This window comes from Pseudobdellovibrionaceae bacterium, assembly GCA_023954155.1.
GTDB lineage: Bacteria > Bdellovibrionota > Bdellovibrionia > Bdellovibrionales > UBA1609 > JAMLIO01.
Genome location: JAMLIO010000005.1, coordinates 173,015 through 224,334, shown reverse-complemented (window position 1 = coordinate 224,334; position 51,320 = coordinate 173,015). Strand labels below are relative to the sequence as shown.

Here is a 51,320-nt window from a genome sequence, read left to right as displayed (position 1 = left end):
CAGAACTAAAGGCAAAATAAACTCTGGAAACTGCTCTTTAAGTTTTAATAGGGGTTCCACTCTACGCGCTATGGCTATGACTTTATGCCCAAGACTTGCAAATTTAATCACCGTCTTTTCACCAATACCCGCACTTGCTCCTGTAACTAAAACGATCATACTTATTTTTTCCTTCACACACTCGCATATTGCTTCAAATTTTGCTTTGTGTGAAGGAAAAATAAATTTGAAAATTCATATAAAATATTGCCAATATGCACGTCCCTCCTCAACCGCGTATCAGATAGAACTAAAGAAAATAAGGAAGGCCATTACGTTTTCATTTTCTCGCAACTAAGAGGCTAGAAAGGGAGTTTTGCTGACTAGGAATGAAAAATTGTGTAGTGTTAGGCTTTTGAGGTGAAGTATGGAACATGTATCGACTTTAAATACGGCTATTACGCGACTTAAGCATGATGTGAAGATCAGAAAACTGAAAGTCACACAGATCACACCCCTTTCACCTATTTTTACTCAAATTACTTTTTACAGCGAAGACCTTAAAGATTTTGTTACAGCTTCGCCCGATGATCATGTGAAGGTCTTTTTCCCTGACCCAGAAACAGGACACTATAGCATACCACGTTTAGGACCTGAAGGACTGCAAACCGAAGCAGGGCAACCAGAGCCTCTAATGCGTGATTATACTCCTATAAATTATGATTCAAACAACAACACGCTAGATCTCATTTTCTTTATGCGTGACAAAGGTGCTGGAGCACTTTGGGCCTGGAAAGCTAAAGAGGGTGATGAACTTTATATTGCAGGCCCAAGAGGGTCTTTCGTTTTATCTTATACATTTGATTGGTACCTCATCCTCACCGACGAATCAGGCCTTCCGTCATTGCAACGTCGCCTACAAGAAATGCCTAAAGACGCCAAAGGTTTAGTCCTTGCCGAAATTTCAAAGATGAGTGATGCCTTAAAAGTACAAACGGAAGACACACCTAAAGGTATGGAAATCCAATGGCTAGAACGAACAGCAGACCAAAGAGGCTATGGCAGTTCAGATTCTTTTCTAAAAGCTCTTGATGACTTCCAAAAACCTGAAGGCAATGGCTTTATCTGGATCAAAACCGAAAGCTACGTCGCTTTACAACTTAAAAACTACATTCTACAGAACAACATCACCCAAGACGAATGGATCAAAGCCTCTGGGTACTGGAAGCGGACTCGTTCTTAGAATTCTTGATTATACCTTAGAAACCCCCATCCGAGCGAGCAATGCGTATCCGACTTGCGGCATAGGTTTTGGATTGAGATTTAGCTTGAGGGGAGTCCCAAAGGGGTTTCTCTCAAGCTAAATCTCAATCCAAAAGTTATGACGAAAGCCGAAGACGCTTTGCACCCGAGTCGGCCCTGGGCGTTTTAGGTAGATATTTCAGTCAATTCAAGAGAGACGAGCAGGCAATCATTCCCACTCAATGGTGCCTGGGGGTTTGCTGCTCACATCATAAACGACGCGATTGACACCTTTGACTTCGTTGGTGATGCGATTAGAAACTTTGGTTAAAAATTCATGGGTGTAAGGATACCAAGTGGCTGTCATGCCATCCACAGAAGTTACGGCTCTTAAAGCGACCACTTTGTCATAGGTTCTAGCGTCCCCTTGAACGCCTACGGCTCTGACTGGGAGTAACACAGCAAAGGCTTGCCAGATTTGATCGTAGAGTCCTGCTTTTTTGATCTCTTCAATATAAATAGCATCAGCATCTTGTAAGGTGCGCACATCTTCGGGAGTGATTTCACCAAGGACGCGGATTCCTAAACCAGGTCCTGGGAAAGGATGACGCCCAATCAGGTAACTGGGGATATTTAGCTCTAAACCTATACGTCTGACTTCATCTTTAAAAAGTTCCCTTAAAGGTTCAATCAATTTTAAATCTAAGTCTTTAGGCAACCCTCCCACGTTATGGTGGGACTTGATGGTGACACTCGAACCCGTAGGAGACACGCTCTCGATCACATCAGGATAAAGTGTTCCCTGAGCAAGCCACTTGATATTGGAATCGTGAGGAATATTTTGTTTGAATACATCAATAAAGGTTTTTCCAATAGCTTTACGTTTAGCTTCTGGATCATCAAGACCTGCTAGCGCTTGATAAAATTGATCCGAAGCTCTTACACCTTTTACGTTTAGACCTAAACCATCGTAAGACTTTAAGACTTCTTCAAATTCATTTTTACGTAAAAGCCCTGTATCTACAAATACACAAAGCACTTTTTCAGGACCAAATATCTTGGTCAATAGTGTCGCCACCACACTGGAGTCCACGCCTCCAGAAAGGGCGCACAAAATCTTTTCATCTTTAGGGACTTCTTTTAAATATCTTTGAGTTAAATCTTCAATGATATTTGCAGGTTTCCATTTTTTAGAAATACGTGGGCACATTTTTACAAATACATCTAAAAATTCATTTCCCTTTTCAGTGTGAGTCACTTCTGGGTGAAACTGAAAACAAAGAATCCGCTCTGAAGCCATAGATGAGATCAAACCATTTTCACTCGTGGCAATCACTTCAAACCCTGAAGGCACTTGATCCACCACATCTCCGTGAGACATCCACACTTTGTAAGTAGACTGAGACAAAGACTTTGACTCCACTTTGATTTCAGAAAGTCCGTACTCGCGTGTGTCAGACTTGATCACCTGTCCACCGTACTGCTGTGCTACGAGCTGCATTCCATAACAGACCCCCAATACAGGTGCTAGGGCCTCTAGGTCCTTTACATCTCTTAGATAAGCCTCTGGATCTAATACCGATTGAGGGCCTCCGCTTAAAATGATCCCCGCAGGCTCAAGTTCTTTGATCTTTTCTAAGGAAAAATTAAAGGGGAAGATTTGAGAGTAAACCCCCATCTCACGAAAGCGTCGGGCAATCAATTGCGTGTACTGAGAACCAAAATCTAAAATTAAGACTCCCGATTGAATGTCTTTAGTCATCATGTCCTCTTGTTAATCTAGTCTGTAATTAGGAGCTTCTTTAGTGATGGTCACGTCATGCACATGGGACTCGCGCAGACCTTGGCTTGATATCTCCACAAATCTGGCTTTGTCTTGTAAATCCTGAATGCTTGTGGCTCCCACATAACCCATCCCTGACTTCAAGCCCCCAATGATCTGGTGAATGATGCCACTGACAGAACCTTTGTAAGGCACACGCCCTTCGATTCCCTCTGGCACAAGCTTGTCATGTTCAGACACACTATCTTGGAAGTAACGATCTTTAGAACCTAACTTCATGGCTCCAATACTGCCCATCCCGCGATACACTTTATAAGTTCGACCTTGATATAAAATAGTTTCCCCTGGGCTTTCATCACAACCTGCAAGCATATTTCCAAGCATCACGGTGTTAGCCCCCACAGCTAAGGCCTTTGTCACATCACCAGAGAATTTGATTCCCCCGTCAGCAATGATGGTCTTCCCTAGTTTTTTCGCCTTCTGGGCACACTCAATGATGGCTGTGATTTGCGGAACACCCACTCCTGAAACAATACGTGTCGTACAGATACTGCCTGAGCCTACGCCCACTTTCACCACATCCGCACCACGTTTGATCAGCTCTTCAGTGGCTTCAGCGGTGACCACGTTTCCTGCCACAACAATCACGTCTTTAAAATTTTGAGAGACCCATTCCACCATCTCTAAAACATTTTTAGAGTGCCCATGAGCTGTATCTACCGCAATCACATTGGCTCCTGCGGCCACAAGAGCTTCGACCCTTTCTTTTCCACCTGTGCCAATTCCTGTAGCGGCGCCGACTAGAAGCTGTCCTAAGGCGTCCTTAGTCGCTTTAGGATAGGTCTGCGCCTTTTCAATGTCTTTGATGGTGATAAGACCTTTAAGAACATTGTCCTTGTTCACAACAGGAAGCTTTTCAATTCGATGTTTTTGTAAAATCTTTTTAGCGTCTTCTAAGGTTGTGCCTTCTTTGGCTGTTACTAAATTTTCACTGGTCATCACATTCGCAATCATCTGACTGGTGTTAGTTTCAAATCTTAAATCTCGGTTGGTCAAAATGCCCACCAGCTTATCGCCCACAGTGATGGGCACGCCACTGATAGACCAATGTTTCATAAGCTCTAAAGCATCACTGACTTTATGTTCTGGAGAAAGAGTGATGGGGTTTTGAATCATCCCACTCTCATACTTTTTGACTTTCTCTACTTCAGCCGCTTGCTGTTCAATGCTTAGGTTTTTGTGGATGATTCCTAAGCCTCCGAGTTGAGCCATGACTCTAGCCACTTTACTTTCTGTGACCGTGTCCATGGCAGCCGACAGAACTGGAGTATTGAGGTGAATGTCTCTTGCAAAAAAGGTTCTGGGTTCCACTTCCGTAGGCACTGCTTCTGAAAATTGGGGCACTAACAAGATGTCATCAAAAGTTAATGATTTTTTAATTTCCATAGGGGCCTACTCCTTTTCGTTATTTTGATACCAAGATGATATTCTTAAATAATGATTTGCGCTATCTTGTAAAGAGGCGATCTCTTTTTCTGTCAATTTTCTAACAATCTTTGCAGGTCTTCCAATAATGAGTGAACCTTCTTCATACCTAGCCCCTTCAGTGACTAGAGAACCCGCCCCTACAATGCAGTTTTTAGGGATAATGGCATTGTCCATCACCACACTGCCCATCCCCACTAAAACGTGGCTCTGAATATGACAGCCATGTAGAATCACCCCATGGCCCACGGTCACATCATCTTCAACGATGGTTTCGCTCTTGTTGTAGCTGCCATGAATGATGGAGCCATCTTGAATGTTACTGCGTTTGCCAATGGTGATGGGGGCCACATCCCCTCTTAAAACAGCCCGATACCAAACCGAGCTTTGAGAGCCTATGGTCACTGCCCCAATGAGGTCTGCTGTCTCTGCCACAAAGGCGTCCTCGGCGATCTGTGGTGACTTACCTTTAAGTGACATCTGCATACCCGCTCCTAGGCTTAATTTTACATTAAATATTTTTGGCCGTGCTTACGCATGGTCTTTTCTTTGTTGAAATCCATGTGGTGAATGTCTTTGATTTCATCCTCACGAGTCGATTTGATAAATTCGTCTGTGGCAAAATACTGCATCTTAGGGTTGAGAGTCCCCAAAGAAAAAGCCTCATAAGCCAGCATATTGATGGTTTTAGCCTCTGCACCTGATTTGCTTTTCACCAGAGTTTTTAAAACCACCTTCGCCCATTGCACTCCTGCTTTGACCTCTGTGAACACGCAGCTTTCCACTTCGTAGTTAAAGAATCTTAAAATGTCTTGAGGCAAAGACCCAGGCGCACGGAAGAATCGGGCGATTGAAATATTATGTTGCATTTTGACTGGATTGTAAGGAAGCCACAACGGAAAAGAGAGAGCCTTTGCCGCGTCTTTAAATAAAATAAAGGGCACTTGATCTGCGCCCGCGATAACCAGTCCGTGAGGGAAAATAGGAATAAGTCCGTCGGTGTTATTGATCACTGTAGTTCAATTCTCCTCTTAAGGTTTGGGGGAAGGCCTTAGTGATCTTCACAGGCACCGTCTGCCCGATCAGATCTTTTTGCCCCATAAAGTGCACGACTTTGTTTTTAGTGGTTCGGCCTGTGGCCACTTGAGTTTCGTCATTGTAAGACTCTACAAGCACACCGTAAGTCTGATTTTCATATTCAGGGGCCAAAGCAAACGCGATTTTATTATGTTTATCAAAGAGCCTTTGTAAGCGGTCTGACTTTTCTTCTTCTGAAAGCTGGTCTTCCCATCTAGCGGCTTTTGTAAAAGGACGAGGACTGTACTTGAAAGCAAAAATGCTTTCGTAAGTCACTTCATCTAGTAAGCTGAGTGTATCTTGGAATTGCTCTTCGGTTTCTCCTGGAAAACCCACGATGATGTCTGTGGAGAACGAAACGCCTGGCAGATATTCAAAAATTCTTTTGGCTTTAGCAATATAATCTTCACGCGAATAACCACGGTTCATGCGTGCTAAAACCTCGGTGTTTCCACTTTGAACTGGAAGATGAATGTAATCACAGATTTTATTGCGATAATCCGCAGACACTTGCATCAGCTCTTCAGTGAAATCCTTGGGGTGGCTGGTGGTGTAGCGGATTCTTTCGATGTCTGTCTCGGTGCAGATTCCTTTCATTAGCCCCGCAAAGTTCACCCCACATTCAGATTTATAAGAGTTTACGTTCTGGCCTAAAAGTGTGATCTCTTTAACTCCTCGTCGAGTGAGCCCCTGAATGTCGCGAATCAGATCAGCATAAGGACGCGAACGTTCACGCCCGCGCGTAAAGGGCACAACACAAAATGTGCAAAAGTTATCACATCCCTTTGTGATATTGATAAAGGTAGAAACCCCTGGATTACGATTTAAAGTTTCAATATGGTAAGGTTTTTGATGCTCAAAACGAGCTGCCACCCAACGATCCCCCGTTGAATACACTTGGCTCACAAGCCCTGGGAGTTCATCAATGGCATCTGTTCCAAATACAAAATCTAAAACAGGTATGTCTTTTAAGAGTTGGTCTTTTTCCTGCTGACCTACACATCCACCGACCCCAATGCGAAGATTGGGGTTTTTCTCTTTCATCTTGCGATAACGACCGACTTCGGAGTGAACCTTATGCACAGGCTTTTCACGCACACTGCAAGAGTTGATGATGATCAAATCAGCACTGTCAGCAGCAGGCGCTACAGTGAAATTCATCATTTCAAGGAGAGAGCTCATCCGTTCCGAGTCGTTTTCGTTCATCTGGCAGCCATAGGTCGAAATGTGGTAACTGAGTCCTAAGCCCGTAAAGGCCTCTCTGACACCTTCGCCCTGTGCTCCACTTTTATACCTCTGAATTTGCGGCTTCTTTTTTTCTTTCTGGGTTTTTACTTCCTGAATGCTCAAACTCGTCCTCTTTTGATAATTCCCCGTTTTATATACTGGAAATGCCTAGGTCAACATGAGAAAAGCATAAGACTTTCCATAATTTACAGACAAGGGTTTACAGTCAGGAGAAATGGTGTATTCTTCGGCGACACTTACGGCCACTCCAACAGAGTGCCGTCATGTTTACCGCAGAAGAAATGGTGTACTCTTCTGCCCCATCCACTGGCAGTCCTCATAGATTGTATTAAATCTGACAGGTGGAAAAGCAGAGATTTGACCCACACCTCAATTTAGGAGGAGTTTATGGACCCACGTTTGCCCCAATCTAAAGCTTGGACCGCTTTACCTGAAGACTTTAAAACCCAGGTGATTGAGATTCTTGGGACTCACTTTCAAGAACAGGCTCAAAAGGGCAAATTTATGCTTGATGGGAAGATTTTTAAAAACGAAATTCTTATGCGCATTGGATATCTAGAAAAAAACGTCCTACGCCCTGTGCAATTTGACCTGTCCATCGACTATGACTCCAAAGCAGGTCAGCCCATGAAGTTTTTTGAAAACCTAGTCGACCTTGGAGCCAGCTTGCTGCAAGCCTACTTTAAAAATCCCGACGAAGACTTTCCCTATGAATGGCACGGGTTGGATTTTGAAGGCAAAACCATCTTTTTAAAACGCGACACCACCAATCAAGAACTTGAAGATATGGCCAATCAACTTTTGGGTGAAACGCAAGACCAAGAGCTCATTCACGGCGATCTTGAAAGCGATGAAATCGCAAGTATCGTAGAAACTTTAAGTCAAAGTCAAAAAAAGCACTAGAGCATTCGATGGCCCTTTGGTCTTCTTCTCTAAGATTCTAAATACCTGATCAAAACCCCCAAGAACCGACTCGGGTGCAAAGCGTCTTCGGCTTTCGTCATAACTTTTGGATTGAAATTAGATTTGAGAGAAACCCTTTGGGCTTCCCTCAAATCTAATTTCAATCCAAAACCTATGCCGCAAGTCGGATACGCATTGCTCGCTCGGATGGGGCTTTCGATCAGGTATTTAGAATCTTAGAGAAGAAGACCAAAGGGCCATCTCATTTTTGGGCGTTTGGTTTTGAGACCGAGTGGTCAGGTGGGGTATAAGCAAGATTAGCTTTGATATATTGTGGGTGTGTCTTAAAAACATTTTTTCATTTATACATTAAATTCCCAATCCTACTGCCCGATAGGTACTTGTTGTTTTGACAAGAGGGGTACGTATGCGCTTTGGGAAGGTTCTTTGTTTTGGGGTTTTATTATCGACTTTGTCTGGATGTAGTCTGTTAGAGGATTATTTAGCCAGTGCCATTGAAGCCACTGTTGTTCCCAGTGCTATCGCGGATAACTTGGGGGCTGTGACGCAAAATTTGATGGCAGCCAACAATCTGGATGAGCTAGATGTTGATATCTGTCCAGATGAGCCTATTCCTGGCTGCGTTACTGGAGAAAAAAATATCTCTTTAAACAATTGCCAAGTGCAAGACCCTTTCTCTTTTAAAGGCAGCTTAGACTTTAGCTTTTTAGATGCTGATGATGCCTCTATCAACGACTGCAAGATCGACACTGCTGGAGATAAAATTGTTCGTGAATTTGCGGCACAACTTAAAGGTTACGAAGCGATTACTATTAGCATTACTGGTGACTCGAATGGGGCGGGCGGTGGCTATGCAGCTCAAGGCCAACAGACCCTGACTCAAGGAGCAGATGCTCTGAATTGGACTTTTTCATCTACAGGAATCCATCGTAGAGGAAGTGCATCTACTGGAGTTTTTAGTCTTACACCTCTTGATCTCTCCACTCGCACAGGCACAGCCTTTAACGTCACACTTTCCGCTAACCCTGCCGATCCTTTTGAAGCCGATGGCGGAACTATCATTTTACATAATCGTGCAGGAAGTGATGCTTATAATGTCGAACTCGCAACCACCGCTAAACTTATTTACGACAAATGTAATTGCCCTACTTCAGGTAAACTCGAAGGAGCGGCCACAGGCGGAGGTCTCTCTGGAAGTGCCGCCGATATGTCTCTTGAGTTTATCTCATGCGGTATCGCCCACTTCACCTTCCGAGGCGAACTCCACGAAAACGTAAAATTAGACATGTGCGTAGGCTTATAATCTAAAATTTTATTTCTGAAGTGAATGTGCTATGTGAACACCGCATTCACTTTCTCACCACCCCACACACTGTGGGGCTTGTCTCTCTAGTTTGAATTTGTCTTTTATCCTTCAAAGACTCCATCCGAGCGAGCAATGCGTATCCGACTTGCGGCATAAGTTTTGGATTGAAATTAGATTTGAGGGAAGCCCAAAGGGTTTCTCTCAAATCTAATTTCAATCCAAAACTTATGACGAAAGCCGAAGACGCTTTGCACCCGAGTCGGCCTGGGGTCTTTGAAGGATAAAAGACAAATTAAAACTAGAGATACAAGCCCGTGGTTTAACGCGAGATTTTTTCTTGTCGTCCTCTAAAGGTCTGATTTAACATAAGTTCTGCTATCCTTTGGAAGGAGAATTTATGCTTAGAGCCTGTGCTTTTGCTCTTCGATCGGCCTTAGTGTTTCCTCTTATTTTGACATTGCTGATTATTACTGCACTTATAGTTTCTACTTCTTTACCCTCTTCCGTATGGGCCGCTGGTGTGAAAAAAGCAGAAACTTCAGCTACCGAAGTCCCTTCCGCACATATTCATCCAGAAAATGCAGTCATTGAGGAGCCCCCACAGAGTGATCCCTCCCAAGAAGGCGCAGCCTCAAATGAACCCATCCAAAGAGCAGCTAAAGCCACAGATTCTAAAGACTCCTTAGAAGACGAAAAAAGTCTTACGCCTTCTGCCCAAGATGAGCCTCTTTATAAAAATGTTGTCTTTCGTGAGCAGCCCGTTTTTAAAATTTACTATAAGAGCGAAGATCCACTTCCTGAACTGACTGAAAAAATAAAACAGGCCTCGGCGAATCTAGAAAATGCCATGAATGCTTCTGATACTTTAGAAGCCGACTCTAAGCTTGTGGACATTCTTATAAAAGAAGATCAGTCTTTAGAGGTTCGTGTTCGTGGATACAAGATTGTCAATCTAGATAAAAATGACCGTCGTGCTGCTGGATTTAAAACAGCCAGTGACTATAAGGAAGCACTTCAGACAGAACTCAATAACTTTGTGACAGAAGAGTTTCAAAGACTACATATTCAAAAAATCGCCCTACAGTTTTTTCTTTCCGTGTTTTTCGCTTTGATGGGCTTTGCGATCTTTCATCAAATCAAAATGTTCTTTAATCGTGCGGATCTGATGATCGAAGAAAAGAGAGAGAGCTTAAAACCCGTTGTCCTTATGTCTGAAACTCTTATTTCTCCACAAGCTTTGGGAGGACTGTTCGCTTTATTTTTGGTCATTGGACGAGTGGTCTCTTATATCGTTATTCTGTTGACCACCTTAGCGGCCATCCTTGGACAATTTGCTGTCACACGCACAGCCATGAGCCATGTTTTTGCAGAGATCTTCACTCAGGGTATCAAGTCCGTCCAGGCCCTACTTGAATCTTTACCTGGACTGCTTTTAGCCTTCATCTTACTTTTCTTTTGGAACCTTTCTCTTAAAATTTTAGATTTATTTTTAAAGGGCGTAAGGTCAGGTCGTATCTCTTGGAGTTTTTTACAAGAGTTTAGAATCTCTGTGGTGCGCTTTTGGGGAACAGCACTGTCATGTGTGATCTTTTTTCCTTTGATTGCGGCCGCTCTCTTTGGACGATTCAACACTCCTATTGAACACATCATCATTGCGGCAACCATCATACTCCTCCTTGCCACCCTGCCGCTTCTTGTCTCTGTGGCCACAGGCAGTTTTGTTCTCTGGCAGGGGGCTTTAGAGCTTGGTCAGTGGATTAAGATTGGTGATAAGCAAGGGGAAATCACAGAAATCTCTTTGTACAGATTGACCATCGTGCCTGAAGAAGGAGGACGAGTCTTTATTCCTATGGCTCTCTTTCTTTTTAAGAGTTTTACTCATAAGCGCGAATACAACAAAAAGACTTACCACTTTAAATTACAAAGGCAAAAGAGTTTAGAAGACACTTTAGAAGATCTTCGATCTCTTTTTACTGAAAAAAATATGGAGGTGACCCTAGAGTGCATTTCACTCAGCTCAACGCTTTATCATCTCTCTTTAGTTGTACCTCGTTTTTCAAGTAGCGTGCACACGGAGGTCTTAAGTACACTTTCCCGTGCTCACGACCAAGGAGTTTTAAAACTCAGCTCAGATTTAATTGAGGAACTTCTACCTTGAACGCGATTTTAATTTTATTAGGGATGTTCTCCCTTACTTTTTTTGTTGCTAATCTTGATTTTCTAAAAAAGGTCAACGCCTTTTCATTTATTTCTATTCCTATTCTTATTGGCCTTTTCTTTTCACCCACTCAAGGTCTGGTTCCCATTCTCCCCTCCACTCTAAGCGAGCTCTCTTGGGCTCTGAAGGTGGGACTCACTTGGATTGCTTTTTTAGTTGGGGCCCGACTGTGGAAGGTTCAACCTAGCCTTGAATCTGTCATTAAACTTTTGCCTTTTTTCTTAGGGCATCTGGTGTTCTTTTTTTCTACTCTGATTATCATTCATACTTTTGAATTTTCTGATTTAGACATGTTCAGTCTTGCTCCTTCGTCCATTAAACTTTTAGCCACATCACTGATTTTAAGCTCTGTGCTTTTCAGTTCAAAAGAAAATCCTTTTGTACTCTTCTTCTTTTTTATCAGTTTGCTTTATCTTTTTACGAACAATCTTTATAAATTCACTTATTTGAATCTTCTTATCCCTGTTGCCATTGGGTTTTTAATGGGACTTGTTTGTCGTTTGATCATTCCAGCAGACAAGTCTTTGAACACTCCTGGGCGTCTGACTTTAGCTGGAGTTTGTATTTTAGGCACAGGTTGGAGTGCAGGACTTGGTGATCTTGAAGTTTTAGTCGGACTTGGTTTTGGATGGTCTATGGCCACTTTGCATAATGTTCGTGTGCTTAATGATACCACACTCACTAAGACCTTGATCCCTTTAAAATTTGTGATCGCTTTATTTTGTGGAATGTTCATTACAATTACACCCAGTGTGATGATCATCGGTGTGTTACTGGCTTTAACCCGTTTTGCCATGAAGGCTTTGATTTTAAATTTTGGTCTTCGTAAAGCCAGCATCGAAGAGGTTTTGACCACCATCATTCCCATCTCCCAACTGGCTTTGCCCATTACCCTATCTTTGCATCTCTCTAAATTTCATAATGAAGATACTGGATTTATCTTAAGTAGTTTTTGTGTCGGGTTTATTGCTAATGACATTTTGTCTTTGATACTTGAATTTGCTAAACGTGATGCTTTGAACGCGAACACCAAAGAAGAGGTGGCTTCATGAGCAGCTCCCATGAGTCCGTAGATTTTAAAGTTGTAGGACAAAGCATCCTTGCCATCTTAATTGTGATTGCTGGTGTATGGGTCACAGAACATTTTTTAGGGTTAGAGTTTAAACGTAACGGACTATTTGGATTAGGATTTTTGGTCCTAGGGGGCCTGGTTGCTGGCCGACTTTGCTCTATTGTGGGGCTTCCAAGTCTTACGGGATATTTATTTGCGGGCCTACTTGCTGGGCCTTCTCTGTCAGGGGTTTTAGATCAGGAGCAGGTCGAACAACTTCGATTGGTGAATGGACTTGCTTTAGCCTTAATTGCTATGCACGCAGGCTCAGAGTTCACAGTGGAAATGCTTAGAAAAAATTTAAAAAGCCTTATCCACGCCACGTGGGCCCATATTGTTTTTATTGGTATAGGCATCACCGCCACTTTGATTTTAATGCGAGATCATGTTTACTTTTTTAAGGACCATGACTTTGCAACCGTTGTATCTATTGCGGTTTTGTTTTCCGTCATTGCGATTTCTAAATCTCCTGCTGCAGTAGTCGCTATTTTAAGTGAAACCCAAATCAAAAATCGTCTCTCAGAACATGCTTTGGGTATTGTGGTGATTCTTGATGTCGTTGTACTTATTATTTTTTCTATTGTTATGGCCTTTACCAAATCTACACTTGATCCCCACATGACTTTTTCTTTAAGTGGGATCAGTCCTTTACTTAAAGAGATTCTGGCTTCTATTTCGGCGGGAAGTTTTTTTGGGCTTTTTATTGCGGCTTACTTTAAGTTTATCCACAGAAACCCTATTCTTTTTGTGATCGCTATCTCTTATGGTGTGACCGCTCTGTGCTCTTATCTGCACTATGATACTCTTCTGGTGTTTGTTGTGGCGGGATTTGTGGTGACTAACTTTTCTAAACAGTCAGAAAAGCTGATTGAGTCCATTGAAGCACTTTCTTCTATCATCATGATCGCCTTCTTTGCCACTGCGGGGGCCTCTTTGCACGTTGAAGACCTGCTCAATATGTGGCAGCTGGTTCTGATTCTATTTGTTGTGCGTGTGGCACTTACATGGTTCTCAGAGTACACAGCCCAATCACTTGCACGCAGTACACCTGATCTGAAAAAATATGGCTTTACCCCTTTTGTATCGCAAGCAGGACTTTCCATTGGAATCTCTATGATTGTGTACGAACGTGTCCCTCACGTTGGACCACAACTGGCCACCTTGGCCATTTCTTTAGTGACCTTAAATGAAATTTTTGGCCCGATCTTATTTAAATGGGGCTTAAATAGAGTCGAAGGGATGAAAGAGTCTATAACTAAAGATAATTTATCTACTAATGAGGGTCTACAATGACCAAACGATCATTTGCAGTGTCATAGACAATGTTCATGATATTAAGATCAATAATGGTACGCTGGGTTCTTTGGTCTTTAATCAGCAGCACAACTGTAAAAAGCTCGCCATTTATCTCAATTTGACGAGCTTCAGTATAATATCCTCTTCGCTCTTTCCATAAGCCACTGATCTTTTCGGTCTCTTGGTCAAAACGTCTTAAGACCTCCATTTCCTTAAAACCCAAATCTTTTCGCAGCTCAAAAGTGGGATTGGTCCAACCCCCATTCTGGTCTGTGCGACGATGTGTAAGATGCAAAACGCTATCCCCATGAATATATTCTAGGTACATCGCAAGTCGTGCTTCAGAAACACCGTAAAGTTGAACCACCTCGATGTTTCCAAGAAGTCCCTGTTCCTTATACTGTCTGAGCCATCTTAGGCTTTCCACATTCTGAGCTAGTCTGTAAGCAGACCTTCCCCAAATTTCAGTATAAAAGTATTTGTGTACAACGTTGAAATGTTTGGCTCTGGGTCTAAATTTTAAGTAGGCTTCGCCCTCGGCCCCTTGTCCTAAAAACCATTCTTGCGCAAAGACTTTTGAGTTCTGGTTCTCTGAGTTTTTAGACCAGGCTTCGGTAAGTTGAGCCATGGCCTTTTCTCGTTCTTGTAGGTTTTGGGACTTAAAAATGTCAGCACTTAAATAATGCAAACACTGTGGCCTCGCCTTCGCGGGGATGGTCCCCAAGATGCACAATACAAAAAGACAAAGGCCCCGTTTCACATTCACCTCGATGGCTTAAAAAAGCGGAGTCTTTTATATAAATTACCTTATTAAAAATTTCTATCTAGGGAGAATATTTTGAAAAAATACCCTAGTAATCGTCCTCTGAAGACCCACGATTGTCACCGCGAATGCCACGCACTTCTTCTAAGTAGTTCTCGGCATCGCTGTCACTCATCGCTGCATCTGGATCATCAATTTCAAGTTCTTGAACGGCGGCTAAAAAGTCTTTCTCTGATTTGAGATCACTCTTCATCATTTCTAAATATTTATCAGGGTAACGCGCAGTAAGTTCATTGATGTAGTTCTCAAGCTTTCCTTCAGCTAAAATCTTTTTACGCAACTGAATCTTCTTCCAGTTTAAAAGATAGTGATAACGGCAATAGCTCTCTACCACAGCAGGAGCATCACAGCCCGCGAAACGACACAGCACACGTCCTTCCGCATCGGTCAATAGAACATCGGCAATCTTGGCCTTGCTTTCTACTTTGACTAAACCTTCTGTGATGGACTTAGGATCTACTTTAGGTGCGCTCACCTCTTTGGCTTGAGGGGCCTTTTTAGGCTTTGCACTCTCTTTAGGAGTCGCTATTTTTTTACTGGCTTTGGCACTGACTGCTTTCACGTTTTTGTCTGACTTAGATGCCTTAGCAGATCCTTTTTTAGCCGTAGACTCTGCTTTTGTTTTTTTCGCGGAGACTGGTTTTACTTTAGGAGCTTTACTGACAGCAGCTTTGGGAGCCTTAGCTGCCCCTTTAGGAGCAGTTGATTTTTTAGCCGCAGTCTTTTTTGCCGCTGCTTTTTTGTTTGTGGGTTTGGCCGCTTTGGGTTTAGCCACGGCTTTAGTTTTTTTTGCCGTCTTAGTAGTGGCTTTTTTTGCTACTTTTTTAGCTGTTGTTTTTTTGGTTGTCTTTTTAGCCGTGGTCTTGCCAGTGGCCTTCTTTTTCTTCGCAGCAGACATAAATAAACCCCTTAAAATATTAAACTTTGACTTTCTTTGATCTTGGCTCATGAGTCAACACCCTTATTAAAAGCGACGCCGCTATTTGCAGTCTTTGACAGGCTGGACTTTGACTTCTGGCCCAGTCTTTTAGATGTTTATACTCTCAATTTAAAGGGGGTCAATTTGTCTTCAAAAACGACTTATATCTATTCAGCAAAACGCACTCCAGTGGGTGCTTTCAATGGCGCATTGTCTGGTTTTTCAGCACCACAATTAGGTGCTATTGCGATTAAAGCCGCAATGGAAACTTCAGGATTCAACTCAGACCAAATTCAAGAGTGCATCATGGGGCAAGTGCTTCCCGCAGGAGCAGGACAAGCTCCCGCTCGTCAATCATGGATTGGTGCTGGTGGAGCCACCTCTACAGAGTGCATGACGATCAACAAGGTCTGTGGTTCAGGTTTAAAAGCCGTGATGCTTGCTGATGATTCTATTCGTTTAGGACGCAGCCAAGCGGTCGTATGCGGAGGACAGGAATCTATGTCTCAATCCCCTTACCTTCTGCCTCAAGCCCGTAATGGCTACAGAATGGGAAATGGTCAGGTCATTGACTCTATGGTTCATGATGGCCTGTGGGACCCTTACAACAATTGGCACATGGGAAATGCCGCAGAGCTTTGTGTTAAAGAGTACAAATTCACTCGTGAAGAGCAAGATCAGTTTGCAGAAAACAGTTACAAAAAAGCCCAAGCCGCTCAAGGCCAAGGAGTTTTTGCAGAAGAACTGGCCAAAGTGGAATTCACAGTGCGTGGTGCGACCACCACTGTGGATACGGATGAGGAACCTGGAAAGGCTCGTTTTGATAAAATTCCTACTCTACGCCCTGCCTTCGAAAAAGACGGCACCATCACAGCAGCTAACGCCAGTAAGATCAACGATGGGGCTGCGGCTCTGGTATTAGGAAGTGAAGATTTTAAAGGCACACATAAACCTTTAGCTCGCATTCTAGCTCAAGCTACTTTTGCCCAAGATCCTAAGTGGTTCACCACAGCTCCTGTGGGTGCGATCAAGAAGGCCCTTGAAAACGCTAAGCTCGGCGTGAATGACATTGATCTTTGGGAGATCAACGAAGCCTTTAGTGCAGTGACTATGGCCGCCCAAAGAGATCTTAAGATCGCCGATGAAAAAGTAAATGTGTATGGAGGAGCCGTTGCCATTGGTCATCCTATTGGAGCCAGTGGAGCTAGAATCTTCACCACACTTTTACATGCTCTTCACAGCAAAGATAAACAGTTCGGTCTTGCGACCTTATGTATTGGTGGTGGAGAGGCCGTAGCTGTTATTGTTGAGCGCGTTTAAATACAAATATTTTTATAACTTGAAGTCTATTCAAGTGATTGAGGTTTAAGCCATGAAAAGCAAAAAGATATACTCTTCAGCCAAGGACGCTTTAGAAGGCGTTAAAGATGGAATGACTCTTTTAGTAGGAGGATTTGGTTTATGCGGAATTCCCGAAAATTTGATTCTGGCCCTACGAGATACAGGTGCAAAAGATCTCACCTGTGTGTCTAATAACGCTGGAGTGGATGATTTTGGTTTGGGTTTACTTTTACAGACACGACAGATTAAAAAAATGATCTCTAGCTATGTTGGTGAAAATAAAACCTTTGCCGAACAATTTTTAAAAGGCGAACTGGAAGTAGAACTCACCCCCCAAGGAACTCTAGCCGAGCGCATACGCGCAGGTGGGGCTGGCATTCCAGGATTCTATACGCCCACAGGTGTAGGCACTGAAGTGGCTAAGGGTAAAGAGACCAAGGACTTTGATGGCCGTACCTATTTATTAGAACGCGCCATTATCGGAGACTTTGCTCTTGTCAAAGCCTGGAAGGCTGATACTTATGGAAATTTGGTCTTTAGAAAAACGGCAGCAAACTTTAATCCCATGATGGCCACTGCGGGTAAGATCACTGTCGCTGAAGTGGAAGAGATTGTGGAAGTGGGTGAACTTGATCCCGACCACATTCATATTCCTGGAATCTATGTACAAAGATTGATTCGCGGTGAACATTACGAAAAGCGCATCGAACAACGCACAGTTCGTAACGCTTAATTTCGGTCAAAGAAAGGCCTTCACCCACAAGCAAAGCAAAGGAGAACGAACATGTCTTTTAATGCGGGCTGGACAAGAGAAGAGATGGCACAGAAAGTGGCCACTGAAATTGAAGATGGGTATGCCGTCAACCTAGGCATTGGTATTCCTACTTTGGTAAGCAACTACATTGACGACAGTAAAAGTGTCATGCTTCAAAGTGAAAACGGTCTCTTAGGTATGGGACCTTTTCCTACAGATCAACAAGTAGACCCTGATCTGATCAATGCAGGCAAACAGACTGTGACAGCTGTAAAAGGGGCTAGTTTTTTTTCTTCTGCAGACAGCTTTGCCATGATTCGGGGGGGGCATGTGAATCTCACTGTATTGGGTGCGATGGAAGTGGCTCAAAATGGAGACATCGCCAATTGGATGATCCCAGGCAAAATGGTCAAAGGCATGGGGGGCGCTATGGACCTTGTGGCTTCGGCTCGTCGTGTAGTGGTCATCATGCAACACACTGATAAAGAGGGAAATTCTAAAGTCCTTAAAGAGTGTAAACTGCCTTTAACAGGTCAAAAGTGTGTGAACAAAATTGTGACCAACCTTGCTGTCTTTGAAATAAAAGATAATAAAATGTATTTACTAGAAACTGCCCCTGGGATCAGTAAAGACACTGTAAGACAGTACACAGAGGCCGAGTATAAAGACTAGAAGACAGACACCAAGTTTTGTACACTTGGCTTAATGAGCCACAAGTCAGTGAGACCTAAAAATAATACTCTTTGGGGTCACAGATTTGAAACTAAGGACGTCCTTTTCTGATTAAGGTGGGAGACTATTTGGTCGAGACACCCCGTGCCCCAGATTTGAAACTAGGGGCGTCCTTTTCTGATATAAGAAAGTAAAGACAGCAAGATCACGGCCCCAATTACAGAGCCGATAAAACCTGCGGCATCACCTGGATGGTAAAGCCCTACGGCTTGACCTAAGATTGTAGCTAGTGAAGATCCTAAAATCCCCACCACGGAAGTCAGTATAAATCCCATCTTGTCATTGCCAGGCTTAAAAAATCTTGCCAGTAGACCAATCACAAAACCAATTAGAATATTAACAATAATTCCCACCATAATGCCGCCGTTACCTTTCTTTAATACGTGTCTCTATGTGTTGTTGCTCATTCACTTCAAGCTTAATCAAAGACCCATTCCCTCGGGCTTAAGAAAGAAGCCAATCCCACCAAGAGCCACCTTGGTGGCTTTCAGTGTCTTCAAGACTCACATCTTGGTTCTGTGGTGTGTCTGACAAAGTGTCTCCTGTTTCTGGTGCTGTAGGGCTACTGTTGACAGAAGGTGTGATGTCCCGTCCTGCCATCACATCAATGACTCTATCGTAAGTCACATCCTTAGGATAAGTCATAGTAATACAGTGAATAGAGCCTGCGCCTTGATTAGATAAGGTTGAGCTATTGAGAGCCACCACTTTAAAACCTAAACTTTCATAAGTGCGGATCGCTTCCGTATCTGATCCTCTATTAAACACTGGAACAAAAACTTTATCCCCGATGATCAAAGAGTTCACATAGGTTTCATATTCACCCGCAGCTTCAGGAAGCATGGTGACCTTAAAGCCCTTGGACTCTAAAATTCTTTTATAAGCATGTTGATCTGTTAAAACATGATCATCAGAAACAAACTTCACCACTTCATCGGCATGGCCAATACCCACTAAATGAGCTAAGCGCACAAGATTCGTACAGCCATAGTGATTTAAAAAGATCTCATCAGGAATATCTTGTGTGGCCACTTTATTTACTACTAAACAATCCCCCTTAGAATTAGGAACAAAATTTCCGCCTTCATAGTAATAGCTAAAGGAAGTCATAGACGCCTGAAAGGCTTCGGCAAAAAATTGATCGGGTTCAAAACGATGATAGTATCTGGCGTTGACCACACCAAAATCCATATCGTTCATAGGAATGGCACGTTGTTTTTTCCATACTGGAACTGGAATGGCATCTCTAGCCCAAAAGCCTCTGTAACTATTAGGGATACTCACAATACGAATTTGATCTTTTGATTTAGCGTAACGAGCAAACTTGTTAAATACATACTCGGCTTGTGACGCAGAACCTGCATCTGTATAAATGATGGCGGTCATGCCTTCGGGTAAGTTTTCAATTAAGGCCTTTTTAATGTGTGAAGAGTTAAAGTCTTCATCGGCACTCATGATCAAATATCCTGCTTCATTGTACTCGGCATAAGGGTAAATCGTGTGAGTACGTTGAACATCCCAACCTTGAAGGCTTTGTTTTTGTAGCTGCTCGAAGTTGTGCGACTGCATCTTTTGAATGTCCGCTTTTGATGGAATGTGACTAGGTGCGCTTTGTGCGCTGGCCACTCCCATTGCAGCTATCAATGTAAAGACCACAGTACTAAACCGTGCTGCTAAATTAAATTTAATTTCCCTAACCCTCATGGTAATCCCCTTAGTTTTTATTGAATAAATTGGTTTTTATTCTTAAGATTTATACCTAATTATTATGCTAGACCTAAGTTTAGCGTGTCAAACCCGTTAAAAGGAGCACATTATGAGTGCAGAAAGCAAAACGTCCTCTATAGCTTCGTCCCTTGGAGATTCTCAATTGCATTCCATCAACACTATAATTATGGTTTCACCCACTCATTTTAAGGTGGATTACGCTATTAACCCTTTTATGACGGATGAATCTGGTCAATTAAAACAAGTGGATTCCAAAAATGCCCTTGAACAGTGGAATATCTTAAAAAATCTTTATAAGGATATGGGGCTCAGTGTTATTGAGGTTCCTGCCTCGCCTGATCATCCCGATATGGTCTTTACTGCTAACCAGCTTTTGCCATTTAGAAAAAGAACAGAAAATGGAACTGTAGAAACTCAATTTGTTCTCAGTCACATGGCCACAGCTGAGCGTGCTGGAGAAGTTTTATTTTTTAAACGCTGGGCAGAGTCTCACAATCACAAAACCGTACAGCTTCCCATTGGTCCCTTTGAAGGAATGGGGGATGCGCTTTGGAATTCCGATCAGTCGCAATTGTTTTTAGGTTATGGATTTAGAACTCACTTGCAAGTGGCTAAAGAGTTAGAACGCATCACCGAAAAACCTGTAGTGCCTTTAAAACTCGTCAGTCCTCATTTTTATCACTTAGACACTTGTTTGGCCTTATTACGTCCTGATGAGTGTGCCTATGTGAAAGAGGCTTTTGACGAGGCTTCTATCACGGAACTTAAAAAGCACTTCACGTCTTTAATCGAAATTCCTTTTGAAGAGGCTGTGAACGGGCTGGCTTGCAATTTATTTTGCCCCGATCAAAACACTGTGATCATTGATCAGATGAACTCAGGCACCATTGCAAGACTCAAAGATCGTCATTATGACGTGAAGGCCGTGGACACTTCTGAATTTAGAAAATCAGGAGGTTCTGTATTCTGTCTAAAATTAGCTTTTTAATAAAAACATTTTTTGCAGTCTATATCCTGTATTTATAGAACCCTTAAATGATTACAACTGAGTTCCTCTTATTCAAGATAAGAGGCCTAAGTGTAATTTACGTAAATATATTTAAGTTGTATTTCTTAGGTAGGATCTACATTTCTTCTGGAGTTTGGATATTTAACATCCTTAATCCTTCAGAAAGAACTTTGTTTGCACTATAAGTCAGATAGATGCGTTTTTCGATATCTGAAGGCTGATCCGCATTGAGAATGCGTAATTTATTATAAAACCCATTATAAGTTCTTGCGACATCCAAGACATAAGAGGCCAAAATACTAGGTTTAAACTTGTCATAGGAGTCAGTAAGAATTTGGCTGTAACCTAAGAGCAAACTGCATAAGTTGAGCTCTTCAGTTTCAAGCTCCACTTCACTCACATCAAACTTGCTCATGTGCTGTTCAAAGTCTGTATCGGAAATATTATGTTGCGATTTATACTTACGCAAAACACTCTTGCATCTCACAGCGGAATATTGAATGTAGGGTCCACTGTCTCCTTCAAAATCCAGAATACGATCCCAATCAAAATCCACATCACGCACACGATCATTGATCAGGTCATTAAAAATGATCGCCCCCACACCAACTTGTTCTGCCACAATGTCTTTGGCTTTTAGGTCAGGGTTTTTTTCTTGGATGATCTCTTTTGCTAGCTCTACAGATTTATTTAAGACATCTTCTAAAAAGATAGCACGTCCTTTGCGGGTGGACATTTTGCCGATATTTTTAAATCTATACATCCCAAATGAAATATGATGACAGTCCTTAGCCCACTCATACCCCATCAGTTCTAACACTTTAAACACTTGGTTAAAGTGCAGAGTCTGATCCACACCCACCACGTAAAGATTCACATCACATTTTAAAACATCATGGCGATAGATAGCACTGGCCAAATCACGAGTGGCATACAAAGAAGCCCCGTCACTTTTTGTGATCAGACACGGTGGAACATCCTCACCCACTTCTACCACATAAGCCCCTTGACTGAGTTTAAGAAGACCTTGATCTTTAATCTTTTGAACTGTTCCCTCAAGTTGATCCGAGTAAAAAGATTCTCCTCTGACTAGATCATGCTTAACTCCCAAGCGATCCCAAAGGTGTTGGTATTCTTTTAAAGAGATCTCTACAAACATCTTCCACAAATCTGTAACTTCTGGGTCTCCTGCTTCTAACTTTCTAAACGTGGCGGCTCCATGCTCATCATATTCGGGATTGTTTTCGGCTTCGTCATGAAAACGCACATACATATCAAATAAAGATTTAAACGGGGCTTTTTCAAAGTCGTATTCGCTTTTCCATTGCTGATAGGCCCATGCTAGCTTTCCAAACTGCACACCCCAATCGCCTAAGTGATTTAGGCCAATGACCTCAAAGCCTTGACTGGCGGCTAGATTTCTTATCGCTTGTCCGATCACAGTAGCGCGCAGATGACCAATGTTCATAGGCTTAGCCACATTAGGAGAAGAGTAATCAATCACCAGTCTTTTCCCATGTCCTTGATCACCATATCCCATAGCTTCTTGGCCCAAGAGCCCTTGAAGTTCTAACATCAAAAATTCAGAGGTGAATTTAAAATTGATAAAGCCAGAAACAGATTCGCAGCTTTGCAAATAATTTATTTTTATATCAGAAATCTTTGAGGCATACTCAGTCGCAATCGCAGGTGGAGCTTTTTTAAGTTCTTTGGCGAGCAGAAATACAGGCAAAGACAGCTGCCCCATGCTAGGATCTTTGGGCTTTTCTAAAAGTTTTTGAATCTTTTCAAAATCTAAGGGGGTGTTCGCAAATACAGTAAAGATGTCGTGGGCCAGTTGCTTCTTAATTTTATTGTTCATTCTTTATTGTGCCTCAGAAAATACCAGTTGATGATGAGCAAAGAACATAGAGGACTTATTCATCCCAAGTCCAGAAGATTTTGACGGTGGAGCCAGTACAGATGTGTCCTCTTCAGGCATCTCGGCAGTAGGGGCATTAGGATCAGGAATGACAAACGCCTTTACCACTTCGGCCCCCTCAGCCTGGGCCCATACTTTGTAAGAACCTGGTTTTAAATCATAGGGATAAAGAGGTATACGCATACTGCCAGAACCTTTTGAAGGAATGATCAGTCCCGCTCCCCCCTTAATGGTGAAGATTGGTTTTTCATCCATATCTAGTAAACGTACCACAAGTTTTTCTTTTACTTTTAAGTCCGTTCTGACCATCAGATGTCTTGGCGTTTCCAAACTGTAATCTTGCACGGTGATGTAGCTGACCTTAAGATTCATTTCAGGACCTAACATCCATTGTTTGATTAGACCGTTATATTTAAAATCTAAAATTAAAGCTAAGGACAGTGCCAAACCCAAGAGCACATACGTGGACCGACGTTGAAGCAAAGAGGTTTGTGGCTGGACTTCTATGTCTTCTTCCACTGAAACTCGAGTGCGCTTGAGGCTGTCTGGAGCTAGCTCCGCAGGAGGAGCGCTGTCACCTAATAGCGCGTCCTTGGGATCTTCTATGAAATCCAAACCCCTTACACTTTCCCAGGGCTCAAGCATTTGATCTTTGTTTTTTTTGCGCGTGGGAGGGGCAGCCGTCTGAGGTTTTAAAGTCTCCGCAATCTCGGCTCTGTACTTCACAGGTTTTTCTTCAATGAACTCTATGGTTTCTTTTTTCACAGTTTTAATATCAATGGGAGGTTTTCTAGAATGGTAAAAACTAGATTCTTCATAAATGCGACGCCAGTCTTTCCACCCTTGCCTCCAACAGTAATCTGTCGGCTTAAGAGCTCCCTGTTTCATCAACGCGCACACCTCAGTCGTGGAGTAAGGTCCTTTAGGAATCCATCCCCCCTCTGGGTCTTGCACAAGTGCTACCCAGTCAATGTCGCGATCTGCATCTTTACCCTTACCAAAGCCTTTTAATGTATCCATAGTTTTCTTCTCAATTGAGGTTCTCTTTGTTTTCTAATTTAGCATTTAAAAAGTCAAACATTGCCATAAATTTAAGCGAATCTATAGGAAGAGAAAAGTAATGCACCAGTTGCTCACGTCTGACCAAACCTAACCTATAAGCCTCATAAAGTCTCTGGCCCATCATTTCTCCAAGAATAACGCTGGCTTCCATCTCAATATGCCAATCTGTGGGTTTGCTGACAGGCGTTCGCACCTCACCTCTTTGCGCTTTTTTAACCACCGACAATCTAAAATCTAGGGCATATTGCAAGACTTCAATGGCGTACTCCTTCTCCCCTTGCGCCTCTAACTGGGCTTGTAGGTCCTTTTCACTGATGGCCTGTCGTTTAGGATTGATGGTCAGACTTAAAAAGAACGACACCGCCTCTATCCACACTTTGGCTTCAAAAGACAGAGAATCCTCCCAAATGATCTTGTGACGTCCTGAAAGCTGGGCATGTAGAATTTCTCCAGCAAGACTGGCCGCTTGATTCACCGTGGTTCGGCCTAAGTACTGCACGCCTTGAGTGGGTAAGACCAGATTTTTTTCTGTCGCGATCACATACTCTAAACGCTTTAGGTCCTCTTTACCTAGATTCTGTTGATACATGTGCTCTAGATCCATTTCGCTTGAAGAGTACACCGACAGTGTGGAGTTCATATCAGGCAGTTCAAAATCAGCCACTAAAAGAGACAGCAATTGCGCGATGTATTCTGTTAAGTCCACATCCCACTCTTCGCAGTCATCAATGAACTCATCGTCTAACTCTTGCAGACTTAAAAGATAACTCTGCCACTTCACCCACGGGGGGGAGCTTAAAATACAAAAACGGTCTTCAAGCTTAAGAACATCAAAACGATCCTCTACGGCATGTTCCGCCAACTCGAAATACAAATCTTCAGAGTTTAATAAAATACGCACGTCACGCTTGGGTTCATAAGATGGAATGTGTCGAGGCAAATGAGCATCCGCAAGATGAAACTCTCCATAAACCACATAGATCAAAGCTTCAGGATTTTCTTTACTGAGAGTTTCAATCTTGTGTCCCGAAAAGGCATCCCGTTCTTTCAGAGACGAAATGTCCATAGAGTTAATCCCCACCACGGGAACTTGGAGCTTGCGCGCCCACAATAAGAGCCGCTCATACCCATTTGTGGGAATACCTGGCCAACGTGAGGACCAATCACACTGATCCCAAAAGTCTGTGACCTCAATCTTACCCTCCAAAAAACGCTGCAAGAGTTTTTGGTCCTTCTCTTCAAACACTTCTAAGGCCAAAATAATATTTTTAGGACTTCGTTTTTTAATCTCACGCAATAATCTTAAATGCGTGCGCTGGGATTGAGAAAAAGGATGAAAATCCCCTCCTAAAATCAAATGAGCATGCTCTATACGACGAAATATCTCTTCATTGTCACTGACTTCCCACACTTGGCTAAAGAGCTCTTGGTATTTGGATTCGTACTTGGCAAGCTCTAAAGTGGGGGGGCCCAGAATCAAATCTACTTGTTTCTTTAAAATCTCATAAAAATGACGTCTTGTCTGGAGCCACAAAGTCTGCATAATATAAATTATAGATTTAAATGCATTCAAATCAACAAGGACCTGAAATGAACAAAAAAAATTATCTACTTGCTTTCTTCTTTGCGCTGTCGATCTGTCTTCATGCTTATTTAGCTAACAATTACTACCAGCTCAAATATCAAGGGATCACTGGGGAGTCTGCATGTAACATCAGCAATTACTTAAATTGCGATGCCGTAACCGCAAGTGACTATTCTTCCTTCTTAAATATTCCAGTGGCCTTGTGGGGGTTTAGCTTAAACCTTGTGCTCTTTATTCTGCTTATTGGTCTGATGATGGCGGATCAACCCAAAAAATGGTTAGGCAGTTTGCAACTGCTGAGCGCAATCAGTGCCTTGGGCTCTGTGGTGATGCTTGCGATCTCTTTCCTATTCATGAGCACTCTGTGTCCTTTCTGTCTGATCCTTCACGTGCTGGCCTTTTTGCAACTTTTGGTGCTTTGGACCTACGAAAAGCCTGCGCAGATGTTGGGAAATATCAAAGAGATTTTTAACTTTAAATCTCCAGCCTATTCCATTTTTGTGATTGTTTTACTTTGCCCACTGATTGCTGTGATGGGGCACCAAAATCGTTTGGTCAGATTTAATGCTAAAAATTTTGCGCCCCAAGTTAAGGCTTTGGTCGAGGATTGGCAACTTCGTCCCGAACAGCCCCTTTTAAAAGATGCCAAGCCTCTGATTGCTTGGCCTGCGGCGAAAGCTAAATTTGAAATCGTAGAGTTTGCCGACTTCTTCTGTCATCACTGTAAAAATGCGTCTGCTGTTTTTAAATTATTTTTACGTAACTATGATGCCTCTCTGAAGTTCTTTGCCTTCCCTTTAGATAGAACTTGCAACTCTTTAGACTCTCAAGTCACAGGTCCCAGCTGTTTGATGGCTAAAGCCGTGTACTGTGCTAATGCTGAGGATAAAGGCTGGGAGGCTCACGACTGGATCTTTCAAAGACAAGGGCAATTTCCTAATTCTATTGAAGAGATCAAAGAGCGATTTAACGAAATGGGCCAAACTGTAGGTCTTAAAAACATGGAAGGATTCAAGGCGTGTTTGGAAGCCGAGGAGACCCATAAAGCCGTTGTGCAAAACAGTCTTCTTGCCCAAGAGCTTAAACTCACAGGCACTCCCACAATATTTGTCAATGGTAAACTTTTACGAGGGGGACAGCAGCTAGAAGTATTAAAGGCCGTGTACAGCAGCACTATAGGTGTTGACAAATAAAGCGGCTACACCTGAGAATTTAATAAGACAGAGAGGGGCTTCATAGATATGGCAGCAAAAGATGATCACGTTGTAAAAATGGTTTCCATGACACAAGATCAACTCCCAACACCACCAGAGTGGTCAAACCATCGCCCCTCAAGTGCTGGAGGGGCTGCCGCCCACGAAGGAAGTCTGCATCACTCCGCAAGCTTTAAGGCTGTGCTTAAGCATAACGAAGACCTTATGGCACGTTTGACTGTGAGTCTTCGTCGAATCAGTCACTTAGAAAAACATGTCGAAGACTTAAAACAAAGATTAAACACCGAACGCGCCTCTTCTGACGGCCTACGCGATGAAGTTTTGATCTCTGTTGAAAAAGAAAGATTGATGGATGCCGACTTTGAGAGACAGGGCTTTCAACTTAAGCATAAAGACAAACAGATTGAAGAACTAAAAACCAAGCTGGCTTACGCAGAATCTCAGATTGAAGAACTAAGAAAATTTAAAACCACGCAAAGCCAAGAGATGGCGGACGCCCATGCCGAAGCCACCAACAAGATCATCAGTGAGTATGAACTCAAGATCAGCAATTTAGAACTTCACATGAACTCTTTAGAAAAGTATCGCCACAAAACCCAAACAGAGTTCAAACCTCAGTTCAAACGCCTTAAACTTTTATGTGAAAAGCAAATGGATAAGATTGCCCAGTTGGGACGAGTGAACCAAAACCTAACTGCACGCTTAAAAATGAACCAAGTGATGCACAGTAAAAGTCTCAGCACCTTAAAAGACAGCCGCCAAGAGATTCGCGAAGAGCATCGACAGCTTAAATCCCGTTTCTTACAGGCTCTTAAAAAAGCCAATCGCTTTGAAAAAGAGAGCGACCAAGTCAAAACGGAAAATACAGGTCTGCAAGCCCAAATTAAAGAGCTTCGCATGCAAATGAACCATCTAGAAAATCAAGTCACCGATTATGAATCTTTACGTTTAGAGTTGGCTCAAAAATTAAAATCCCACGAACTGGCAATCACTAGTAAAAACAATAAGATCGACGAATTATTTAAAGTGATTGAGAGTCTAAAAAATCAAGAAAACTCTACTGAGAACACCAATGCTACTATCGATGCGGTCTTAAAAGGGATGCAAAATCTTTACTTCACAGAAGAGCCTCAACCCCCAGTGGCTTCCAGCATTGTGAGAGCCAAAGAACAGCAGCAGCAGGATCAGGACCTTAACCAAAATCCATAGATTTAAGGGCGTAGTGATTTTTAGCTACATCTAAGGTTTTAAAAATTTTAAGTTTTTCGTTCACAAAAGGGTCTAAAAGCTTCTCATACTCAAAGCTCACATCACACACACCTAGACCGTTGGGGTTTTCCAGAGCTATTTTGTTTAAAGTTTCAGCAAAAGAACTTAATCCCGTAGAGCCCACAAAGCTCAGTTCTTTTAGAGAAAAGATCACTTTGTTTTGCATAAAGTGTCTTAAGCTTTTCTTGCGAAATTCGTAGACCTTTTCGAAGTCCAATAGGCCTGAAATTGAAACAATAACGATGTCCTCATGCCATTCCATCAGCGCTTTCATGATTTTACCCCACAACTTCTCCACCCTCATTTTAGGGCTTCTGTCTGTGCAAAACAATGCGTCTTGTTAAAATCTGGCCCGAAGCCGTTTTACTTTTTACTGATCCTCTGGTTTGTGGTTTGGTAATATATTGCAGTAAGTTTTTGATATAACGTAGTTTTTTTAAATGGGAGCCTTGTGTTTTTGGGAACTAGACGAACATCGCATACTCCTCTAGGTTTAAGCCCTCACTGCTGGGCTCTGCTGCTTCTTGCTGTTTTATTTATCTCTCCTCTGGCTTTTGCCGAGGTCCCACAAACAACAAGCTTAGGACGCTCTAAAAGCAAAGCCCAAGATATCATTTATCAAGCCGATGTCATTCAAGCAGATATGGATCGTGAATCTGCCATTTTAAAAGGAAATGTGGTGATCATGTTTGATGGTTACCAGTTATTTGCCAGACAAGCTGAAATCTTTAAAAAAGAAAATAGATTTATAGCCTCAGGTGACATTCGCATTGAGAGTGTGCAGACCCAAATTGTGGCCGAAGAAGTCGAAGTGTTTTTTGACAGCAAAAAAGGCAGCTTTAAAAAAGCCCGCTTGGTGTCTGGGCAAATGCTTTTTGAAGCCGATGAGATCAGCAAAATGGGGGATGATCTTTTTGAGGCTAGTAACGCCACTTTTACCACCTGTTTGACCTGTCCCCCATCTTGGCGCTTTAAAGCTTCAAGTTTAAAAACCAATGTTAAAAAGTTTGTCGACATCAAAAATGGATATTTGCAAGTCGCCAATCAATCCATGCTGTGGTTGCCCAGAATCATTTTACCTGTGAACACACGCAGAAAATCAGGACTTATTCAACCCAAACCCCACATGTCCTTTTCCCGTAAACAGCCCAGCATAGAAGTGGGTTATTTTTGGGCCATTGAAGACAATAAGGATTTAACCTTTACTCCTAAACTTTACTTTCGTTCTGGAGTGAACGTTAAAGGGATCGTGAACTACCGTCACATGTTCAGTCCAGAAAGCCAGCTTGAGCTGACTACAGGATATATGCGTGACCCCTTATTTTTAGATTATAACTACACCACAAACACTCAACGCTATCGTACCCAGCATCGTTGGTTTGTGGATTACAAAAACAAACTGAACCTGCCTGGGGGGTTTGTTCAAAAATCAAATATCAAACTTACTGAAGATCTCTTATATCTTTCAGACTTTCCCACCGAACTTCCAGGGCATAAAGAATCCGCACTCGTGAACCAAGTTTCACTGGTTAGAAACAACAACAATCAGCATTTTGCAACAGAGATCATTTATAACATCAATCTTTTAACTGAAGATATGAACTCTAAAAATTTAGATGCTGTTCATAAAACCCCGACGATCAAATACTCGATTTTAAACACTCCATTTTTAAAAAATAAATTCTCTTACCGTTTAAATACAGAATACACCAAATTCTCTAGACGAGAGACCTCTTATGATGAAGTGACTCTTACAGGAACACCTCTGCCTGATCCACCAAAGGTGATCAACACCACAGCCCCCATTGGACAATTTGATCCCCGCAAAGACATCATTCGCTCTGGTGAGAGATTGATTCTTCGACCCGAGCTGACCACTTCGGTAAATCTTGGCAATCTTTTGCGCTTTGAACCTGATCTTAAATATCATCAGGCCGTTTATAACTTTGCTCCTTACACCACTATTGTGGATCCCAATGCCCCTTATACACATGTGGCTCAAATGGGTTATCTGGAAGGGGAACTTAGGCTTAAATCTCAACTTTCTAAAGTTTTATCAGAAAACTGGAAACATTTACTTGAGCCACAGGTGCGATTTATCCGTGGGGAAATTTTAACCCAAACCGATCACGTCTTCTTTAAATCCACACGCGGTATGCCGTACCACCGACGCTTTCAGCCCATTACAGAAGCCGATTTTTTTGAGTTTGAACATGGTATACAGTTCGATTATCAAGACCGTATTTATGACACCAGTGTGATTGAGTTTTCTTTATTGCAGTCTTTTTTAAGAAAAAATAAAGATTCAGGTGTCACCTATTATGATCAGCCTATTTATTTAGATATCTCTCAGAGCTATGACTTTTTACACGCCAATGCTCCAAATCCTGACCCATGGTCTAACTTAAATGCTCTGCTTAAAATTAAATCCAAGCACTTTGAGACCTTTACTATGGCCTCTCACTTTCACAAACTTTCTAAGACCAATATCTCTACAAGAAATAAATTTATTTACAAACCTGGACACTTTATCGAAGGTCTGTATAAAAATGCTTACATCGTGGATAGAAACAACAACGAAACCTCTCATCAAGAGCTTGTGGGCGCGGGCCTAGGGTGGGAGTTCACACATCTGCACCTGTCGGGGAACTTTTTATACTCTACTTTTGAAAAGCAAATGCAGGGTTGGGCCCTTAGAACCACCATCTTACCCCCAGGGGACTGTTGGGAGATTTACATCAACATTTACGACAACAATAACCAACGTAGTGCTAACCGCCCTGAAGTGGACTTAAACGTGTCATGGAACTTCGGTGATGGTTACCAAACCAAACACCCACAAAATAACCACTACGTCTTTTAAACACTTGGCCCACATTTGGCCATGCCAAATGCGACTCTAGTGGCAACCATAGTAGAATCGCGTGTAGCTATTACTAGAGAAATCTGTTCTACATAAATAATGACATAGAACGCGGATTGAAGTTTTAAATGGTGGCGTAAATGCGGTAGCTGTCTTCGTTCGCATCGAGCTTTTCTAAAAAGGCCACCACTTCAGCTTCTTGCTCTTCATTGAGGTCTGTTTTGTTTTTTGGACGGTATGCCAGTTCTGCCACTTTGATGTCCCAACCTCTGGCAATCAGTTGATCTCTGATCTCGCCTAAGGCATCGGGAGCACCATAAAAACTGAATTTGCTGGTGTCCTCTTCGTCTCTTTCCACATCATCAGCACCTGCTTCAATGGCTTCCTCTTCGGGGTCAAACTCTCCACTTTTAACGGCTTCGATCAAACACACACGATCAAACATCCAAGCCACACTTCCTGTTTCTCCCATATTGCCGCCTGCTTTACCAAAAATCAGACGAATATCAGGAGCGGTACGCGCACGGTTGTCAGTTTGACATTCTACAATCACCCCGACCTGATGCGGGCCATATCCTTCATAAGTGAGTTCTTCGATGTCTTTGCCATCGTCTAGAAGTCCTGCACCTCTTTTGATGGCACGCTCAATGGTGTCTTTGGGACAAGATACGGCTTTGGCCGCTTCTACTGCTAAACGTAAACGCATATTGTTCACAGGATCAGGACCGCCAAGTTTTGAAGCCACCTGAATCTCTTTGACATACTTGATCAGCATCGCCCCTTTTTTAGAAGCGTTTTCAGCTTTCATACCAGCTTTCCACTGCTTTCCCATGCGCCCAGTCCTTTCTTTTAATTTATGTTTACACTTTGATTTTACTGTCCCTTTGCCGTTTTCACAAGATAATCATAGGCTTGCGCATAATACTTGATCTGTTTGATCATACTCTGCAAACCATTGGTGCGGCTGGCCGAAAGATGAGAAGCCAGGCCAATGTCCTCAATGAACTTCACATCGCTTTGCAAAATGCTTTCTGGGGTCTGCTCAGAAAACACTCTAAGCAGTAAAGCGATCAGGCCTTTTACAATTAAGGCATCACTGTCGGCCCGAAAGACCACTTGCATCTGATCATTTAAATCTGCTTTGAGCCACACTTGTGACTGACAGCCTTTGACCTTAAGGTCCTCGCGCTTTTCTGACTCAGGCATTTCTGGAAGCTCTTTACCTAGACGAATGATGTACTTGTACTTCTCTTCCCAAGTCTTAAATTCTTTAAACTCGGACACGATCTGTTGTTGTCTTTCAGACACTGTGAAATTTGACATGGCGACAAAATAATGAAGAAGGAGTGAAGGATCAATCATAAAATGACAATTCGCTTTATAAACTAGGGAACTGCTGGTAAAACTTAGGTGTCATGAGTAAACGCAAAAAAACTATAATTTTTATTCGGCGTTTTGCCCTAAGAGGACTGATCTTGATCCCCTTTTTGGGGATATTGGCCTTTGTGGGCATGGTGATTCCCAAACCCGTGACCAATCAAGAGTACATCTTTTCTAAACAGTTCAACGGTCGTTCCTTTGTCAATGAAGAGGGCAAGATCAGCTACTCTGCTTTTTGGGATTTTTTAAGATGGCAAAGCTATGAGTTTAAAAACAAATGGCCACAAAAAGTGCCCAATCTGCATGAACCTCAACTTGCTAAAAACATCAAAAAAGGGGAAGTGGTGGTCACCTTTATCAATCACGCCACCTTTTTAATTCAAACTCAGGAACTTAATATTCTCACTGACCCTGTGTTTGCGACACGAGTGAGCCCCTTTAAATGGATTGGTCCTAAGAGAGTGCACCCGCCTGGAATCCCTCTTAAAAAATTACCCCGCATAGATATGATTTTGATCTCACACAATCATTACGACCATTTGGACCTACCCAGCCTTAAAAAGATTGCCAAAAAGCATAAACCTCAGATCTATGTTCCTCTTGGTGATAAGGGCTGGTTAAGAAAATCAGGACTTAAAAATGTTCAGGAGATGGACTGGTGGCAGAGCCTCTCGCAAAAAGGTCACACGGTTCATTTTCTGCCTGCCAAGCACAATTCGGGGCGAAGTTTAGTGAGTGAAAACTCAAGCCTTTGGGGGTCGTTTCTTGTAAAGCTTCCCAGTGGAGCCCAACTGTATTTTGCGGGAGATACGGCCTATTCCGAGCATTTTAAAAAGATCTCTGACACCTTTGGCCCCATGGACTTAAGCTTTTTACCCATCGGTGCTTACCTGCCTCGGGATGTACTTAAAGACATTCACATGGACCCTGACGATGCGGTCTTAGCTCACATTGACTTAGCCTCTCGGTATTCTGTGGCCATGCACTTTGGGACCTTTCAGCTCAGTGACGAAAGCTATTGGGACCCCTTGATTGATTTCAATAAGGCCATCATTATCCACCAAGTCCCCGAAAGCCAATTTCGACTGCCTGGAGCGGGGCAAACTATGAAATTTAACCTTAAGCCCCCTTCTCAGAAATAAGAATCTTGTGTTTTTCTATTGATTTTAAGCCCTGATCCCGTTACAAAGAGCGTTAAATCTCAAGGGTTTAGAGTTGGTTTTATCTCCAAATTCAGGTATTTTTGCCTCTTTGGAATTTAACCCATCTTGGGATTAAACAAGGAGAAAGTAAAACATGGCAACAAAAACAAGAGTAAAGCCTCGCTTCAAGGCTCAAAGAAGACTTGGCGTTGAGCTTCCTGGTTTAGGTAAGGCTGGTGCATTAGACCGCAAACCTTATCCTCCAGGCGAACACGGCTCTAAGCGTAAGAAATATTCCAACTACGCTTTACAGTTAGAAGAAAAACAAAAGATCCTAAACAACTATTGTCTACGCGAAAAGCAATTACGTCGCTTTATCCGTGACTCTAAGACTGGAACATCCTCAAACTGGGTGAATTCATTAGCTGGTCTTTTAGAGCGTCGTTTAGACAACGTAGTGTTTAGACTTGGCTTAGCCCCTAGCATCCGCGCGGCTCGCCAAATGATCAACCACGGCCATGTTCAAGTGAACGGCAAAAAAGTAGACATCGGTTCTGCAGTTCTTAAAGTAGGTGATGTCATCAGCCTTAAAAACTATGAGCACCAATGCTACTTAAGAGCTAAAGACAACCCACGAATGGAAGTTCCTGATTACTTAACTAAAGAGACCAAGGACAACCAAGAGATCGGTAAAGTGATCAACGTTCCTGGTATTGAGCACATTCCGTTTGCATTCCAATCTGGTCTGCTTACTGAATACTACTCTATCAGAAAAGCTTAATAAGGGTTTATGTCCTTACAATGAGGACAAAATATACTTAAGCTTGTGATAGCAACAGCATTAAAGATAACCTGCTTACTGCACTTTATAATATCAAAAGATGTAAGTCTTACAAAAAGCCACACAGGAGTGTGGCTTTTTATTTTACGCTGTACTTTTTCTTTGATCCTTCCGCAAAGTTTTTCTAAAAGAAACTATGGGATATTTAAAAGGGTTTATTTTAGGAAGTTGGATCATTGTTCAGTCTTTAAGTCTACACGCCGCTGAAACTCCAAAGACGACTTTGTTGTCCACTTACGATGTGATCTCGACTCGTTCCATGGAACTGCCTCAGTATCTCACACAGTACTTCAATAAAAATCAATTGCAGCAAGTAGTAGAAGAACTCAATAACGTTCGCGTGCTTACCCCCGAGCAGTTTTATGTGTATCTGCGCAACGGCCTCACCACTGTACTTAATGCTTCCGATGAGGCTTTAATTTTCAAAACTGATCTTAAAGTGACAAAAGTCTCTTTATTTGGAATCCTCAATGATCCTTTTTGGAATCTGTTGCTCCAATCTGTGCCTTCTGATGTGCGCGAGTCTTATGCCTTTAGATCCTCAAACGATCCTGCAAAAATCCAAAGAGAGATCATTGGTCAAATCCTCTGGCGCACCTACGATCCTTTAACTTCTCCTGTTTGGATGATAAGTTCTGATCTTCAAGCTCTGCACAGAGATTACGAGTACGGTCGCTCTTTAAAAGAGGCCCTCACGAACTCTCACCTTTATGCGCAATACGATTCTAAAGAACTTTGGAAAGAAGTGGTACGTTTGCAAGACTTAGCCGAAAGAATGCTGATAGAAACGGGCTTAAGCATTGACTTAAGATCACCCACTAACTTTATCGTTATGGGGGATAAGATCTCTTTACGCATTAGTAATATTGATTATGAACTTATCGCTCCAAATCGTGCCACACGATCTTATTACCGTAAACAGGGTAAGATTCTGCCGCAAATCAAAGCCCCCCGTTTAAGTCATCGTGTGACCACCACCACTACAGACCACTTTAACCGACCTATTACAGCTTCAAATACACACTCCCTAGACCTAAATCTTCGAGTCGCCGAATCCTTTATTGTGCCTTCCAACATCTTAAATAGCCGTGAGTGGAATTTGACCTCTGAGCAAGCTCTAGATTACTTGCAAGTCCGACACAATATTTCAAGATCAGAGGCCTTAGAACTTCTTGTAAAGATCCCCAAATACAAAAACGCCCTGCTTTTAAAACCAGGGCGTTGTATGAGATTTTTAAAATAATCTTATTTAAAATTATCTTCTCATAAGATCAATTCTTTGTCTTTTAAGTTCTTTGATGTGATCTTCTACTTGTTTAAGATCGCCTTCTTGAATGTTAGCAATTGTAGCATTCACACGAGCAATCTCATCCAAAACTTTTTTCTTTTCTTCTCTTTTAGCTTTAATTTCAGCTTCGATCTGTACTCGCTCTTGATCTGAAGACACACTGTCTTTGCGGAAAATGCCATCAAAGATCGCGTTGTCGATGTCTGTATTTTGTTTTTGTAAGGCTACAAGTTGATTCTTAAGATCTTGAATTTCAGCCAATAAGACTTTTTTACTTATGTCAGCATCAGCAATCTCTGCTTCTTTTTTTGCAATCTTTTCTGCTCTTCGAGCTTCGATTTCTGAAAGCACTGGATTTGCTGTTGGTGGTGTCTCAGACTCTGTCACATCTGTGCCTACGATCGTTTCTGTAGTTTTAACCTCTTCAGCCACTTCAGTAGTTGGTACAGGTTCAAGAGTTTCTGTGGTTTCTACGGGCTGAGCTACATCTGTAGTTTCAACTGGCGTTGCAGTTTCTACAGGTGTGTCTCCTGCAATTTCCACATTGATCGTATTTCCCACACCATCCACAGTCACATCTACGTTGTCACAATCTTCTGGTTTTTCACATTTTAGAGTTACGATATTTCCATTAGTTCCATTGTACTCTTCAACAGCTTCGTTAAGTTCAGTTTGAGTTTTTACTTCTTTTTCTTTAGCAGCTAAAAGTTCGGCTTCAAGTTTAGCTTTCTCTTCTTCTGTTTGTGCCGCAGCGGCTGCAGCTTCAAGGCGAGCCACTTCAGCTTTTAAGGTTTCACCCTTTTGCTCAAGTTCAGTGATTTGAGTTTCTAGGGCTTTACGTTTTTCTTCTAACTGAGCTGTTAGACCTGCAATTTGCTCTGTTAAATTCTTTTCGATATTTAGAATCTCTTCATCAGTGATTCCACCTTGCTTTTCTTTAAGCTTGTTGATCTCTTGACGAACTTTAACCAATTCCGCAATCAAAGTCTCTTCATTACGGTTGACCTTACCTAAGGCCTCAACATATTGAGCACGGTCACTTTCGATTTGGGCTTGTAAAGCATCAATTTGAGCTTTCAAGTTGACCATCTCTTCAGACTTAGTGCCTGCGTCTTTATCAGAAGCCAGCAATTCCACCATCTTTTGGCTTAAAGCATTGAGTTCTGATGTGGCAGAATTTAGCTTACTTTCAAGTTGGGCTAGGGCTTCATTTTTTAAAGCGATCTCTTGTTTAAGTTCTTGGGCTTGCTTTTGATTTAACTCATAAAGAGCTTTAATTTGCTCTTCGGTTAAAACAGGTTTACTTTGTGGCACTTCTTTAATAGATAGATCCGCAGCTTTAAAAGCCCCATCATTATCACAAGCCGCTAAACCCGTGACCACAGCACTTAAAAGCAAAACGTTTAACATATATTTTAGTTGAGACATTGCAGTCCTCCTAATTTCAATAGGATATGAAAGCAATAATTAAACCAGCCCCTAGTCCCATTTATAAGATCATAAATAACTGAAATATATGAGGTTTTTACGCCTTAATTCGGCCCCTTCTAAGACAGAAAATGCCCGCAAAAGACCAAAACGACATTTTTGCGCCCTGATCCTTGCACTACCTAAGTGATCTTTTGACAAACTGGTACTCCCTCTCTGAGTAGGCAGTTTCTATTTGGAAGATCTTTAGAAGAGACATTTCTCTAACAAGAGGCACGCCCATCCATGGGCTCTTCCAGTATTTGCCCTGCGGGCAAAACGCGTCACGCTTACTGGAGGCCTCTTGTTAGAGAAATATCTCTTCTAAAGACCTTCCAAACAGCAACGCCAGTATGATTGTGTTTGAATCGGGATAATGAATCTTTATTTAAAAAATCCTGAGTAAGAAATTTTATTCCTTCTGACTGGATGAAAATTGGGGGAAGGTCAACTCCTCCTAATATTCTAAACTTTATCTGCTATAAAATGGCGGCACTGGTTTCGGGTTCATATTGGGATTTCCTTCCTCACAAGCTGCTCTTTGCATTGCTTCTTTATTGCGCGGACATAAAGTAGCGTCCTCCTGGCATGTTTTATATAAAAAAGGACGTATAAATTCTCCAATAAGATGCGCCGTTTCACCTCGATTTCTACCAAACCTAGGAGGAGGTTGCGTACCCTCAGGATCAACGGTATTTACAGGGTCATTTATCACATACCCATAAAGATTAGCATCTCCTCCATGGAATAGAATTAAGTCTTTTCGACAGCCAACCATCTGGCTCACTTTATTATTATAACTTCTATAATCTTAAGTCTTCTTAACTAACCCTATCCACTCCTAACTGAAAAAATCCATTATGGATTGAAAGAAAATCATAAGAAGAACCATTAAAAAAAAACATAAAATACATAAAATTTCTAATGTCTTTAACTTTCCGCAATCCATACTTATCAACTAAGCTTTTTTGAGGTTTATTACGTAATGAATTATATCTCTCATTTAAGCTAAAACCTCTCGTTAAATACAAAAAACCAAAAATAGTAATTAACAGCCAAATAATATAAACAACTTTTAATGTTAGAAATATAGATGACATCCTTGGCCCCTTCTTACCATGGCGAAGCAATCAGCCCTATACAAGCAACACCGACTGCTGTACCTAATGCTTGGTTAAAACCCTGATCTTTTGCATATTGATGATTTAATCTCAAATACTCTTGATCTAACTCAAGCTTTCTTTCACTCAACCCATCACAGGTAGCTGCTTCTTTTCTATTAGCATCCAACTGTTTTTTAAGATTAGCGGTATCTTTTAACAAACTAAAGCCTGAAATAGCAGCTATTGCTGCACATGCACCAAAACCAATTGGTCCCATTCCAAGAGGATCAATTGAATTCACAGGATCCATCAGCACATACCCATAAAGATTAACGTCTCCTCCATGGAATAAAATCGGGTCCTTTGTAAGCCATCTACCCACCTCAGCATCGTAATCTCTCACTCCAAACTTTGTTAAGCCTGTTTGAGCATCGTAAACTCCACCTGCAAATCCAAAGGGCTGAAAGCCTGAATTCGTATCGCTTAACACTCTTCCAAACTCATCATACTCTAAGGCCTGTATGATGTTCCCATCACTGACCCTTACTACTAATTTTACACTACCTAAGTGGTCTTTGACAAACTGGTACTCCTGACCTCCTCTAATCATATTAGGTTAATCTGCTTCATTGTGAGATAGTAAATATCTTTAGTTATTCTGCAGAAATACTTTTTGTATCTTCTGGGGCTATAAGTATGGGCTTGGGACTTTTGCATTCCATATACACAATCATTATTGTCCCAAAGAAAACTACACCAATCGCATATACTAAAAATTTTTTCATTAATAATTCCTCGCTACCATATACTTATAGTGCCTATTACTTTTCCCTGGCTCTTTATATCCTGGCACACACTTGTTTCTATCTGGATCATATTCATTGTCTTTGTTTTTAATGTCTTTTTCCAATTTATATCTTGGATTCGTATGATATTGATATGCATCAAAAGCACGGTATAATCCATAGAGAACACCAACACTAACTGCAAGTGCAACACCAAATTCACCATCTGGATCGACAAGATTTATTGGATCCATCATCACATACCCATAAAGATTAGCATCTCCTCCATGGAATAAAATCGGGTCCTTTGTAAGCCATCTGCCCACTTCTGCGTCGTAATCTCTTACTCCAAACTTTGTTAAGCCTGTTTGAGCATCGTACACTCCACCTGCAAATCCAAAGGGCTGAAAGCCTGGATTCGTATCGCTTAACACTCTTCCAAACTCATCGTAAGTGATGTTTTGCATAACTACGCCATCACTGACCCTTACCACTAATTTTACACTACCTAAGTGGTCTTTGACAAACTGGTACTCTTGACCACCTCTCATCATATAGTCTGGACTGTGCGATTGTGAGACATATACATATCTCGTCTCAATATTTCCCGTACTTGGGTTGATATCCGCTATAATTCTTAAGTCGCCCTCATATACAAACATATGAGTGACCGTGCTGTTTAAACTTCTACCTGACCTGGCCCCCAAGACCTAATCCACTAATATGGTAGGATTATAAGAGAAAAGGAGCAAGTTTTATGTCGGGAAAGAAAAAACGAAGTGCCGAGGAGATCGTCAAAATTCTTCGAGATATTGAAATTGAGCAAGGTCGAGGCCTATCTCAAGAGGCAGCCTGCAAAAAAGCAAGCATCACTATTCAAACCTTTTATCGCTGGAGAAAGGAGTTTGGAGGTCTTGATGTGGACCAAGCAAGAAGGCTTAAAGAGCTTGAAAACGAAAATACAAGACTTAAGAAGCTGGTTGCTGATCTGGCCTTGGATAATTCCGTGCTTAAGGAAATTAACCGGGGAAACTTCTAAGCCCGTCAAGAAAACGCGAAGCCGTTGAACACGCCATCGAGGTGTTCAATATCTCAGAAAGACGGGCTTGTAAAATTTTAAACCAAAGCAGATCTAGCCAACGATACACAGCTATTTACAGACCTGAGGAAGACCGACTTACGAGAGACATCTTAGAGTTATCACAGCTTTATGGCCGCTATGGATATAAGAGAGTGACCGCTCTTCTTCAAGAAAAAGGATGGGAGATCAATAAGAAAAGAGTTTTTAGAATCTGGAGAGCTCTAGGCCTTAAGGTACCAAAGAAGCAAAAAAAAAGAGCGCGACTTTGGGATCAAGAAGGCTCTTGCATAAGACTGAGGCCAGAAAGACCAAATCACGTATGGTCTTACGATTTTATGATGGATAAAACTCATAACGGAAAGACAATCAAGCTTTTTAATGTGATCGATGAATTTACAAGGGAGAGTCTTGTGATCAAAGTTAAACGAAAAATGACTTCAGAAGATGTTCAAGACGCACTGGCTGAGCTTTTTATCAAGAGAGGGGTTCCTGAGCATATAAGATCTGATAATGGGCCAGAGTTTATCGCCACAAACTTAAGGATGTGGTTTAACAAACTCGAATTAAAGCCTCTTTTTATCCAGCCTGGAAGTCCTTGGGAAAACGGTTATGTTGAGTCTTTTAACGGAAAACTAAGAGATGAGCTTTTAAATGGAGAGATTTTTTACTCTTTAAAAGAGGCTCAAGTAATGATTGAAACATGGCGAAGACATTACAACACGAAAAGACCTCATAGCTCTCTTGGGTATAGACCTCCGGCACCAGAAACATTTACACCGGAAAATAAGGAGCTTGAATGTCGACTAGTCGTATTATAATTGGTTCTAAAACTGGGGCCCCGTCAAGCAAATACAGATCGTAAAGGAAAATCAAATGAAAGCAACAAAAAAAGTCCGATTTAAAAGACAGAGAAGAAGTTGATGGTGAAATTAAACCGGAGCAGAGACAGCTATATCCCAACTTAAACACCATCACACAGGCAGTTGTTGTTTGGGAGGTCTTAGAAGACATATCCCTCTAACAATTGGCCTCCAGTAAGCGTGACGCGTTTTGCCCGCAGGGCAAATACTGGAAGAGCCCATGGATGGGCGTGCCTATTGTCAGAGGGATATGTCTTCTAAGACCTCCCAAACAACAACGCCTTTCAGAAATAAAAAGTGGGATCACCACAAACTCTATATGTGAGAGAGCTTAGTTCTGGATTTCGCTGATGATGTCGTCAAAGAAGATGGGTAGAGCGTTTTCGGTGTAACAGCCCCCACCAAATTGATCGTTGTAGCGGTGGTCATAAAAAATAGCTTCAAAGGGATAAGACATCTCGCTGCTGCCATCAAAGCCTTTATAATTAAATGTTAAATCTAAAATTAAGTCTCCAGTGGGTCCTACGATTTTATATCTACTGCCTGGAGTCGCTTTATAAACATCAGGATTCCTACTGGAGGGAATGTTAGGAACCAGACTTCCGTAGTTAGTAAGAATCAATCCTGCTTCAAACTCATCGGTGTAAGTCACAGTGCTCTCGTCAGGGTCAAAGACCACAACCATCTGTGGGTGACTGAAGACACATATTAACTCTGTCTTTGTTGTACTGGCATAGGCCCCAAAACCAGAAACTATAAACGTGACTGCAAAAACTAAAAATGTCTTGGCAAGAATAAACAAAACGAAATTCTTCATAAGACCTCCCCCAAATGTCCCCACTAAATATAGATAAGTTTTAGGCCTCAGGCAAACCCGCAGGATAATCTGCGGTGAAGCACGCAGAGCAAAATCCTCCGCGCGGCGCGCTGTCTACGGCCTTCATCATGCCTTCATGACTTAAATACCCCAAGGTGTCCGCCTCGATGTACTCTTGGATCTGGTCCACCGAGTGTTTGGACGCAATCAGTTGATCTTTTTCAGGGGTGTCCACCCCATAATAACAAGGGCTGATGGTCGGAGGACAAGCTACACGAAAATGCACCTCTTTAGCACCTGCTTGTCTCACCAAACGGATGATCTTTTTACTGGTGGTCCCGCGCACTAAAGAGTCATCAATCACAATCACACGTTTTCCCTTTAAAACATCAGACTGAGGATTAAGTTTGATCTTCACACCAAAACTTCTAATACTTTGTGTAGGCTGAATAAAGGTTCTGCCTATGTAGTGATTTCTGATAATCCCCAGATCAAAAGGGATTCCACTCTCTTCACTATAACCCAAAGCTGCGGCAATCCCACTGTCAGGAACAGGAATCACAAGGTCAGCTTGCACTGGATTTTCTTTGGCTAAAGCCCGTCCAAATTCTTTTCTGGACTTATAGACACTTAAACCAAAAACATTGGAATCTGGACGAGCAAAGTACACGTGTTCAAAAATACATTGCGCATACTTTTTATTTTCTGAATAAAACTCAGAAACAAATCCTTCCTTACTGATACTGATGATCTCTCCTGGTTCCACTTCTCTGACAAACTCGGCTCCAATAAGATCAAAGGCACAGGTTTCTGAAGCCACCACCCAACTTTGCCCTTGCTCGTGAGGTCTTCTACCTAAGACCAGAGGTCGAAATCCTCTGGGGTCACGGGCAATGACCATACTGTCTTTACTTAAAACCACAAAACTAAAAGCCCCATCTAATTTTTGCAAAGAGGATTTCATACATTCAAAAAGATCATTTCTTGGGTCTTTAGACAAAAGATGCAAAAGCACTTCGGTGTCAGAAGTCCCTTGAAAGATAGACCCTTCTTGCTTGAGTTGATTGCGTATAGATCTTTCGTTTACAATATTTCCATTATGCGCCACCGCTAACGGACCATTAAGCAAACTTGCAGTAAGGGGTTGAATATTGTGAGTGTCATTGTTGCCTGTGGTGGAGTATCGCACATGTCCCACAGCACAGCGCCCTTTAAGGTTTTTGAGATCTTGCTCGCTAAACACTTCTCCGACAAGGCCTGGGCCTTTTTGTCTGAGGTGTTGTCCCTCTTCGGTGAGAGTCACTATACCTGCAGCCTCTTGACCACGATGTTGTTGAGCAAAAAGCCCTAGGTAAGTCATGTGACTGGCTTCGGGATCATCCCAAATACCAAAGACGGCGCACTCTTCTTTCCAACTGCGTTTGGAAAAGTCCATCGTAGCTTCTACGGAACTGTGTTGATAAGATCTCTGCGCTTTTGATTCCACAGAGATGGCCTCATTCGTATCACTTACATTTTTGATCTTGTCTGTGAAGATATTTTTTAACACAGGTAGCTTTACACTATTGCAATCTTGAGAATGCATTGGACCATCCTTTTTTATACTGGATGCCAAGATCTTTGCTTGAAAAAGTTTGAAGCTCTTGCCCACTAGCATCTGCAATGACGATCTTATCACTCTTAGTCACTTGACCTATCTTTTGCATCTGCCAATCAGGATGTGTTGTGGACACAAAGTTTTCAAACTCTTCGACCTTGTCAGCAGACAAAGCCAGCACCACTTCGTATAGTTTTTCACGGAAAAGGCTCTCGCTGTCAAAATCTATTTGCAAATAAGATGAAAACTGTGAATTTTCACCATTCATCTTGAATAAAGTATAAAGCAGCCCATACTTGCCCACTATTTTAGAAGAGCTAGGAGTAAACTGGCGCACCAAGGACGTGAGCCCCTTCACAAAACCCGCAAGAGCCTCCACATTTAAGGCTCCGCTCACTCCACCACTTGTTGTTCCTGTTGTTGCAATAGCCGTCGTAGCATTAGACCCACCACTTGCAGTTAATGTCATAGAGGGGGCCGCATCATTTGCAAGGGCTTTTCCTCGTGTCTTTTGTTGTTCTACCTCTAAACTTTGGTCATAAAAATACCCTGACCACTTCACGGCATCAGGTGAAGTGATTTTATAAATGACATCCCCTTCTTTCTGCCAAGTGCTATGAGGGACATGCGCGATGTCTTCCCCTAAACCCACAAGCCCTGTGCTAGGCGTAGGTGTGATGTTTTGACCTCTGGTTTCGTTATAAAAACTCACATTCCCGCTGATCACAGGGGCCTTCAAAGCACGACACGCCGAACTTATGCCTTCAATAGAGGCCACAAAATCCGTCATGACATTTTCTTTTTCAGGGTTGCCGTAATTCAAACAGTCTGTCACCGCTAAGGGTTCAAGCCCTTTAAGAGCTAACTCAATAGCAGGATAAAAGATGGCGTCTTGTGCCCCGACATAGGCATCCCCACGCATCAGTGCAGGACGACACCCTAAAACAATACCTAGTGGTCTTTGGGTTTCAGGCAACATCACCACACCCACATCGTCACCGCAGTCTCTTGCCGTATTGGCCCCCACACGCTGATCATACTGTCTATAGATCCACTGACGACTGGTCGCCTGAATCTGAGTAAAGAGATCACGCAGATAAAATTCGGGAGGCTGACTGAACTCCACCACTTTAGAATTTTTAATCCCACTATAAGGAATAAATTTACGCTCATAATTAGGAGAGTTCTCCACCAAAAGATCAGGATCAAGAGAAGTTAAGACCTCACCATGCCAACGCAGAGTGATCTTTTTGTCCTTAACCACCTCTCCAATTTTTGTAGCTTCCAGGTTCCATTTGTGAAAGACCTTTTTAAGAGCTTCAAATTTTTCAGGTAGGCACACCAAGAGCATACGTTCTTGGCTTTCAGAAAGTAAAATGTCTTCAGGGCTCATAGAGGCATCACGAAGAGGAACTTGATCCAGACTCATATCTAGCCCTACTCCCCCTTTAGAGGACATCTCAAAACTTGAGCTTGTTAAGCCCGCAGCTCCCATATCTTGAATGGCCACCACTAGATTTTGATTGATCACATCCAAACAGCTTTCAATCAAAAGTTTTTCAAAGAAGGGGTCCCCGATCTGCACGGTGGGACGCTTGCTCTCATCGCCGTCTTCAAAGGATTCACTGGCCATACTTGCGCCATGGATTCCGTCTCGACCTGTCTTGGCCCCCACGTACACCACATAGTTGCCCTCACCTTTTGCTTTAGAGGTGACTAACACATCTTCTTTACCAAAATAACCTAAAGCAAAAGCATTGACCAAAATGTTCTCATCATAACTAGAGTGAAATTCCGTTTGTCCTGTCACATTCGGTACACCCACGCAGTTTCCATAACCTGCAATACCACTGACCACACCACTGACTAAATCTTGCATTCGAGGGGCATCAGATCTGCCAAAACAAAGATAGTTTCCTAAAGCAATAGGACGAGCCCCCATCGTAAAAATATCTCTTAAAATTCCACCCACACCTGTGGCGGCTCCTTGATACGGTTCGATGAAGGACGGGTGATTGTGGCTTTCCATTTTAAAGCCGACTCTTTCCCCTTCACCTAAATCAATCACGCCTGCATTTTCACCAAAGCCTTCAACAAGTCTTGGAGATTCTGCAAAGAATTTTTTAAAGTGGCGTCTTGAACTTTTATAACTGCAATGCTCACTCCATAGGGCAGAAAATAAAGCCCATTCTACACCTTGAGGCTCTCGTCCTAAAAGGTCACAGATCTTGTTGTACTCTTCTTTATTCAAACGGTAGTAAGATATTTTTTCTTCTAAGTTCATGGTTACACCTGTAAAAATTGAGCCAATAAAGTTTGCCCGTCTGTAGAACCCATCCAGTCTTTCATCGCTCTTTCTGGATGAGGCATCAGCCCACCAATGTTCATAGTTTTATCATCCACAGAACCAATCACGCCCGCGATGTCTTGCACGGAGCCATTGGGATTCGAAGATGCGTAGGTGACCCAAATCTGATCACGGTCTTGCAGTTTTTTTAAACTTTCAGAATCTATAAAATAACGACCTTCACCATGAGCAATAGGCATCTTAAGGGTTTTAGGAAAATTCCAATTTTTATTCTGTGTGCTGGCTTTAAGTTCCACCCAATCATCAATAAATTTTAGACCTTCGTTACGCAGCAAAACCCCTGGCAAAAGCTTAGTTTCACAAAGAATCTGAAAACCGTTACATATCCCCAAAATAGGAACACCCTTTTTAGCTGCTTCTGTTACAGACTTCATCACTGCACTTTTTGCGGCCAAAGCCCCACAGCGTAGATAATCCCCGTAACTGAATCCTCCAGGAATAATGAGGGCACGGTAATCCTCAATGTTAAACTGATCTTCATGCCACAGCCACTCGGGTGTTAATCCTAGATTTTCGCAGGCCTTCCAAATGTCACGGTCACAATTTGTACCCAGAAAACGTGTCACACCTACTTTTTGAGTCGACATAGTCTTTCCTTATCTTACTTCTAATTTTTCAATCTGAATGGTTTCAATCAAGGGGTTATAAAGCACATACTCAGACATCTTTTTGATCTGCTGTAGGGCCTTGTCGTCATTAGATTCTGCCAGTTCAATTTCAATGTATTTGCCCACAGTGCAGGACTTAAGCTTAAAGCCTTCTTTTTTAAAGACATCTTCCACTGCACGTCCCTGACTGTCTAATACTTCTTTTTTAGGTAAAACTTGAATCCCAAACTTCATAACACCACCCTTATGCCTTAAACTTTTCTTGTAAACGACTTAAAACCACTTCGTAAGACTCTTTGACCTCGCCCATGTCTTTACGAAACCGATCTTTATCTAAAACTTTGCCTGTGCCGATCTCCCACAAACGGCAGCTGTCAGGTGAGATTTCATCCCCTAAATGAATCTCTCCATCTTTGCCCCAACCAAATTCAATTTTAAAATCTACAAGCTGAATATCTATCGCTTTAAATATATTTTGCAAAATCTCATTGATCTTTAAAGCGATCTTTTGAATACGTAGTAAATCCTCTTGAGATGTGACTGCCTTTAAAAATAGAGCTTGTGAATCATTGATAAAAGGGTCACCTAGGGCATCATTTTTATAAAAGAGTTCATAAATTGGAGGATTTAAAACCTCTCCAGACTGCATTTCAAATTTTTTAGCTGTGCTTCCCGCCAAAACATTCCTTATCACAACCTCTAGAGGAATCATCTCTAGTTTCTGCACCACAAGATCGGTGTCCCCAACGCGTGTGACCCAATGGGTTTTGATGTCATGTTTATGAAGTTCATTAAAGATGATCTCGGTGATTGACAGATTCACCTTGCCTTTGTCTTCAAACGATCCTTTTTTCAAAGCGTTAAACGCTGTCAGAGAATCTTTAAAGCTCAGCCACATCTTATCCTCATCGCCTTTGACCGCATAGGCCTGTTTGGCTTTGCCTTCGTACTGCAGGTCGCCTCGCTTAAAGTGTTGTGACTGCACCTGTGTCATACTTTTTACTCCTCTTAACCTAGAACTCTAGGAATAATTTTTTGAATGGATTCGATATGTCTTTGACCCGAAAAGATCTGATCTAAAGTTTGAGCATTCACACGCGACGACACCTCTGGGTCTTGCAAGAGTTTATCCCGCAAATGCTCACCCACTTGCAAAGCGTGAGCATTTCGTTGCACGATCTTATAGGCGTCTTCACGGCTAAGTCCTGTTTCTATCAAAGCGAGCAGTACATGCGATGAGAACAGGTGACCGTTTGATCCATCCATATTTTTTTTCATGCGTTCTTTGTCCACTTCTAAACGACCTAAGACTTGAGTCATACGATCTAAAGCATAGTGAATCAAAATAAACGCATCAGGAAAGATCACTCGTTCTACAGAAGAGTGACTGATGTCGCGTTCATGCCATAAGGCAATGTTTTCATGAGCCGCGACCAAATATCCACGCAGAAGTCTTGCTATACCCGTAAGATTTTCAGCACTGATGGGATTTTTTTTATGAGGCATGGCTGAAGATCCTTTTTGACCTTTACTAAATCCCTCATACACCTCTGCCACTTCTGTACGCTGTAAATGTCTTAACTCTACAGAAAGACGCTCAAGTCCAGCCCCTAACATACTGATCGCATAGATCACCTCGGCATGACGATCCCTGGGGATGACCTGAGTGGCTACTGTTTCAGGCGTAAGGCCAAGAGCTTTACAAACATTCACTTCAACATCTCGGTCTAGCACAGAATATGTGCCTACGGCCCCACTGAGTTTACCAATGCTAGCTTGCTCAATCGCAGCAGAAAATCTCTGTTCATTACGGCTAAGCTCTACATAAAACCCAAGAAGTTTCATACCAAAAGTCGTGGGCTCAGCGTGCATCCCATGGGTACGGCCACTACAAAGAGTCGAGCTATGTTCTAAAATCAATTTTTTTAAGGCCGCTTTAAGGTCTACAATTTTTTGTGACACCAGTTCGCCCGCTTTTTTGATTTGTAAACTGGTAGCCGTATCAATCACATCCGAAGAGGTAAGCCCATAATGAATGTATTTTCCTGAGTCCCCGACGTTTTCAGCTAAGTTAGAAACAAAGGCGATCACATCGTGTTTTGTTTCCGCTTCTATTTCAGCAATTCTGGGTACACTGAACTTAGACTTCGCTGCAATGTCTTGGGCCGCCTGTTTAGGAATAATGTTTAAGTCCGCTTGCACAAGGGCGACGGCCACTTCCACCTCTTGCATACATTTAAATCTATTTTCTAAATCCCAAATGGCCTGCATGGCGGGCAGAGTATATCGTTCAATCACAGCTCCACTCCCTTATCGACTTCGATGTCATCTTTAAAACTCTGTATGATGTTTTTTTGAAAAACGTATCTGGAATAATTATCTAATCCTGGCCAGACCTCGGGGTTGTCTAAGATCAAACTGCGTTTGCCTTTTAGGGTGGGTAAAGTTTTATCATACACAGGCCAAAAGGAATACAAGTCAGAACCCAGCCTTGGACTGTCAAGTTTGAGATCAAAAAACTCTGGAACAAAGTTCTTTAAGTTTTTAAGGATTTCATTTTGGGTGTTTTCCACAAAGCTCTGTTCAGAAAACACTTCCGTTGTGATACAAGCCCAAACGTCAATCTGTTGGTTCGGACGCTTGATCACTATAATTAAATTTTCATTACATAGACCCATTTCTAAATCAGACAAGTACATAGAATAGCTAGGCACAAACGCAAGCTTCTCCGTGCTGGCACAGGTTCCTGTCCATCTGGTCCAAAACCCTTTGGGGACCTTCATTTTGTTCTGGCCTAAATCCAATTGCCCTGAAAATCTGTGCAGTTCATAACTAGAAAGCCCAATGATCAAATGATCGGCTTGGGCTTTGACCATGTCGTTTTCAAATTTAAGCACCCACTTTTTATTGCTCTCTTGGGCACACTTCCACCAAGAGGACACAGGCACAATGTCCACTCCCACGGTCTCAAGCCAGGCACTGTTATTTAAGTATCCCTCTCTTGAAGGATGTCTTACCACGTAGTGAGAGCTTAAGGGGAACTCAGGTGTGTTTAAATATAGGGACTCACGCATAGGGTTTAGGGTTGTAGAGCGCCACTCTTTAAGAAGTCCCTTTAACCACAGCGAAGGATATTTTAAATTTTTAGGGGGTTCTAAAAAAGGCATCTCTTCAGTTTCATGAAACCAAAGTCCCTCTTGTCCCCATTTGTGAACCAAATAACGTGAATGGTCGGCTTTAAATTCAAACAGTCCTAATTTTTTAATTCTTATACTAGGGCCACGAAGCAGGACCTCGTACTCGTCTTGATCTGTAAGGCTTTGGCAATAGGATCTTTCCATGGTGTCTGTGAACACCTGCGGAAAAGGACCTTCCCAGTCTTCAGGTGTGCCCTTTTGAAAAAGACTAGTTAAATCCAAAAAAGCAACGGTATAACCCAGGGCTCTAAGTTGAGCCGCTAGCCAGGTGTTTCGACCAAAGATAGAAAAGATCAACACATCATAGTTTTGATTGGGATTCATGTTTGCTGTCCTTGAAGTGTATTTAAATAAAATTCAGTGACCATTTGATACTCCCAACGGTGCACAAAGTCTTCGACCTCAGAAAAAGTCATGTGTGAATAGCTCCCTTTAGGAAACACACACTTCTGCATCACGGCCTCACCCTCATCCACACCTTCAGTCACATGGTGAATGGTCACTCCGATGTCGTCATGATTTAAAAAGGCCCGCTTGATGCTGTCTAATCCAGGATATAGCGGGAGCAGACTAGGATGTAAATTGAAGATTCTGTTAGCCCACTGGCTGGCAAAAGACGAAGGAACGATTCGCATATATCCAAGAAGAAATATATGGGTCACACCTTGCTCTTGAAGTAATTGCGCTAAAGCCTTGTAATCATAGGGAGCCTTGATCAGATGGGGTTCGTACCCTAGTTCCTTGGCCTTGGCTATGCCCTCGGCCTTCGCATTGTTACAGACCAAGAAAGGACGAGGCGCCCCTTCAGGATGGACTCGTAAAAGGGCGCGCATATTATTACCACGTCCAGAAAAAAATAAGGCCCACTTTTGCGGCTGATCTTGGAAGTCTTGAGGGTTTATATTTTTAGACAAAATACCAATCCTTATCTGTAGGAGAATCTTTTTCTAGCACACGACCCATACGCCATGAACTAAAGCCTTCTTTTCTTGCAATTTGAATCAAAGTGTCAGCTTCGGAGTCAGGTAAAATCACCGCAAGCCCCACTCCGCAGTTGAGTGTCAAATACAGGTCTTCGTCCTTCATCCCCGTGCGCTTTTGTACCTCTGCCACAATCTCAGGCAAGATCCACGGAGTAAGTTCTACTTTAAGACTATCCCCTAAACACCTAGGGATATTGGACATTCCACCGCCTGTGATGTTGGCAATGCCATGAACATGTAAGTCATTACGTTTAAATTGCTCTGCCAGAGCAGGATACAAATGTGTGGGCTTTAGGAGCTGGTCCACCCAGTCTTCCATGTCCTTTTCAAAGACTTTTCTAAGTAAAGAATAGCCATTGCTATGAAAACCAGAAGACTCAATGGCCACCACCACATCCCCAGCCTTGACTCTTTCGGGACCTAGAATTTGACTGCGATCCACCACCCCCACTGCAAAACCTGCGCTGTCAAAATGTCGGCCTTCATAAAGGCCTGGCATTTCTGCGGTCTCTCCACCTAAGAGAAAGAGCCCTGACTTTAAGCAGGCTTCACGTACACCTGCGACAAACTCTTGGGCTTGGCCCAAATCTAATTTTCCGCAGGCATAATAATCTAGAAAAAACAGAGGGTCGGCTCCGCAACAGATCAGATCATTCACACACATGGCCACAAGGTCTTGGCCCAAGTCTCTGATGCGGTTGTACTCCACCCCTAATAAAAGCTTAGTGCCAATGCCGTCAGTGGAGGCCACAAGACAGGGGTCTTGCATGTGCTCAAAGGCGGCCCGAAAGACCCCCGCAAAGCCACCCACGCCACTGATGATTTTATCCGCATGAGGCGCGTTCCTAGGTTGTGTTGCACGGATCCAGTCTACAAACTGGTCCCCCTTTTCTATATCCACACCACTTTTTTTA

General features: G+C 42.4%; 46 protein-coding genes (1 of these 46 cut by a window edge). 17 read left to right on the top strand and 29 right to left on the bottom strand.

The features are described from left to right. Window positions 1-406 precede the first annotated feature (406 nt). Window positions 407-1,222 carry a siderophore-interacting protein gene (locus tag M9899_07935; protein ID MCO5114089.1) on the top strand — a complete coding sequence of 272 codons (816 nt, stop codon included), beginning with the start codon at window positions 407-409 and terminating at the stop codon, window positions 1,220-1,222. 228 nt (window positions 1,223-1,450) lie between these two features. Here M9899_07935 and guaA read toward each other — a convergent pair whose 3' ends face one another. Genes guaA through miaB form a run of 5 tightly spaced genes read right to left on the bottom strand, consistent with a single transcriptional unit; the run spans window position 1,451 to window position 6,868 of the window. Then, a complete protein-coding gene (gene guaA, locus M9899_07930; GenBank protein MCO5114088.1) occupies window positions 1,451-2,986 on the bottom strand; it encodes a glutamine-hydrolyzing GMP synthase in 1,536 nt (511 codons plus the stop codon). Between the two features lie 9 nt (window positions 2,987-2,995). Next, window positions 2,996-4,450, bottom strand: coding sequence for an IMP dehydrogenase (gene guaB, locus M9899_07925; GenBank protein MCO5114087.1), 1,455 nt, complete (start codon window positions 4,448-4,450; stop codon window positions 2,996-2,998). 6 nt (window positions 4,451-4,456) lie between these two features. Further along, window positions 4,457-4,975, bottom strand: a complete 519-nt coding sequence (locus tag M9899_07920; protein ID MCO5114086.1) for a gamma carbonic anhydrase family protein — start codon at window positions 4,973-4,975, stop codon at window positions 4,457-4,459. A 20-nt stretch (window positions 4,976-4,995) separates the two neighbouring features. Continuing rightward, the gene (locus tag M9899_07915; protein MCO5114085.1) at window positions 4,996-5,502 is read right to left on the bottom strand and encodes a hypothetical protein; all 507 of its coding nucleotides are present in this window, start codon (window positions 5,500-5,502) and stop codon (window positions 4,996-4,998) included. Further along, complete coding sequence (gene miaB, locus M9899_07910; GenBank protein MCO5114084.1) at window positions 5,492-6,868, bottom strand: tRNA (N6-isopentenyl adenosine(37)-C2)-methylthiotransferase MiaB; 1,377 nt, start codon at window positions 6,866-6,868, stop codon at window positions 5,492-5,494. The genes M9899_07915 and miaB overlap by 11 nt, the downstream gene beginning before the upstream one ends. A gap of 333 nt (window positions 6,869-7,201) precedes the next feature. Here miaB and M9899_07905 point away from each other — a divergent pair, with 333 nt between their 5' ends. The 5 genes from M9899_07905 (at window position 7,202) to M9899_07885 (ending at window position 13,666) form a co-directional block, all read left to right on the top strand. Beyond that, window positions 7,202-7,717, top strand: a complete 516-nt coding sequence (locus M9899_07905; protein ID MCO5114083.1) for a hypothetical protein — start codon at window positions 7,202-7,204, stop codon at window positions 7,715-7,717. A 427-nt stretch (window positions 7,718-8,144) separates the two neighbouring features. Beyond that, entirely contained in the window at window positions 8,145-9,041 is an 897-nt protein-coding gene (locus M9899_07900; protein MCO5114082.1) for a hypothetical protein, read from the top strand. Between the two features lie 400 nt (window positions 9,042-9,441). Continuing rightward, window positions 9,442-11,202: a mechanosensitive ion channel gene (locus M9899_07895; protein MCO5114081.1), complete on the top strand. Its 1,761-nt coding sequence runs from the start codon at window positions 9,442-9,444 to the stop codon at window positions 11,200-11,202. Further along, window positions 11,199-12,314: a hypothetical protein gene (locus tag M9899_07890; protein MCO5114080.1), complete on the top strand. Its 1,116-nt coding sequence runs from the start codon at window positions 11,199-11,201 to the stop codon at window positions 12,312-12,314. Before M9899_07895 ends, M9899_07890 begins: the two co-directional genes overlap by 4 nt. Beyond that, the gene (locus M9899_07885; GenBank protein MCO5114079.1) at window positions 12,311-13,666 is read left to right on the top strand and encodes a cation:proton antiporter; all 1,356 of its coding nucleotides are present in this window, start codon (window positions 12,311-12,313) and stop codon (window positions 13,664-13,666) included. The genes M9899_07890 and M9899_07885 overlap by 4 nt, the downstream gene beginning before the upstream one ends. Here M9899_07885 and M9899_07880 read toward each other — a convergent pair. Both M9899_07880 and M9899_07875 read right to left on the bottom strand, forming a co-directional pair. Next, the gene (locus M9899_07880; protein MCO5114078.1) at window positions 13,647-14,297 is read right to left on the bottom strand and encodes a hypothetical protein; all 651 of its coding nucleotides are present in this window, start codon (window positions 14,295-14,297) and stop codon (window positions 13,647-13,649) included. The genes M9899_07885 and M9899_07880 overlap by 20 nt on opposite strands. A gap of 223 nt (window positions 14,298-14,520) precedes the next feature. Next, window positions 14,521-15,441, bottom strand: a complete 921-nt coding sequence (locus M9899_07875) for a hypothetical protein (protein MCO5114077.1) — start codon at window positions 15,439-15,441, stop codon at window positions 14,521-14,523. 114 nt (window positions 15,442-15,555) lie between these two features. Between M9899_07875 and M9899_07870 the strand changes: the two genes are divergently transcribed. The 3 genes from M9899_07870 to M9899_07860 are packed head-to-tail and all read left to right on the top strand — an operon-like array spanning window position 15,556 to window position 18,178. Beyond that, window positions 15,556-16,731: a thiolase family protein gene (locus M9899_07870; protein ID MCO5114076.1), complete on the top strand. Its 1,176-nt coding sequence runs from the start codon at window positions 15,556-15,558 to the stop codon at window positions 16,729-16,731. A gap of 52 nt (window positions 16,732-16,783) precedes the next feature. Beyond that, on the top strand, window positions 16,784-17,485 hold the full coding sequence (locus tag M9899_07865; GenBank protein MCO5114075.1) for a CoA transferase subunit A: 702 nt from the start codon (window positions 16,784-16,786) through the stop codon (window positions 17,483-17,485). Window positions 17,486-17,536: 51 nt separating this feature from the next. Beyond that, on the top strand, window positions 17,537-18,178 hold the full coding sequence (locus M9899_07860) for a CoA transferase subunit B (protein MCO5114074.1): 642 nt from the start codon (window positions 17,537-17,539) through the stop codon (window positions 18,176-18,178). 161 nt (window positions 18,179-18,339) lie between these two features. On the opposite strand, the gene M9899_07855 is transcribed toward M9899_07860, so the two are convergent. After that, the gene (locus M9899_07855; protein MCO5114073.1) at window positions 18,340-18,594 is read right to left on the bottom strand and encodes a GlsB/YeaQ/YmgE family stress response membrane protein; all 255 of its coding nucleotides are present in this window, start codon (window positions 18,592-18,594) and stop codon (window positions 18,340-18,342) included. A gap of 88 nt (window positions 18,595-18,682) precedes the next feature. Continuing rightward, window positions 18,683-19,942: an agmatine deiminase family protein gene (locus M9899_07850; GenBank protein MCO5114072.1), complete on the bottom strand. Its 1,260-nt coding sequence runs from the start codon at window positions 19,940-19,942 to the stop codon at window positions 18,683-18,685. A gap of 112 nt (window positions 19,943-20,054) precedes the next feature. Here M9899_07850 and M9899_07845 point away from each other — a divergent pair, with 112 nt between their 5' ends. Beyond that, entirely contained in the window at window positions 20,055-20,954 is a 900-nt protein-coding gene (locus tag M9899_07845) for an arginine deiminase-related protein (GenBank protein MCO5114071.1), read from the top strand. Between the two features lie 136 nt (window positions 20,955-21,090). Here the strand turns inward: M9899_07845 and argS are convergent, their stop codons facing one another. From argS to M9899_07830, 3 genes are read right to left on the bottom strand one after another with little or no spacing between them, the layout of a single operon-like run. Next, on the bottom strand, window positions 21,091-22,836 hold the full coding sequence (argS, locus tag M9899_07840; GenBank protein MCO5114070.1) for an arginine--tRNA ligase: 1,746 nt from the start codon (window positions 22,834-22,836) through the stop codon (window positions 21,091-21,093). Window positions 22,837-22,839: 3 nt separating this feature from the next. Beyond that, complete coding sequence (locus M9899_07835) at window positions 22,840-23,916, bottom strand: DUF4339 domain-containing protein (GenBank protein ID MCO5114069.1); 1,077 nt, start codon at window positions 23,914-23,916, stop codon at window positions 22,840-22,842. A gap of 10 nt (window positions 23,917-23,926) precedes the next feature. Beyond that, a complete protein-coding gene (locus M9899_07830; GenBank protein MCO5114068.1) occupies window positions 23,927-25,438 on the bottom strand; it encodes a ChaN family lipoprotein in 1,512 nt (503 codons plus the stop codon). Between the two features lie 110 nt (window positions 25,439-25,548). Between M9899_07830 and M9899_07825 the strand changes: the two genes are divergently transcribed. Together M9899_07825 and M9899_07820 are read left to right on the top strand one after the other, a co-directional pair. Continuing rightward, window positions 25,549-26,736 carry a thioredoxin domain-containing protein gene (locus tag M9899_07825; GenBank protein MCO5114067.1) on the top strand — a complete coding sequence of 396 codons (1,188 nt, stop codon included), beginning with the start codon at window positions 25,549-25,551 and terminating at the stop codon, window positions 26,734-26,736. Between the two features lie 48 nt (window positions 26,737-26,784). Next, window positions 26,785-27,966: a hypothetical protein gene (locus tag M9899_07820; protein MCO5114066.1), complete on the top strand. Its 1,182-nt coding sequence runs from the start codon at window positions 26,785-26,787 to the stop codon at window positions 27,964-27,966. Here M9899_07820 and M9899_07815 read toward each other — a convergent pair. Further along, complete coding sequence (locus M9899_07815) at window positions 27,950-28,300, bottom strand: STAS domain-containing protein (GenBank protein ID MCO5114065.1); 351 nt, start codon at window positions 28,298-28,300, stop codon at window positions 27,950-27,952. The genes M9899_07820 and M9899_07815 overlap by 17 nt on opposite strands. A 177-nt stretch (window positions 28,301-28,477) precedes the next feature. On the opposite strand from M9899_07815, the gene M9899_07810 reads away from it, so the two are divergent. Next, window positions 28,478-30,889 (top strand): hypothetical protein, encoded by a 2,412-nt coding sequence (locus M9899_07810; GenBank protein ID MCO5114064.1) that lies wholly within the window; start codon window positions 28,478-28,480, stop codon window positions 30,887-30,889. 124 nt (window positions 30,890-31,013) lie between these two features. Here M9899_07810 and M9899_07805 read toward each other — a convergent pair whose 3' ends face one another. Both M9899_07805 and M9899_07800 read right to left on the bottom strand, forming a co-directional pair. Further along, on the bottom strand, window positions 31,014-31,721 hold the full coding sequence (locus M9899_07805) for a YebC/PmpR family DNA-binding transcriptional regulator (GenBank protein MCO5114063.1): 708 nt from the start codon (window positions 31,719-31,721) through the stop codon (window positions 31,014-31,016). Window positions 31,722-31,762: 41 nt separating this feature from the next. Beyond that, window positions 31,763-32,212, bottom strand: coding sequence for a SufE family protein (locus M9899_07800; GenBank protein ID MCO5114062.1), 450 nt, complete (start codon window positions 32,210-32,212; stop codon window positions 31,763-31,765). Window positions 32,213-32,304: 92 nt separating this feature from the next. Between M9899_07800 and M9899_07795 the strand changes: the two genes are divergently transcribed. The 3 genes from M9899_07795 to M9899_07785 all read left to right on the top strand — a co-directional run bounded on the left by M9899_07795 (window position 32,305) and on the right by M9899_07785 (window position 35,495). Beyond that, a complete protein-coding gene (locus M9899_07795; GenBank protein MCO5114061.1) occupies window positions 32,305-33,411 on the top strand; it encodes an MBL fold metallo-hydrolase in 1,107 nt (368 codons plus the stop codon). A 154-nt stretch (window positions 33,412-33,565) separates the two neighbouring features. Then, window positions 33,566-34,192, top strand: coding sequence for a 30S ribosomal protein S4 (rpsD, locus tag M9899_07790; GenBank protein ID MCO5114060.1), 627 nt, complete (start codon window positions 33,566-33,568; stop codon window positions 34,190-34,192). 196 nt (window positions 34,193-34,388) lie between these two features. Continuing rightward, window positions 34,389-35,495 carry a hypothetical protein gene (locus M9899_07785; protein MCO5114059.1) on the top strand — a complete coding sequence of 369 codons (1,107 nt, stop codon included), beginning with the start codon at window positions 34,389-34,391 and terminating at the stop codon, window positions 35,493-35,495. A gap of 12 nt (window positions 35,496-35,507) precedes the next feature. Here M9899_07785 and M9899_07780 read toward each other — a convergent pair whose 3' ends face one another. The 4 genes from M9899_07780 to M9899_07765 all read right to left on the bottom strand — a co-directional run bounded on the left by M9899_07780 (window position 35,508) and on the right by M9899_07765 (window position 39,557). Further along, window positions 35,508-36,968, bottom strand: a complete 1,461-nt coding sequence (locus M9899_07780) for a hypothetical protein (protein MCO5114058.1) — start codon at window positions 36,966-36,968, stop codon at window positions 35,508-35,510. Window positions 36,969-37,828: 860 nt separating this feature from the next. Beyond that, window positions 37,829-38,107 carry a hypothetical protein gene (locus M9899_07775; protein ID MCO5114057.1) on the bottom strand — a complete coding sequence of 93 codons (279 nt, stop codon included), beginning with the start codon at window positions 38,105-38,107 and terminating at the stop codon, window positions 37,829-37,831. Between the two features lie 13 nt (window positions 38,108-38,120). Next, a complete protein-coding gene (locus M9899_07770; protein ID MCO5114056.1) occupies window positions 38,121-38,720 on the bottom strand; it encodes an RHS repeat-associated core domain-containing protein in 600 nt (199 codons plus the stop codon). A 174-nt stretch (window positions 38,721-38,894) separates the two neighbouring features. Next, window positions 38,895-39,557 carry an RHS repeat-associated core domain-containing protein gene (locus tag M9899_07765; GenBank protein ID MCO5114055.1) on the bottom strand — a complete coding sequence of 221 codons (663 nt, stop codon included), beginning with the start codon at window positions 39,555-39,557 and terminating at the stop codon, window positions 38,895-38,897. A gap of 95 nt (window positions 39,558-39,652) precedes the next feature. Between M9899_07765 and M9899_07760 the strand changes: the two genes are divergently transcribed. After that, a protein-coding gene (locus tag M9899_07760; protein ID MCO5114054.1) for an IS3 family transposase occupies window positions 39,653-40,794 on the top strand; the annotation gives its coding sequence in 2 pieces (ribosomal slippage) (window positions 39,653-39,917 and window positions 39,917-40,794; 1,143 coding nt in all). 373 nt (window positions 40,795-41,167) lie between these two features. On the opposite strand, the gene M9899_07755 is transcribed toward M9899_07760, so the two are convergent. The 10 genes in view from M9899_07755 to purM are tightly spaced (at most 40 nt apart) and all read right to left on the bottom strand, a layout consistent with a single transcriptional unit that may run on beyond the window. Further along, window positions 41,168-41,653: a hypothetical protein gene (locus M9899_07755; GenBank protein MCO5114053.1), complete on the bottom strand. Its 486-nt coding sequence runs from the start codon at window positions 41,651-41,653 to the stop codon at window positions 41,168-41,170. Between the two features lie 40 nt (window positions 41,654-41,693). Next, window positions 41,694-43,238, bottom strand: coding sequence for an amidophosphoribosyltransferase (purF, locus tag M9899_07750; GenBank protein MCO5114052.1), 1,545 nt, complete (start codon window positions 43,236-43,238; stop codon window positions 41,694-41,696). After that, complete coding sequence (purL, locus tag M9899_07745; GenBank protein ID MCO5114051.1) at window positions 43,216-45,534, bottom strand: phosphoribosylformylglycinamidine synthase subunit PurL; 2,319 nt, start codon at window positions 45,532-45,534, stop codon at window positions 43,216-43,218. The genes purF and purL overlap by 23 nt, the downstream gene beginning before the upstream one ends. Window positions 45,535-45,536: 2 nt before the next feature. Next, window positions 45,537-46,205, bottom strand: coding sequence for a phosphoribosylformylglycinamidine synthase subunit PurQ (gene purQ / locus M9899_07740; GenBank protein MCO5114050.1), 669 nt, complete (start codon window positions 46,203-46,205; stop codon window positions 45,537-45,539). A 9-nt stretch (window positions 46,206-46,214) separates the two neighbouring features. Next, window positions 46,215-46,460 (bottom strand): phosphoribosylformylglycinamidine synthase subunit PurS, encoded by a 246-nt coding sequence (gene purS, locus M9899_07735; protein MCO5114049.1) that lies wholly within the window; start codon window positions 46,458-46,460, stop codon window positions 46,215-46,217. A 10-nt stretch (window positions 46,461-46,470) separates the two neighbouring features. Continuing rightward, the gene (locus M9899_07730) at window positions 46,471-47,220 is read right to left on the bottom strand and encodes a phosphoribosylaminoimidazolesuccinocarboxamide synthase (protein MCO5114048.1); all 750 of its coding nucleotides are present in this window, start codon (window positions 47,218-47,220) and stop codon (window positions 46,471-46,473) included. A 14-nt stretch (window positions 47,221-47,234) separates the two neighbouring features. Next, on the bottom strand, window positions 47,235-48,524 hold the full coding sequence (gene purB, locus M9899_07725; protein MCO5114047.1) for an adenylosuccinate lyase: 1,290 nt from the start codon (window positions 48,522-48,524) through the stop codon (window positions 47,235-47,237). Beyond that, on the bottom strand, window positions 48,521-49,747 hold the full coding sequence (locus M9899_07720; protein ID MCO5114046.1) for a hypothetical protein: 1,227 nt from the start codon (window positions 49,745-49,747) through the stop codon (window positions 48,521-48,523). Before M9899_07720 ends, purB begins: the two co-directional genes overlap by 4 nt. Beyond that, complete coding sequence (locus M9899_07715) at window positions 49,744-50,337, bottom strand: hypothetical protein (protein MCO5114045.1); 594 nt, start codon at window positions 50,335-50,337, stop codon at window positions 49,744-49,746. Before M9899_07715 ends, M9899_07720 begins: the two co-directional genes overlap by 4 nt. After that, on the bottom strand, window positions 50,330-51,320 hold the 3' portion of the coding sequence (purM, locus tag M9899_07710; GenBank protein ID MCO5114044.1) for a phosphoribosylformylglycinamidine cyclo-ligase. 8 nt of this gene lie beyond the right edge of the window; the window shows 991 of its 999 coding nt (coding positions 9-999); its start codon lies beyond the right edge, outside the window; its stop codon occupies window positions 50,330-50,332. The genes M9899_07715 and purM overlap by 8 nt, the downstream gene beginning before the upstream one ends.

What these genes read in the sequence shown, in the direction of transcription:
- M9899_07935 (MCO5114089.1), top strand. Translation starts at nt 407, where the DNA reads ATGGAACATGTATCGACTTTAAATACGGCTATTACGCGACTTAAGCAT.
- guaA (MCO5114088.1), bottom strand. Translation starts at nt 2,986, where the DNA reads ATGATGACTAAAGACATTCAATCGGGAGTCTTAATTTTAGATTTTGGT.
- guaB (MCO5114087.1), bottom strand. Translation starts at nt 4,450, where the DNA reads ATGGAAATTAAAAAATCATTAACTTTTGATGACATCTTGTTAGTGCCC.
- M9899_07920 (MCO5114086.1), bottom strand. Translation starts at nt 4,975, where the DNA reads ATGCAGATGTCACTTAAAGGTAAGTCACCACAGATCGCCGAGGACGCC.
- M9899_07905 (MCO5114083.1), top strand. Translation starts at nt 7,202, where the DNA reads ATGGACCCACGTTTGCCCCAATCTAAAGCTTGGACCGCTTTACCTGAA.
- M9899_07900 (MCO5114082.1), top strand. Translation starts at nt 8,145, where the DNA reads ATGCGCTTTGGGAAGGTTCTTTGTTTTGGGGTTTTATTATCGACTTTG.
- M9899_07895 (MCO5114081.1), top strand. Translation starts at nt 9,442, where the DNA reads ATGCTTAGAGCCTGTGCTTTTGCTCTTCGATCGGCCTTAGTGTTTCCT.
- M9899_07885 (MCO5114079.1), top strand. Translation starts at nt 12,311, where the DNA reads ATGAGCAGCTCCCATGAGTCCGTAGATTTTAAAGTTGTAGGACAAAGC.
- M9899_07880 (MCO5114078.1), bottom strand. Translation starts at nt 14,297, where the DNA reads ATGGCTCAACTTACCGAAGCCTGGTCTAAAAACTCAGAGAACCAGAAC.
- M9899_07875 (MCO5114077.1), bottom strand. Translation starts at nt 15,441, where the DNA reads ATGAGCCAAGATCAAAGAAAGTCAAAGTTTAATATTTTAAGGGGTTTA.
- M9899_07865 (MCO5114075.1), top strand. Translation starts at nt 16,784, where the DNA reads ATGAAAAGCAAAAAGATATACTCTTCAGCCAAGGACGCTTTAGAAGGC.
- M9899_07860 (MCO5114074.1), top strand. Translation starts at nt 17,537, where the DNA reads ATGTCTTTTAATGCGGGCTGGACAAGAGAAGAGATGGCACAGAAAGTG.
- M9899_07855 (MCO5114073.1), bottom strand. Translation starts at nt 18,594, where the DNA reads ATGGTGGGAATTATTGTTAATATTCTAATTGGTTTTGTGATTGGTCTA.
- M9899_07850 (MCO5114072.1), bottom strand. Translation starts at nt 19,942, where the DNA reads ATGAGGGTTAGGGAAATTAAATTTAATTTAGCAGCACGGTTTAGTACT.
- M9899_07845 (MCO5114071.1), top strand. Translation starts at nt 20,055, where the DNA reads ATGAGTGCAGAAAGCAAAACGTCCTCTATAGCTTCGTCCCTTGGAGAT.
- argS (MCO5114070.1), bottom strand. Translation starts at nt 22,836, where the DNA reads ATGAACAATAAAATTAAGAAGCAACTGGCCCACGACATCTTTACTGTA.
- M9899_07835 (MCO5114069.1), bottom strand. Translation starts at nt 23,916, where the DNA reads ATGGATACATTAAAAGGCTTTGGTAAGGGTAAAGATGCAGATCGCGAC.
- M9899_07825 (MCO5114067.1), top strand. Translation starts at nt 25,549, where the DNA reads ATGAACAAAAAAAATTATCTACTTGCTTTCTTCTTTGCGCTGTCGATC.
- M9899_07820 (MCO5114066.1), top strand. Translation starts at nt 26,785, where the DNA reads ATGGCAGCAAAAGATGATCACGTTGTAAAAATGGTTTCCATGACACAA.
- M9899_07815 (MCO5114065.1), bottom strand. Translation starts at nt 28,300, where the DNA reads ATGAAAGCGCTGATGGAATGGCATGAGGACATCGTTATTGTTTCAATT.
- M9899_07805 (MCO5114063.1), bottom strand. Translation starts at nt 31,721, where the DNA reads ATGGGAAAGCAGTGGAAAGCTGGTATGAAAGCTGAAAACGCTTCTAAA.
- M9899_07800 (MCO5114062.1), bottom strand. Translation starts at nt 32,212, where the DNA reads ATGTCAAATTTCACAGTGTCTGAAAGACAACAACAGATCGTGTCCGAG.
- M9899_07795 (MCO5114061.1), top strand. Translation starts at nt 32,305, where the DNA reads ATGAGTAAACGCAAAAAAACTATAATTTTTATTCGGCGTTTTGCCCTA.
- rpsD (MCO5114060.1), top strand. Translation starts at nt 33,566, where the DNA reads ATGGCAACAAAAACAAGAGTAAAGCCTCGCTTCAAGGCTCAAAGAAGA.
- M9899_07785 (MCO5114059.1), top strand. Translation starts at nt 34,389, where the DNA reads ATGGGATATTTAAAAGGGTTTATTTTAGGAAGTTGGATCATTGTTCAG.
- M9899_07780 (MCO5114058.1), bottom strand. Translation starts at nt 36,968, where the DNA reads ATGTCTCAACTAAAATATATGTTAAACGTTTTGCTTTTAAGTGCTGTG.
- M9899_07775 (MCO5114057.1), bottom strand. Translation starts at nt 38,107, where the DNA reads ATGTCATCTATATTTCTAACATTAAAAGTTGTTTATATTATTTGGCTG.
- M9899_07770 (MCO5114056.1), bottom strand. Translation starts at nt 38,720, where the DNA reads ATGATTAGAGGAGGTCAGGAGTACCAGTTTGTCAAAGACCACTTAGGT.
- M9899_07765 (MCO5114055.1), bottom strand. Translation starts at nt 39,557, where the DNA reads ATGTTTGTATATGAGGGCGACTTAAGAATTATAGCGGATATCAACCCA.
- M9899_07755 (MCO5114053.1), bottom strand. Translation starts at nt 41,653, where the DNA reads ATGAAGAATTTCGTTTTGTTTATTCTTGCCAAGACATTTTTAGTTTTT.
- purF (MCO5114052.1), bottom strand. Translation starts at nt 43,238, where the DNA reads ATGCATTCTCAAGATTGCAATAGTGTAAAGCTACCTGTGTTAAAAAAT.
- purL (MCO5114051.1), bottom strand. Translation starts at nt 45,534, where the DNA reads ATGAACTTAGAAGAAAAAATATCTTACTACCGTTTGAATAAAGAAGAG.
- purQ (MCO5114050.1), bottom strand. Translation starts at nt 46,205, where the DNA reads ATGTCGACTCAAAAAGTAGGTGTGACACGTTTTCTGGGTACAAATTGT.
- purS (MCO5114049.1), bottom strand. Translation starts at nt 46,460, where the DNA reads ATGAAGTTTGGGATTCAAGTTTTACCTAAAAAAGAAGTATTAGACAGT.
- M9899_07730 (MCO5114048.1), bottom strand. Translation starts at nt 47,220, where the DNA reads ATGACACAGGTGCAGTCACAACACTTTAAGCGAGGCGACCTGCAGTAC.
- M9899_07720 (MCO5114046.1), bottom strand. Translation starts at nt 49,747, where the DNA reads ATGAATCCCAATCAAAACTATGATGTGTTGATCTTTTCTATCTTTGGT.